The following is a 57,671-nucleotide window of genomic DNA, read 5'->3' as shown; positions in this document are numbered from 1 at the left end:
GAAATTTTGCCGGCATGGAAGGGGTTCGGCAGGAAAATCGCCTATTCACGAGGCAGTCGCCGCCAACGGCGGCCGACAGGTCGATCGTACCCGTGCCATATTTCACCGGTAGGCGTCGCTTCTACATTCCCTAAATCAAGTCAGATGCCTTTGCCCCGTTTGTCCCGCGTTATTGCGTTTTCCATTGCCGTGTTTGCTGCCGGCGCGGCTTTTGCCGACCCGCCGGCGCCGCCGGCAAAACCGAAGCAGATCGTCATCATCTCATTCGACAGCGCCCGCGACATTTCGCAGTGGCAGCGCAGCCGGGCGCTGGCCGCACGCACGGGTGCGCATTTCACCTATTTCGTCTCCTGCGTATTCCTGCTGTCGCTCGAGACGCGCAAGGAATACACCGCGCCCGGCAAGACAGAAGGCAAATCGAACATCGGCTTTGCCGCCTCCAAACAGGAAGTCGCCGACCGGCTCGAGCAGATCAACCTCGCCGCCTCGGAAGGCCACGATATCGGCAGCCATGGCTGCGGCCATTTCGACGGCAAGGACTGGAGCAAGGCCGACTGGCTGAGCGAGTTCGGCTCGTTCAAGCATATTCTCCAAAACGCCTATTCGATCAACGGCATTGCTCCTGAACCGAAGGGCTGGCGCGATTTTACCCGCAAGTCGGTGGTCGGGTTTCGCGCGCCTTATCTGTCGGCAAACAAGGCGCTCTACGAGGCGCTGCCCGCGGCCGGTTTCCTGCTCGACGCAAGCGGCGTTTCGCGTGGGCCGGTTGAGCCACCGACCGTCAACGGCATCACGCGCTTTTCGCTGCCGCAGATCCCGGAAGGGCCGAGCTCAAGGCGGGTGATCGCCATGGATTACAATCTCTATGTCAGACATTCCGGCGGCTTCGAGCGGCCGAGCATGGCGGAAGAGTTCGCTGACCGGACCTATAACGCGTTCCGCGCCGCCTTCGATGCGCAATACCAGGGCAAGCGCATTCCGCTTGAGCTCGGCTTCCACTTCACGCTGATGAATGACGGCGCCTACTGGAACGCGCTGGAACGCTTTGCCGGCGAGGTCTGCATCAAAGCGGACGTCGAGTGCATCAGTTTTCACGATTATGTTTCGCGGCGAGGCGAAAGGCAGGCGGCGGTGGGCGGCTGAGCCGCAAGCGCCCGCCGCCCGATACTTTTTAGCTTACCGGCTGATCCTCAGGGCGCAAGCCGGCTTGCTCACGTTCGAGATAACGCTGGTCGATTTCGGGCAGTGGCTCGCCCTCGAGCGTCGCCTCGAAGGCGCGCAGGCGCTTGTAGATCGAGATCAGTTCCACGACCGTCGGCCAGGCATTGACCAGATACTGAAATGAAGATCGGACCTGCTCAAAGGAGTTGAGAATCTGGTTCAGAGCGCCGAGCTTGATCTTTCCCGCGACCATCGTAGGAACAAGAACAATATATGGAAATATATTGTCGATCTGTAGATAGAATATTCTAGCGACGTTAAAATATAAGTAGTGGAAATATTTACGAAAATAGATGCTTCTTACGCTTCTAAAAAGGTCAGCGACAGTTGGCGGTTGGGCGCGATCTGCATCGTCCTCACCATAGACCAATTCTTTGCGGTAGGCTGCCTCGACACGTTGGGTGCGGAATTCGAGACCCGGCAGTTTGATTCCTACCGCAGCTAAGAAAGTAGTTCCGAAGGCCGACCAAAGGATTGCTACAACGACCAGGGAGTAAGGCACCGTGCCGACAATCGGCAGTTCCGTGACGTTTTCAGAGAGATGCAGCAGCACGGGAAGGAACGCTATCAGTGTCATGATGGACCCGACTAAGCTTACGCCCAGATCCTCCATCGTGCTGGAGAAGCGCATCGTGTCTTCTTGAACACGCTGGGACGCACCTTCGATGCGCCTCAATCTTTCCCAGTTGGTCATGTAGTATTCGTTCATTGCGGTGCGCCAACGAAATATCCAATGACTTACAAAAAACCGGTTGAGGGCGCCAACGGTCACAGCCAGAAGCGCAATCCACATGATTGTCAGCAGTTGGATATAGAAGTCCCACGGCGTCGTAGAGTACGGTGTGCCTAAAGCCTTCTGAATAAGATCGTAGAAAGGGCCATACCAGTCATTGAAGGCGACATTTACCTGCACCTGGTAATAGATCACAAAGAGAATCAGTGAGGTGCCAAGAATCGACCAATTCCGCCATGGATGAGGTCGGTACCAGGCCCAAAAGCCGTAGAAGATGAGGACGACAGCCGCAAAATATATATAGAACCAGAGAAATGGCTTCGACCAAAAGAGCGACACGCCAATGATCTTGTCGACGCCGGCGGCCATCGGGGGCAGTCCAAACACTGCTCCAAGTTGCTCTCCTCCAAAAAACCAAAACAGAACGGCCGCGAGGCTCCAGACGGCGACCGAACTGAAGAACAGCTTCGGCTGCGGAAAAAACGATACGAACACTGTGGCGAAATCCTCGGTCGATGCGCAAATCAGCGGGGTTCAGCGGGCATAAAGTCACACATTAGTGGGAAAGAAAATGCCCGTGCCCGATGCCCGCAACCGAGCAAGACCATAATCATGGCGATTTTGGCGCAGCCGACCAGGCGATCGCGCCGGAAGCGAGCAGGACGGCGGCGGCCACGATCGAGGCAAGGAAAAAGTTGCCCGAGGCCTGCGCAAGCAGCCCGGCGACGATCGGGCCGATGATCTGGCCGAGGCCGAAGGCGGCCGTCATCACCGCCAGCATCCGGCGTGGTGCTTGCGGAGCAAGCTGCCTGCCGGCCTGCAGGCCAAGCGCGGTGATGGCTATGAAGGTGCCGCCGACAAGAAGGCCGCCGAGCAGCGGCCCGGTGCGCCCGCCCATGACGACACTGGCGCTGACGCCGACCACCTCGACCAGGCACCCCAGTGCGTAGGTGGCATAGAGCCCGATCCTGGCCGTAAGCTTCTGCCACAGCCAGACCGAGGGGAAACCGGCAAGGCCGGTGACCATCCAGACCACGGCCTCGAAGACGCGGCCGCCGCCGCCCTGGCGGACGATGGCGACCAGGAACGTTGCCGTGACGATGTAGCCGAAGCCGAACAGGCCGTAGGCGACGATGATCTTCACCAGCGACCGGTGCTTCGGCAAGGCCGGCTCGCTCCCGGTGGTGCTGTTCGCGGCCGAGGTGCCGCCGGCCAGCAAGGCGACGGCGGCAAAGCCGCAGGCAGAAATCACCGCCGACCACAGCCAGCCCGCCGCCCAGCCGGCATGTTCGGTGACGAGGAGCGCCAACAGCGCCGAGGATGCCGCGATGCCGAGGCCGACACCGCCGAAATACAGCGCCTGCAGGTCGTTTCGCCCGGCCGCGGCGAGATGACCGAAAACGATGCTGGTCATGAAGACCAGCACGAAGGCACTGGCGAGGCCGGCAAGAAAGCGGATGAGGAGAAAGCCGGGCATGGTGCCGCTCAGGCCCATCAGGCCGGCGAGGATCGCGGTGGCGGCAAGGCCGGCCAGCATCAGCTGGCGCTCGCGGCCTTGCGCCCAGCCGCCGGTGGCGGCAAGCGCGCCGACGAGGTAGCCGAGATAATTGGCCGATGCGATCCAGCCGGCATCGGCCGGCGACAGGCCGAGCTCTTCCATCATGCCGGGCAGGATCGGCGTATAGACGAAACGGCCGATGCCCATGGCGACGGCCAGGGCGATCATGCCGGCGATTGCCAGGCGCAAGGGCGAAGCGATGTTCATCGCGGTGCACCATAGGTGCGCCTGCCGGCGAGACAATCCGCCTTTTATTGGGCCAGAAGGGCTGCGCAGCCGCGTCGGCGGCCGGCTCACCTGAAGTGCCAGCAAGTCCTTGTTCAGCCGCAGCAGGTCCTTGGCGGGGCCGTCTCGAAGCGGGTACGACGCGCGGTCAGCCTGAACGGCATGTCGGCGAGTTCGCGCTCCGACATGGTGTCGAGCACCGGATGCGACAGCGGATCGGTCACCCAATTGATGGCCTCGCTGTCATGCCGGTGCGGCTGCGTTCCGATCGGGGAAAAGGCGCCGAGCCATGATAAAATCTTCATCGGATTTGCCTCCTCACTCTGCGTAACCCACTTAGAATCCGCCGTTCGTTAGCGTCTGGCAATTGAGATTTCCGCCGCTCCAGTTTAGAAAAACTGTATGGCTACTCTGAACCGCGTCCATCTCAACGGCTTGCGCGCTGTGGAAACCGTTGCCCGCCTGGGCTCGCTCGCGGCGGCGGCCGGCGAGCTCAACGTCTCGGTCAGCGCCGTCAGCCAGCAGATCAACCGGACAGAAAAGCAGCTCGGCCGGGCGCTGTTCGAACGAACGCCAGCTGGCCTGGTGGCGACCGAATTCGGCACCGTCTTTAGCGCGCGGCTCAGCGCAGGCTTCCGCGAACTCGCACAGGCGGTGGCGCTTGCCGATGAAAGCTCGGAGTGCACGCTGGTGGTTTCGGTGGCGCCGGCTTTCGCCTCGAAATGGCTGCTGCCGCGGCTGTCGCGGCATTTTGCCCGCCATCCGAACGTGCTCCTGCGCATCGATGCCTCGGTGCGGCTTGCCGATCTCGATCGTTCGGACATCGACGTCGCCATCCGGCTCGGCGACGGCAAATGGCCGGGCGGGCGGGCCGAATTGCTGCTGGCGCAGGAGGTGTTTCCGGTCTGTGCACCGGTGATCGCCAGCAAGCTGAAATCGATCGAAGACCTTGCTTTGACCTGTGCGATCACCGACGAAAGGTCGATGATCAGTTGGGAGAGCTGGTTCGAAGCCGCCGGGGTGGAGCCGGTCACCTTCATGAAAGGCGCGCGCTTCACCGATCCGATGCTGTGCCTGGAATCGGCGATTGCCGGTCACGGCGTCATGCTCGGCTGGCAGTTGCTGGCCGCCGACGCGCTGGCCGACGGCCGTCTCGTTGCGCCGTTCGGCATACGCGCCCAGAGCGGCCTCGGCTATTGGCTGATAACTTCGGCTAGCAAGAGCGAAAGTCGCAAAGTCAGGGATTTCAAGACCTGGATCCGCGAAGAGATCGAGGCGACGATGGCGCAGTTCAGATCGCTCGAGAGGGCCAGCTAGACCTGCCGGCGTCATCAGAGTGGAAAGGTCGGCAGCGCCGGTCTATGTAAGAAACAGTCCCCAATCACGGCAGGCAGGATCATGACCACACATTCGCGCGGCGTTTCCGCAAGCATCGACCCGGTGAAGCTCGACAGGCTGGCGGAGGTCGCCGTCAAGGTCGGGCTGCAATTGCAGCCGGGGCAGGATCTGGTGCTGACCTCGTCTATCGCCGCGCTGCCTCTGACGCGGCGGATCATCGAGCACGCCTACAAGGCAGGTGCCGGCCTGGTGACGCCGATCTTCAACGACGATGAGATCACTCTCGCGCGCTTCCGCTACGGCGCCGACGCCGGTTTCGACCGCGCCGCCGGCTGGCTCTACGAAGGCATGGCAAAAGCCTTCGCAAACAATGCGGCTAGGCTCGCCGTGCGCGGCGAGGATCCGTCGCTGCTTTCGGCGCAGGACCCGGCAAAGGTGGCGCGTGCCAACAAGGCGAATTCGATGGCCTACAAGCCGGCGCTGGAGAAGATCACCGGCTTCGACATCAACTGGAACATCGTCGCCTATCCCGATCAGGCCTGGGCCAAGCAGGTATTCCCGGACGACGCCGACGACGTCGCCGTGGCCAAGCTCGCCGAGGCTATCTTTGCCGCCTCGCGGGTGGATGTCGAAGACCCGATCGGCAATTGGACGGCGCACAATGCGGCGTTGAAGAGCCGCACCGAATGGCTGAACGGCCACAATTTCCACGCGCTGCATTTCACCGGCCCCGGCACCGACCTGACCGTCGGGCTGGCCGACGGCCACGAGTGGATGGGCGGCGCCTCGACCGCCAAGAACGGCATCACCTGCAACCCCAACATCCCGACCGAAGAGGTTTTCACCACACCGCATGCAAGGCGCGTCGAAGGCCATGTCACCAGCACCAAGCCGCTGTCCTATCAGGGTACCCTGATCGACGGCATTGCGGTGCGTTTCGAGGCGGGCCGCATTGTCGAGGCCAAGGCCACGAAAGGCGAGGATGTGCTGCAAAAGGTGCTCGATACCGACGAAGGCTCGCGCCGTCTCGGCGAGGTGGCGCTGGTGCCGCATTCCTCGCCGATCGCCAAGAGCGGGCTGCTGTTTTTCAACACGCTGTTCGACGAGAACGCCGCCTGCCACATCGCGCTCGGCCAGTGCTATTCGAAGTGCTTCGTCGACGGCGCCTCGCTCGGCCAGGACGAGATCGCGGCGCGCGGCGGCAACAAGAGTTTCATCCACATCGACTGGATGATCGGCTCGGACAAGATCGACATAGACGGCGTCCATAAGGACGGCAGCCGCGTGCCGGTGATGCGCAAGGGCGAGTGGGTTTAGGCCCGGGATCTCTAAGCGAAGACCAGCAAGCAGCGGCGCCTGCTGGCCCATGCGGAGTTGGCAATGGAGCTCGCGGTCAAGCGCATCTATGAGCAGCCGGCGCCCGATGACGGGCAGCGGGTGCTCGTCGACCGTATATGGCCTCGCGGCGTCCGCAAAGAGGACGCGGCGCTGACGGTCTGGCTGAAGGACATCGCGCCGAGCAATGGGTTGCGCAAATGGTTCGGTCATGAGCCGGCGCGCTGGGCGGAATTCCAGCGGCGATACCGCGATGAGCTCGACCGGAACGGCGAGGCGGTGACGGAACTACGTGCCTTGCTCCGTGAAGGCAAGGTGACGCTGCTCTACGGCGCCCATGACGAGGCGCACAACAATGCGGCGGCACTGGCGAGCTATTTACGTGGGATCAATTAGTCACGCCGCCGGGACAGCGCCCCCTCTGGCCTGCCGGCCATCTCCCCCACTTGGGGGGAGATCGGATGTCGCCGGCTTTCGCCAATCTCCAAGGTCGCAGTGGTGAGCGGAGCGCCGAAGCTGCCAATCTCCACCCTTGTTGGGGGAGATGTCCGGCAGGACAGAGGGGGACGCGACGGATCATGGCGGGTCGGTCCTATTTCCCACTCACCGCCTGCTGATAAACATCAGGCTTGAAGCCAACGAGAACCCTGTCGCCAAGTTCCAGCACCGGACGCTTGATCATCGTCGGTTTGGCCAGCATAAGCGCCTTGGCCTTGTTCTCGTCCAAGCCCAGTCTGTCCTCGTCCGACAGTTCACGGAACGTTGTGCTCGCCTTGTTGAGCAGGATTTCCCAGCCGACCTTGCCTGACCAGCCGTCCAGCCGATCCGCTTCAAGCCCGTCTGCCCTGTAGTCGTGAAAGCGATAGGCAACATCGTGGCTCGCCAGCCAGGAACGCGCCTTCTTGACCGTATCGCAATTGGTGATGCCGTACATGGTGATCGTCAAAACGGATCCTCGGACCGGTCGATTCTAGCGGCACCGTAAAACCGCGCCTCTCGGTTTTCCAGCGGCCTCGCCGGCCGTCGGCGATTTTCACGCTTGTCACGAGGACATGGGCTTTCACGACGGCTGGGGCACGGTGGCGGATCAGTTGGCCGACTATCTCATGACGATCTGAGGCGACCCTGCTTCGCACTCACATTGCGGCCACGAAGCCGTCGTGGCCGTTCAACCGAACGCCGGTGCCGAGGCACCAACGCTCGCAACAAACTTGACGTTGGCGTAATGCCAATGTTGAACGCTCAGGCGCCGTAGCCGATGATGCCCTTGATCTCGAGGAAATCGTGGATCGCCCAGTCGGCGTATTCGCGGCCGTTGCCGGACTGCTTGTAGCCGCCGAAGGGCGCGAACGTATCCCATTCCGGATAGTTGATCGACACCTGCCCGGCGCGCAGCCGGCTGGCAATCTTGCGGGCGTGGTCGATATCCCCGGACTGCACATAGGCAGCCAGGCCATAGACGGTGTCGTTGGCGATCTTCACCGCATCATCATCGTCATCGTAGGAGATGACCGACAGGACCGGCCCGAAAATCTCCTCCTTCTCGATGGTCATGCCAGGCCTGACGTGGCCGAAAACGGTCGGTCGCACATAATAGCCACGGTTGAGGTGTTCCGGCCGGCCGGGGCCGCCGGTGACCAGCGTCGCACCCTCGGCGATACCTGCCTCGATCAACCGCTGGATCTTGTCGAACTGGATGTTGCTGACCACCGGCCCGAGCTTGGTCTCCTCCGAGCGCGGGTCGCCGACCTTGTGCCGTTCGGCGGCCTTCCTGGCGATCGTCAGCGCCTCGTCGTGACGGGCGGCCGGCACCAGCATGCGAGTCGGCGCATCGCAAGACTGGCCGCTATTGCCGAAGCAGGCGTTGACACCCTTGCGCACCGCCGTCTCGAAGTCAGCGTCGGGCAGCACGATGTTGGCCGATTTGCCGCCGAGCTCCTGCGCGACGCGCTTTACCGTCTCGGCCGCCGTCTTGGCGACGATGATGCCGGCCCGGGTCGACCCGGTGAACGAGACCATGTCGACGTCGGGATGGCCAGCCATGACCTGGCCGACATCCGGACCAGTGCCATTCACCATATTGTAGACGCCCTTCGGCGTGCCGGCGGCGTCCATCACCTCGGAAAAGATGATGCCGCTGATCGGCGCGATTTCGGAAGGCTTTAAAACGACGGTGCAGCCGGCGGCGATGGCCGGCGCCACCTTGCAGACTATCTGGTTGAGCGGCCAGTTCCACGGTGTAATCAGCGCGCAGACGCCGATCGGCTCCTTGACCACCATGGTGGTGCCGCGCTTCTCGCTGAATTCGTAATCCTCCAGCGCCTTGATGGTAGCTTCCATGTGCGCCCTGCCCGCCCAGGCCTGCGCCTCGCGCGCCCACCTGATCGGCGCGCCCATTTCCTGGCTGACCGCCTGGGCGATGTCCTCGTAGCGCTCATTGTAGACGTCGAGGATACGCTTCAGCAGCTTCAGGCGCTCGGCCTTGGTCGTTTGCGAAAAGGCCGGGAATGCCGCCTTGGCTGCAGCCACGGCCTTGTCGACATCGGCTTTCGAGCCGACCGAGATTTTGGTGTAGGCCTCTTCAGTGGACGGATCGATCACATCCAGCGTTGCCGGAACCACCGGGCCGACCCATTTGCCGCCGATGAAAAAATTGAGATGATTGCTCATGGGTCGTGCTCCGGTTTTCTGGAAATGAGTGAGACTAGCTAGGCAGCATAGGGCAGTTGGCACCACGGCGCAGGCTGATATGCGCCACGTCGCCGACGCTGAATTGAAAACCCTCTGTCCGGCGCGGCGCGTCGATCACCACCTGTGTCCCCTGCCCCAACTCTGCATGAAGGCGCAAGGTGCGGCCGTGAAAGACGATGCTGTTCACCCGCACCGGTGCAGTACCGGCCGCCGCCTCGGTCGTGGCCAAAAGGTCCTCCGGACGCACGCCAATGGTGCGCACCGTGCCCTCGCCAGGCAGCTCGCCTTTATCCGAAATCGCTTCCAGCGGCAGAGCGCCGGCGATGAACCGCAAGCGCTCGCCGTCACGGCCGACAAAGCGCGACTGCAGAAGGTTCATGGTGCCGATGAAGCTGGCGACGAATTTGGTGGCGGGTCGATCGTAAAGGGTCGCCGGCGGCGCAATCTGCTCGATGCGGCCCTTGTTCATGACGACGATGCGGTCTGAGATCGACAGCGCCTCGGTCTGGTCGTGCGTGACCATGACGAAAGTGGTGCCAAGCCGCGACTGCAGCCGCTTCAGTTCGACCTGCATCTGCTCGCGCAGATGCGCGTCGAGCGCCGACAGCGGCTCGTCGAGCAGCAGCACACGCGGCTCGCAGACGATGGCGCGGGCAAGCGCGACGCGCTGGCGCTGGCCACCCGACAATTCGGACACGCGGGCGCCGAGCTTCTCGGCAAGGCCGACCATGTCGAGCGCTGCGCCGACGCGCTTTGCCTGTTCGGCACCGGAGAGCTTGCGCAGCGACAGGCCGAAGCCGACATTTTCGGCAACGTTCATGTGTGGGAACAGCGCGTAGTCCTGGAACACGGTATTGACGGGACGGCCGAAGGGCCTGAGCGCTGTGATGTCGCGGCCTTCGAGCAGGACCCTGCCGTTCGACGGGCTCTCGAAGCCGGCGATGACCCGCAGGCTGGTGGTCTTGCCGCAGCCGGACGGTCCGAGCAGGGTCAGGAACTCGCCGCGCGAAATATCGAGATCGACGGCGTCGAGCCCGATGATGCCGCCGGGGAAAATCTTGGAGACCTTGTCCAGCCGGACGAGCGGATCAGGCGCCATCGCGAACCTCGGACGGTTTGGTGGTGTTGACCCACAGAATCTGGCAGCGCTCGCTGCCCGGATTGCGGAAGGCATGCAGCAACGTGCTCTTGAAGGCGAAGCTGTCGCCGGCCTTCAGCCCGTATCTGGTCGAATCGACCACCAGCTCGACCTCGCCCGACAGGACGAAGCCGAATTCATGGCCGGCATGGGCGTAAGCTTCGGCGGTGCCGCCACCGGCGTCAACGGTCACCAGCATGCCGGTCAGCGTGGCGGCCGGCGGCGACAGCAGCGCCTTGGCGATGCCTTCCGACTTGACCGGGATCTGACGCCGGCTGTTGGCGCGCACGCAATAAAGATCGTTGCCGACATCATTGCCGTCGGCGATCAGCGCCGACGGCTCTATATCGAGGGCGGCCGCAAGCGGCCAGATCACGCGGACCCGCAATGACGACATGCCGCGCTCGATCTGGCTTAGCGCACCTATCGAGACACCGGCTTTGGCGGCAAGTTCGGCCAGCGAGAGATTGCGCTCCAGCCTGAGCGCCCGCACGCGCCGGCCGACCCTGACGTCGGCGTCGTCCTTCGGCTTCTCAGCCGCTTCGTCCAGCATGTCCATTCGTTCGTCCTTGTTTGGTTAGGTTTTCCCTTCTCCCCTTGTGGGAGAAGGTGGATCGGCGCGAGGCGCCGAGACGGATGAGGGGTGTTGGCCGGAGTGCTGTCGGTGCCATCTGGAACACCCCTCATCCGTCGCCTTCGGCGACACCTTCTCCCGCAAGGGGAGAAGGAAGAACCAGGCTCAGCCGCCTGCCTTGACCTTCTCGAACATCTTGGCGAGTTCGTCATTCTGCTTCATCGGTCCGGTGAAGATCGTGGTCTTCAGCATCACCTCGGGATCGGAAGGCAGCTGCAGTTTCTCCAACTCCTCCTTCGGCACAGCGGCGAAAGCCGAGCTGGTCGAGCTGCCATAGCCGTAGGCCTGGATCAGATACTTTCCGGAATCCGTTTCCAGCCGGCTGTTGATGAAGTCATAGGCTAGGTCGACGTTCTTGGCGTCCTTGAGCATGACGAAACCGCAGGCCCAGGTCAGCATGCCTTCCTTCGGCTTCATGAACTCGACAGGCACGCCCTGCTTCTTCAGCGAGGTGGCCGAGGCGTTCCAGGTCATGGCCGCGACCAGCTGCCCGCTCGCCAGTGCCTGTTCGACCGAGGTCATGTCGGTGGTATAGTTCGAGAGCAGCGGGCGCTGCTCGCGCAGTTTTTCCGCCACCTTGTCCATCTGTTCCGGTGTCATGTCGAATGGATTGACGCCGGCCAGAAGGGCCGCCACCACCGGTGTGTCGTGGACGGCATCGATGGTCGCCATGCGCCCGGCATATTGCTTGTCCCAGAGCAGGTTCCAGCTGGCTTGCGGGTTCTTCACCAGATCGGTGCGGTAGAGGATCGAGGTATTGCCCCAGTCCCACGGCACCATCCAGACCTTGCCGTCGCCGGCCTGCAGGTCGGGCAGGTTCTTGAAGACCGGGAAGATCGAATCCCAGTTCTTGATGCGCTTGGTGTCGATCGGCTGCAGCAGGCCTTCCTTGTTCCAGCGCGCCACCTTGTCATAGCAAGGGTGCGCGACATCGGGGCGGAAGCCGGCCTTGACCTTGGTGAAGGCGTCATCGTCGTCGCCGAACATCGAGGCTTCGACACCATCGGGGTGCGCGGCGAGGAAGCTCTTGTTGAAGTCGGGCAGTTCATAGCCCGACCAGGTGAAATATTGCAGCTTGTCGCCGGCAAAGGCGACAGTCGACGCAAGCGCCAGCGCGAAGGCAGCCAGTCCGGTTTTCGCTGTCTTTGCCGTTATCGATTTCAAGTCGAATGCCATTGCAGTTCTCCTCTTTCGGTTTCTTCTGGTTTTGACAGGCTGGCGGGCGCTGGCCGCCGGGTGGCGGCAAGCCCGCGATGGCGCAGGATTTCGGCGAGTGCGGCGATGACGAACGACACGGCCAGGATCGCCGTGCCGAGCGCCATGACGGTCGGCAGCGATTTCGGGAAGCGCAGCTGGCTCCAGATATAAAGCGGCAGCGTCGGCTCGGTGCCGGCAAGGAAGAAGGCGACGATAAACTCGTCGAACGAGGTCAGGAAGGCCAGCATGAACGCCGAAATAATGGCGGGCAGGCTGAGCGGCAGCATCACCCGTCTGAAGGTCGTCCAGTCCGAGGCGCCGAGGTCGAGCGCTGCCTCGCGGATGGTCTTCGGGATGGCGGCGAAGCGGCTGCGCATGACCACCACCGTCGTCGGCAGCGCCACCAATACGTGGCCGAGCACAATGGCAATGCGCGACGGCCCGAAACCGGCGAGATTGACCAGGATCAACAGCGAGATGCCGACGATGACGCCGGGGATCAGGATCGGCAGCCGCGCAATGGCACTGATGGTGGCGGCCAGCGGCGAGCGACCGTAGAGGTCCATATAGGACACGGTGATGCCGCAGAGTGTTGCGCCGCTGGCGGCAATGGCGCCGATGACGAGGCTGGTGGCAAGCGCACCGGACAGCGCCGAATTGCCGTAAAGTGTGCCGTACCACTCAAGTGTGAAGCCTTGCAGCGGAAATGCCGCCTGGATCGAATTGTTGAAGGAAAACAGCGGGATCAGCAATATCGGCAGATACAGGAACACCAGATAGGCAAGGACATAGACACCCAGCCAGCCGCCGCCCTGCCTTGCATCGATACGCGCCGTGTTCATGTGCGGCTGCCGTATCGCCGGTCGGCGAAGCGCACCACCAGCACCACGGCGAGAATGACCAGCATGACGGCGACGGCGAGTGCGGCGCCGAACGGCCAGTCATTGGCCTTGCCGAACTCGGCCTGGATCAGTGTGCCGATCATTGTACTGGCAGGGCCGCCGACCAGCGCCGGCGTCACATAATCGCCGACGGTCGGCACGAAGACGACGAGAGCGGCCGCCAGCACGCCCGGCATCGAATTGGGCAGCACGATGCGGCGGAAGCTGGTGAATGGTTTTGCGCCGAGATCGGAAGCGGCCTCGAGCAACGACTTCGGGATGGTGTCCAGCGCCACATAGATGGGCAGGATGGCGAACGGCGCATAAGCGTGGGCGAGCGTGACGACGACCGCTGCCGGCGTATTAAGGAAGGCCAATGTCGGCTCCGACCAGATGCCGCTTTCGATCAGCGCCGAGTTCAGCACGCCATTATAGGCAAGCACGATCTTCCAGGCGAAGACGCGCAGGAGGTAGCTGGTCCAGAACGGCAGGGTCAGCAGGAACAACAGCAGCCCGCGCCGCCGCCCGGCATGGAAAGCCAGATAGTAGGCAACGGGATAGGCGGTGACGACGGTTGCCAGCGTCACCAGGCCGGCGATACCCAGCGAGCGCAGCGTCACCGTCCAGTACAGCGGATCGGTGGCCACAGTGACGAAATTCGCAAGGGTGAAACCAGCCCCCAGCAGCGAGCCGTCATTGCCGCGAAAGGCGAGAAAGAACACCAGGCCAAGGGCGAAAAGGATCAGCAAGAAGGTGACCAGCCCGCCGGGCAGCAGCATGGCGAAGCGGAAGGCCGGCGAAGACCGGGTTTCCGGCAACGACTGCGTTACGACGATGGTCGACATCGGCTGTCCATCGAAATTTGAAATCGATTAAGCTTTTTTCATATTTATGAAATTGTCAAGCTGTTTCATGCTTGGGCATGAACGTCAGCGTTCGAACGCGTCCAGCATCCGGTACCAGGCGATGGTCGCGGCGACGCCGACCTGCCGAAAGGCGTGAAACGGGATCGGTCGGATCGGCGAGACCGGGAACGGCAATTGCCTGGTGTCGCCGCTCGACAAATAGGAGGCGATGCGCTCGCCAAGCGCGGTCATCAGGCCGATGCCGCGGCCCTGGCAGCCAACCACCGCCAGCAGACCCTTCTCTGGCTCGTGGATATGCGGAAGATGGTCCGGCGTCATTGCCACTCGGCCGAACCACCGCTTTTCAATGGCAATGTCTGACAGCGCCGGATAAAGCCGCAGCAGCGCGCGCTCCAGATGCGCCCAGTCGGCCGGGCCGTTCGGCAAGGCCATGCGGCCGCGTCCGCCGAGCACCAGCCGGCCATCGGCACTCTTGCGGTAATAGACGAGGATGCGGCGCGAATCCGACACTGCCTGCCCTTCCGGCAGGATAGCCGCCGCGAGATTGGACGATAGCGGTGCTGTCGCGATCTGGAAGGAATGCAGCGGGACGATCGTCTCGGCGAGGCCGGGAAGCAGGCCGCCGGTATAGGCGTTGGTCGCCAGGACAATCGCCTTGGCCTTGAGTTCGGCGCCGCTTTCCGTAGAAACGTGCCAAATGCCGGCATTCTGGCTGATCTGCATCACGTTCTGGCGTTCGGCGATTTTCACGCCCGCCGCTACAGCGACGCGCGCCAGTTCCGACGTGTAGGCGAGCGGATCGATGACACCGGCGCGGCGATCGAGCCAGCCGCCGAGATAGCCTTGCGCGCCGGTCATCGTCGCGATCTCCGTCGCGCTCAGCAGCCGGACATCGGCGCCGCGCGCCCGCCACTGCCGATCCCGGCTTGCCGCCGCTTTCAGCGCGGTCTCGGTATGCGCGGCCTGGATCCAGCCATTGCGGACGAACGGCACCGCCAGTCTTTCGTCGCGGATCAATTCGAAGACGGTGTCAGCGGTCGAGGCGGCAAAGTTGACGAGCGCTTCGCCGCGTTCGAGACCAAAATGCTCCAGCAGCCAGTCCGGATCGTATTTCAGGCCGGGAATGACCTGACCGCCGTTCAGGCCGGATGCGCCATTGCCAATTTCGCCGGCCTCCAGCACCTGGACGGCAAGGCCGAGCCGGGCAGCGTGCAAGGCTGTCGACAGCCCCATGATACCGCCGCCGACGATAACGACATCGACGCATTGGCCGGCGGGAAAAAGCGACTGGAACGCGGTGGCTGTCCGCGGCTTCTGCCAGATTGGATCGGAAAACCGTACGGGCAAGCGTCACCTGGAGATTTCAGTAGGTGAAAACCCTAGCGACGGTTTCATTATTTTGAAAGAGCGTTTTCCGTCGCCGTTGGCGCACGTCAGGCTCAATCAAGGTCCGGCGATGCGAAGACCGCTTGAAAGAATTGACAAAGCTCGTCCTGCAGGCGGGATAGACCTTTGGCGGGAATTTGTTGAAAGTGCCGCGGCCGAAGGACAAGACAACAGGAAATGTAAGCCATGACGAACGCCACACATTTGCCCGCCGAAGGCCTCTTCGTGGGCCGCGCCAGGGCGAGCGATGCTTCCCATCCGCTGGTGGTCACGGTGCGTGACGGCACGGTCTTCGATATCACGTCAAATGTGGCGCCGACCGTGCGCGACGTTTGCGAATTGCCGGATCCGGCGGGGCACGTCCGCTCGGCCAAGGGGCGGCCGATCGGCCCGCTCGATGCCATTGCCGCCAGCAGTTTCGAGACAGCGCGCGATCCGGGGAAACCGTACCTGCTGTCCCCCGTCGACCTGCAGGCGATCAAAGCGTCTGGCGTCACCTTTGTCGTCAGCCTGCTCGAACGGGTGATCGAGGAGCAGGCGCGCGGTTCGGCGGAAAAGGCCGACGCCATTCGCGCCGACATCGCCGGGCTGATCGGCCACGATCTGTCGAAGCTCAAGCCCGGCTCGCCGGAAGCGATGGAGATCAAGGCCAAGCTGATTGCGCGCGGCGCCTGGTCGCAATATCTGGAAGTCGGCATCGGCCCCGATGCCGAGATCTTCACCAAGTGCCAGCCGATGGCCTCGGTCGGCTTCGGCGCCGATGTCGGCCTGCATCCGGTTTCGACATGGAACAATCCGGAGCCGGAGATCGCCATGATTGCCGCCAGCAGCGGCAGGATTGTCGGGGCGACGATCGGCAACGACGTCAATCTGCGCGACGTCGAGGGGCGCTCGGCGCTGCTGCTCGGCAAAGCCAAGGACAACAACGCTTCGGCAGCACTTGGCCCCTTTATCCGGCTGTTCGATGAGACGTTTTCCATTGGCGACGTGAAGCAGGCGATCGTACGCCTGAAGGTCGAGGGCGAGGATGGGTTCTCGCTGGAGGGCGCCAGTTCGATGGCCGAGATCAGCCGCTCGCCGGAAGAGTTGGTCGCCGCCGCCATGGGGCCGCATCATCAATACCCCGACGGGCTGGCACTTTATCTCGGCACCATGTTCGTGCCGTCGAAGGATCGGGGCGAAACAGGCAAGGGCTTTACCCACAAGGTCGGCGACATCGTCACCATCTCGTCGGAGAAATTCGGCGCCTTGGTCAACCGCGTGCGGCTGTCGCCCGACTGTCCGCACTGGACCTACGGCGCCAGCCACCTGATGCGCGACCTCGCCAGGGCCGACCTCATCTAGTCCCGCAGCCTAACATCCGATAGTTTCTAGAATTCTCTGATTGGAAATTACCTGCTCGTCGGCATTCGGGAGAGTCCATTGATCGTCGCTCTTGAGGGCAAGACCCTTGTCGTTACCGGCGGAACGCAAGGGCTTGGCGAGACCATCGCCCGGCTGGCCTCAGCCGACGGCGGCGAAGGGATCGCCATTGTCGGCCGCAATGCCGAGCGTGGCAGACGCATCGCCGAAGAGCTTTCACGACCAAGCCGGCCCGTCGTCTTCATCCAGGCCGATCTTGCAGATCCGGCCGCGCCTGCAGCTGTCATGGCGGAAGCGATCAAAAGACTCGGCCGCATCGATTGTCTGGTGAACGCCGCGGCCCTCACCGACCGGGCCTCGCTGGAAACTGGCACAATCGACGACTGGGACAGGTTATTTTCCGTCAATGCGCGCGCGCCGTTCTTCCTCATGCAGGCGGCCGTAGCCGACATGAAGACACGGCGGGCGGCGGGGGCCATCGTCAACATACTGTCGGTGAATGCGCATTGCGGTGCGCCGGACCTTGCCATCTATTCCGCAACCAAGGGCGCGCTTTCGACGCTGACCAGAAACATTGCCAACGCGCATCTTTCCGATCGCATCCGCGTCAACGGCATCAACATGGGCTGGGTAGCGACGCCGGCCGAACAAGAGATGCAGGCGCGCACGCTGGGCAAGGGCGAAAACTGGGCAAAGATTGCCGCCGCCGGCCTGCCGCTTGGTCGATTGCTGACCATGGACGAAGTCGCCCAGCTAACGCTGTTCCTGCTCAGCGACGCCTCCGGGCTGATGACCGGGACGCTTATCGACCTAGAGCAACACGTGCTCGGCGCGCCGCCGCGCGGGATTGCATGACGGTCGCAAGGCCGATCGTCGGCCGCCTGGAAAATACCCGCCAAACTGATGCAATCTGATGGGATTGCTGATGGCGCGGTGCCTTGCGCCAACGTCCATTGGCAATCGAGGCTTGCCATCGATCAAAAAAGGGAATGCTCTAATGCGCCCAGGTCGACGCTGGTAAATGCGATCACGGCTTTGGCCGCGCACGGTTTTTGGCCGCGATCGTCGTCGGAGGAGGAGTTCGGTTCAAATGGGAGGAAATCAAATGCTGACGAGGCTAAGACTGCTTGTACTTGGCTTGGTGGTGGCGCTGGCCATTCCGGCCGCGGCACAGGCCAAGACGTTCTACTGGATTTCGCATGGCGGCCCGGCCGATCCGGTCTGGACCTACTTCCTTGCCGGCGCCAAGCAATGGGCGGCGGACACCGGCAACACCGTCAATACGTCGTTCCACAATGGCGACGTGGCGTCGCAGCAGGAGGCTGTTCGCGCCGCGATTTCCGCCAAGGCCGACGGCATCACCACGACCAGCCCTGATCCGGGCAGCCTTGTCGAGATCGCCAAGGAAGCGCGGGCGGCGAACATCCCGATCATCAACTTCAACACGCCCGACCCGAAGGCGGACTTCAACGCCTATGTCGGCGGCGACAACGTCACCTTCGGCAAACATTGGGCGCAGTATCTGGTCGACAAGGGCCTTGTGAAGAAGGGCGACTTCGTCTGGATGCCGGTCGAGATTCCCGGCGCCACCTATGGCGTCCAGGAAGAGGAAGGCATCAAGAGCGTGTTCGAGCCGCTCGGCATCACCTACGAAATCACCGAAGCGACGCTCGACCAGGCCGAAGTGATCAACCGCATGGTCGATTACCTCACTGCCAACAGGGCCAAGGTCAAGGCGGTTATCGGCCTCGGCGACCTTGTCACCGGTTCGATCAAGCGGGTGTTCGACCAGGTCGGCGTCAAGCCGGGCGAAATCCCGGTCGTCGGCTGGGGCAACTCGCTCGACACCACCCAGGAAGTGCTGAACGGCTACGTCAATGCCGCGCAGTGGCAGGATCCGCAGGCGACCAGCTACGTCGCGCTCTCGCTCGCCAACATGGCGGCGAGCGGTATTCCGCCCGGCTTCGACGTGATCACCGGCGCGCTCTACGAGAAGGACACCGCGGCAGTCTACGACAAGATCCTGTCCGGCAAATAAATCCGCGATCGAGTTGGTCACGGCCGCTTCGGCGGCCGTGACTGTCTCATCATTCCGCCGAAGCCGGTTGCGGTCGCGGCCAAATCCAATCCTATCGCGGGTCCAAGGTGGAAAATCGTTCTCTTATCCAACGCTCGATCGCGCGGCCCGAGTTCGGGCCGTTCGTGCTGCTCGTCATCGAGATCGCCGTGTTCTGGGGCATCAACCACGACTTCCTGTCGCCGCAAAACATCTCGAACACGCTGGCCTTCACGGTCGAGCTCGGGCTGATCGCGCTGGCGATGACGCTGTTGATGACATCAGGCGAATTCGATCTCTCGGTCGGCTCGGTGTTCGGCTTCTCGCCGGTCCTGATGTGGACGTTGTTCAACAGCGGCGTCGCCTCGCTGGAAGCTGCTTTCGTCATTGCGCTGGTGGTCGCTGCGTTCATTGGACTGGTCAATGGCTGGTTCGTGACGCAGCTCAAGATCCCGTCCTTCCTGGTGACGCTGGGCATGCTGCTGGTGGTGCGCGGCACCGCTTTGTTCGTCACCAACGGGTTTCCGCAGCGGACCTGGAGCGCCGAGGGCAGCTGGCTGGCGGAAGCGCTGGTCGGCGATTTCTTCATCGGGCCGTTCCGTATCTACATGTCGCTGTTCTGGTTCATCGCCGCCGCAATCGCGCTCGGTTACGTGCTGACGCAGAGCCGGACAGGCAACTGGATCCAGGCAGCCGGCGGCAACCCGAGTGCTGCAAGGGCGCGCGGCGTCAATGTCAGCGGTGTCAAGATCGGCCTGTTCATCCTGTCGTCGATCCTGGCCTCGCTTGCCGGGGTCATCTCCTCGCTGCGCACCTCGGCGGCCAACCCCAACAGCGGCACCGGCTACGAGCTCGAAGTCATCGCCATGGTGGTGATCGGCGGCACGGCGCTGACAGGCGGGCGCGGCACAATCATCGGCACGGTGCTCGGTATCCTGATCCTGCGCGTGATGCGCAACGGCATCGTGCTGATCGGTGTGCCGGGCCTTGCCTATAATATTTTCATCGGCGCCATCATCCTCGGCATGATGGCGCTCCATTCATGGCTGGAACGCCGGCATCAGGCAGGGACTTGAACCATGGCCGAACCGCTTGTCCGCATGGAAAATATCCGCAAGTCCTATGGCCGCGTGCAGGCGCTGGTTGATGCCAATTTCCATGTCAACGAAAGGGAGATCGTCGGCCTGCTCGGCGACAACGGCGCCGGCAAGTCGACGCTGATCAAAGTGCTGTCGGGCGCGGTCCCGCTGACCAGCGGCGATATCTTCATCCGCGGCAAGAAGGTGAATTTGCGCACTACCAGCGACGCCATCGCGCATGGCATCGAGACGATCTACCAGGACTCGGCGCTGGTGACGCAGCTGTCGATCGCCCGCAACCTGTTTCTCGGGCGCGAGCCGATCAAGCCGCCGCGCTTCCTCAATCGGATGGACCAGGAGGCAATGAACGTGGTTGCCCGCGACCTGCTCAAGCAGGTCGGCATCTCGAAGAACATCCCGCCGACGACGCCGATCGGCTCGCTCTCCGGTGGCGAGCGGCAGGCGGTGGCGATTGCGCGCGCCATGCATTTCGACAGCGACCTCATCATCCTCGACGAGCCGACCAACAATCTCGGCGTCGCCGAAACGCAAGGCGTGCTGAGCTTCGTGCGCAGCGCCCGCGATTCCGGCCATTCCTGCATCTTCATCGCCCACAACATCCATCATGTCTTCCAGGTGGTCGACCGCATCGTCGTCATGCGCCGCGGTAAGGTGGTCGCCGACGATATTGACCCGAAGAAGACCAGCGTCGCCGAAGTCGAACGTGTCATCACCGGCATGTCGGACAAGGAGATCCATGACGCGCTGGTCGAGGGCACGCAACGGCCCGGCTGAGCAGCCGGGGGTCGGGCTGATCGTCGAGGCACTGGATCGCATCGCCACATGGTTGCGACATGAAAGCCACCGTTTCGGATATTGCCAGGAGCTGCGGCCTGTCGACCGCGACGGTCGACCGCGTGCTCAACAACCGGCCGGGGGCCAGTGCCGCCAACCGGCAGCGCGTGATGGAGGCGGCCAAGCAGCTCGGCTATCTGCCGGTCGTCGACCAGGTCGCGTTGCCATCGCGGCCGGCGCATCTCGAATTCTTCCTGCCGATCGGCAGCAATGCCTTCATGGCCGATCTGGCCAGGCACATCGAGGATTATGCGGCGCGCCTGCCGCTGGTCGCCTCCTGCCGCATCCACAAGCTCGCCGGCATCTCGCCGAGCGCCTTGCAGGCGGCCGTCGAAAACCTCTCGCTCAAGGCGAACGGCGTCGGCGTCATCGCCATCGATCATCCGAGAACGCGCAACATCTTGCGCGAGATCGTCGAGGCCGGCATCCGCCTGGTCACGCTGGTGTCCGATGTTCCGGGTGCGCCCCGCTCGGCCTATGTCGGCATCGACAACCGGGTGGCCGGCCGCACCGCGGCGCTGCTGATGGGACGGTTCCTCGGCGGCCGCCAGGGCCATCTGGCGATGGTCGTCGGCTCACGCTCCTACCGCGGCCATGAGGAACGCGAGATGGGCTTTCGTTCCGTGCTCGGCGAGGAGTTCCCCAATCTGACGGTCACAAGCGCCGTTGAGATCAACGATGAGCCGGAGGCCAGTTATACCGCGACCATGAAGGCGCTGCACAGCGAGCCGGAGCTGCTCGGCATCTACTGTATCGGCGCCGGGCGCTCGGGCGTGGCAAAAGCATTGCTCGAAGTCAGGCCGCAGACGAAGCCGGTGTTCATCTGCCATGATCTGACGCGCGAGACGCGCGGCTATCTCGTCGACGATCTGCTCGACGTCGTCATCGACCAGAATGCGCGGCTGATTGCCGAACAGTCGGTCATTCGCCTGCTCGGCTCGATCGCCTCGTCGGCGCCCTATCTGACGCGAAAATTTATCGAGCCGCGCCTGATCTTCAAGGAAAATGTCCCGGTGCAGTGATGTCGCGCGAGGCGATGGTCGCTCGGGCCTCGATGGTTAAAATTCGGTTGATACCGCAAATCTGCACATCACCTATGCAACTTTTGTGGTTGCCGAATCATTGGGCAATCGATAGTTTCGCAGGTGTCGGCCATCTACTCCTCCCAGATGCGATGCCGACGCTGAGTGCGGCACACCTCCTCCCGTGCCGTATTCGAAATCGAGCCCGCTGCCACCTCCTCCCGGCAGCGGGCTTTTTTTGTTCCAGCTCCGGGATAGCGGCCAATGCTTGCGGTCGGGACAGCACCGGACACGTTTGCTGATCCGCGGATCGATGAGCTTCGCTGCGACCGCCGCGGCTTGTCGGGCAGAATCCTGTCACACTTGTCACTCTCACCGGTTCGCCGGCGGCCCTATCCTGCCTCACGACCAGCAATCAACGCCGCGCCGGCCATGGTGCGGAGGATCGGCACAGGAGACGCGAGATGGCACATCGCGATGGGACGAGACATCACCCGGCGGCGCGGCCCGCAATCGAAACGCCACGTGTCGTTTCGCCGCTATCTGGCCCTGAAAGACGTGATCAGGCCTTCCGCCATGCGGACGAACTGCGCGCTCGGACCCTCGGCGCCAACGCTTTGCAGGCTGACGCGGGCGCCCTCGAGCAACAGCGACAGCGTGTCCGCAAGAAGCTCGGCCTGGCCGATGCCGGCATCGCGACACAGCGAGACCAGCCGCTCGCGCTGCGCTTCCTTGAGTTCCTTGATCACTTGCCTTGCCGGATGATCGGCCTCGCTCAGCTCGATGGCGGCGTTGGCCATGTCGCAACCGCGACGATCCGACATCAGGCAATCGGCCGCCATCCGGACCCAGGCATGCAGCTGCGCCAGCTTGTCGCCCGGATTCTCGGCCTCGAACTTTTCCCACATCGCGTTGGCGCTGCAAGCGGTCGCCCGCAGACATTCGATGATCAGGTCGTCCTTGGACTCGAAATGCCGGTAGAGCGTCATCTTGTTGGTGCCGGCGGCCTCGGTGATGGCGTCGATGCCGACGCCGCGAATGCCATGCTTGTGAAACATGTCCCGTGCCGTCTCCAGGATCCTGTCCCGGGGGCGAACACGCTCCACAACACCGTCTGTCATCAAAACCTCCGTGATTGCGTTTCCCGAAATTCCCTCGGTGCACCTCTTGACTAGGGTGTTACCGGTCTGTAACGTTAGAGATGTTACTTACCTGTAACACCCGCATTGCATCATGTCAAACTCGCAAGTGCCGGCCACCAGCCCCGCCCCGATCGGCAAGGGGACGAACCGCACCTTACGGCCTCGGCCGGCGAGCAAGAAAACACCCGATCCGGGGCTTGCCGCGGATCGCCAAAAACCAGGAGCCGCTTCGATGTCGCAGCGCAATGATCTGACGATCGATGAAGTCGTGAGGGATCCGATGATCCGCATGCTGATGAAGGCCGACCGCGTCGACCCGCGGTCCTTCGAGGCGATGCTGCGTGCGCTGGCGGACGAACAGGCCGAGCGCCGCAATGCGCCGCGCCGCCTTGAAGATTTCGGCTTTCTCGAAGATTCCGGCTCAACACGCAGCCGGCGGCTTTCCAGGGTAGCCAGGGCGTTTGGCCGGGCCAGAGCATCGGGCGAGGCGTGCATATCATGGTAAACTTCTTCATTCATCGTCCGATCTTTGCGTCGGCGATCGCCATCATCATGGTGCTCGCCGGAGCGATCTGTTATTTCCTCCTTCCCGTCTCGCAGTTTCCCGACATCACGCCGCCCCAGGTCGTGGTCAGCGCCCATTACCCGGGCGCCAGCGCGCAGGTCGTCGCCGACACGGTGACGACGCCGCTCGAACAGCAGATCAACGGCGTCCAGGGGATGACCTATATGTCGTCGTCGAGCTCCAATGACGGCTCGTCGACGATCACCATCACCTTCGACGTCGGCTACGATCTGAGCACGGCGGCCGTCGACGTCCAGAACCGCGTTTCGCAGGCGGCTTCCTCGTTGCCGGCCATCGTCAACCAGGGCGGCGTGACGATCAAGAAGCAGAACCCGAACTTCGTCCTGATCGTCGACCTCACCTCGCCGGACGGTTCCGTCAACCCGGTCGCGCTGAGCAACCTCGCCTATCTGCAGGTGGTCGATCCGCTGAAGCGCCTGCCCGGCGTCGGCGACGTGCAGATCTTCGGCGAGCGGCGCTATTCGATGCGCATCTGGCTCGACCCCGACAAGCTCGCCAATCTCGGCATTACTGCCGTCGACGTGCAGAACGCCGTCGCCGAGCAGAACGTCCAGGTGGCGGCCGGCAAGATCGGGCAATCACCGGCTCCGGCCGGCACTGCCTTCGAGATGCAGGTCAACGCCGTCGGCAGGCTGAGCGATCCCAAGGAGTTCGGCGACATCGTCGTGCGGGCCAATACCGCCAACGGCTCGCTGGTCAGGCTGCGCGACGTTGCGCGCATCGAACTCGGTGCGCTGCAATATTCGTCGTCGGCCTTCTTCGGCAAGGACCCGACGGTGGTGCTCGCGGTCTACCAGATGCCGGGCTCCAACGCGCTCGATCTGCAGCAGCGCGTCAAGGACAAGATGCAGGAGCTGTCGGCCCGTTTCCCGAAGGGCGTCAGCTACGCCATGCATTACGATACGACACGTTTCGTTTCGGCCTCGATGCACGACGTGCTGATCACGCTCGGCGAAGCGCTGGTCCTGGTCGTCGCCGTGGTGTTTATCTTCCTGCAAAGCTGGCGCACCACGATCATCCCGACGATCGCAATTCCGGTGTCGCTGGTGGCGACGCTGGCCGTCATGCATATGCTTGGCTTCTCGCTGAACATGCTCAGCCTGCTCGGCATGGTGCTGGCGATCGGCCTCGTCGTCGACGACGCCATCGTCGTCGTCGAGAATGTTGAACGCCAACTTGAGGCCGGTCTCAAACCTCTGGCTGCCACGCGCACGGCGATGGCCGAGGTCACTGGCCCGATCATCGCCACGACCGCCGTGCTGATGGCTGTGTTCGTGCCGGTTGCCTTCATTCCCGGCGTGTCCGGCCGGCTCTACAACCAGTTCGCCCTGACGGTGGCGATCTCCTTCGGCATCTCGGCCTTCGTCTCGCTGACGCTTACCCCGTCGCTCAGCGCCGCCTTCCTGCGCCACCGGCCGGAAACGCAGTTCGTGCTGTTCCGCTGGTTCAACATGGGCTTCGAACGGCTGGCGCATGCCTATGCGAATGGTGTGCGCATTCTCATCCGCCTGCGCTGGATCATGCTTGGCGTGTTCGCGGCCGGACTTGTCGCGACCTATTTCGTCTGGCAGCGCCTGCCCTCGACCTTCCTTCCGGTCGAGGACCAGGGCTATTTCTTCGTCGTCATCCAGCTCCCCGACGGGGCCTCGCTGGAACGCACCGACGCGGTGGCGCAAAAGGCACGCGACATCCTGCAGAACACGCCCGGCGTCGACATCGTCGGCTCGATCAGCGGCTTGAACTTCCTGACCAGCGCCGCGCAGTCGAACTCGGCGGTCGAATTCGCGATCCTGAAGCCATGGGACGAACGCGGCCCCGACCAGAGCGCCTCTAAGCTCGTCGCCGACGTGCGCAACAAGCTGCTGCAAATTCCGGAGGCTTTTGCGCTGAGCTTCGATCCGCCGTCGATCCCGGGCATCGGCACCACTGGTGGCTTCGAGTTCCAGGTCGAGGACCTGACCGGCCGCGGCAGCGTGGCGCTCAACGATGCGACGCAAGCGGTGATTGCCGAGGCGCGCAAGCAGCCCGAGCTCAACCCACAGCAATTGTTCTCGTCGTTCTCGACCTCGACGCCGCAGTTCAACTACGATCTCGATCGCGCCAAGGCGAAGCTGCTCGGGCTCAACCTGCCGGACGTGTTCAATACGCTGCAGATCTATCTCGGCTCGCTCTATGTGAACGATTTCAACCTGTTCGGCCGCACCTTCCGGGTAACGATCCAGGCCGACAAGGATTCTCGCGCCGGTCCGGCCGACATATCGCGGCTCTATGTCCGCAATGCGTCGGGTGGGATGGTGCCGCTGAGCACGCTGGGCAAGCTTGTGCCGATCGTCGGCCCCGAGACCGTGCCGCATTACAACAACAATGCGTCGGCCCTGATCAATGGCGGCGCCGCGCCCGGCTTTTCGTCCGGCCAGGCGGTGGCGGCAATGGAACGTGCCGCTGCCACGGCGTTGCCGAGAGACTTCGGCTACGAATGGACCGGCATCACCTATCAGGAGCTCAAGGCGGGATCGATCGCATCCGTTGTCTTTGGTCTCGCGATCGTCTTCGTCTTCCTGATCCTCGCCGCGCAATATGAGAGCTGGGCGATGCCGTTCATGGTGCTGCTGGCGGTGCCGCTCGCATTGTTCGGTGCGTTCGTCGTGCTGTGGCTGCGCGGCATGCAGATCGACGTCTATTCGCAGATCGGGTTCGTCATGCTGATCGGACTGGCGGCCAAGAACGCGATTCTGATCGTCGAGTTTGCCCGGCGCCGGCGCGAAGAAGGCCTCAGCATCGTCGACGCCGCGATGGAAGCGGCGCGGCTTCGGCTGCGACCGATCCTGATGACCGCCTTCGCCTTCATCCTCGGCGTGCTGCCGCTGATGTTCGCTACAGGTGCAGGTGCCGCAAGCCGGCAGTCGATCGGCACCACCGTCTTTGGCGGCATGGTCGCGGCGACGATCCTGTCGCTGGTGTTCGTGCCGGTCTTCTATGCGGTGATCGAGCAGCTGCGCGAGCGCCGCAGCGAGAGCGAACCGGTTTCCGAAGCGACCGAACAACCAACTGCCGAACCCGCCTTCGAGCCATTGGCCGAAGCCGCCGAATAGGACTGGAGAATTGATCATGCGTAAATGGAAAATCGCGCTGGGAACGGCCGTCGCCCTTGGGGCGATTTCGGTGGCGAGCGTTCACCTGCTCGACATGGGCAGCCTCAGCCTCAACGCGGGCACAGCCGGGGCGGCGACACCCAAGCCGGAAGCCTTTGTCATGCCGGTGCCGGTGGTGAGCGTCGTCAAGAAGACGATCCCGATCTATCTCGACTACGCCGCCCGGGTGGAGCCGATCCGCAGCATCACGCTGCAGGCGCGCGTGCCGGGTTATCTGCAGGAGCAGGTCGCCACCGACGGCAGCGACGTGGCGAAGGGCGACCTTCTCTACAAGATCGCGCCGGAGGATTTTCAGGCTGCCCTCGAGCAGGCGAAGGCGCTTATCCAGCGCGACACGGCGACGCTCGACTATGCGCGCTCCAATCTCGGGCGCGGCAGCGAACTCGCCAAGAGCGGCTATCTCGCCAAGGACGTGTTCGACCAGCGCACCAGCACCTTGCGTGAGGCTCAGGCCTCGCTCGCCGTGAACCAGGCCGCCTTGCGGACCGCCGAGCTCAATTTGAGCTATACCGAAATCCGTGCCCCGTTCGCGGGACGCATCGGACGCAGCCAGGCTTCCGTTGGAACGCTGGTCAGCGTTGCCGGCACCGTGCTCAATTCGCTGGTGCAGCTCGATCCGATCTACGTCACCTTCAATCCGAGCGAAACGGACCTGACACAGATCGAGGAAGCCCGGGCCGCGGGACCGATCAGCGTCGACGTCCTGCTTCCCGGTGAAACGGAACCGCGCCAGAAGGGCGATCTTACCTTCATAGACAACACGATCGATCGCTCGACCGGCACCATCACGGCACGGGCGACGATCGGCAACGGCAAGTTCACGCTGCTGCCCGGCCAATATGTCCGCGTCCGGCTGCACGTCAAAGAGCAGCCCGATGCGCTGATGGTACCGCAGACGGCACTCGGCTCAGGCCAGCTCGGCAAATACCTCTATGTCGTTGGCAAGGACAACACGGTCGACCAGCGTATCGTTTCGCTCGGACCGACCAATGGCGATCAGGTCGCCATCTTGAGCGGTGTGGCCGAAGGCGACCGGGTGATTACCGGCAATCTGCAGAAGATCGGCCCGGGAATGCCGGTCTCGCCGCTGCCCGAGAAACCGGCCACCTGATAACCCCCATCAGGTCCGGTTCCGCGGCGCCCTCGGCTCCCACGCCAAGGGCGCCGTTTTGCTATGTTTCGTTCTACGCAATTCCTTGGGGAAAGCGCTACATACGCCGGCTTCGAGAAGCCGGTGTGATGTTCAGCGATGAAAGACGGGTCGGTTTTTGCGGCCGTGCGGCCTGACGGCCTTGCCGGCGCCGCAAGCCAGCCGGCCAAGCGGAAGTCAAGAAATCCACAACCCGCCTCTTGTTAGATTGTCGACAATCTGCTTGTCTTGATTTCGGTTCCCTGGAGCAGCCGAATGGCAAAGCTGGATTTCAGTCCGATCGCGGATACGACACGCAGGGCCGAGATCGTAGGGCTGCTCCGGCGGGCGATCCTGACCGGCCAGCTGGAACCTGGACAGAAGCTCAACGAACTCAGGATTTCCGAGCAGATGCGGGTGAGCCGCGCGCCGCTGCGCGAGGCGATGCGCGAGCTGGTGCAGGAAGGCATCCTGACCAGCATTCCCTACGCCGGAACCTTTGTCATCGACGTCACCGCCAAGGACATCGACGACGCCTATTCGCTCAACAAGGTGCTCGACGAGTTCGCCATCGCGCGGACCTGGCCGCTTCGCGACCAGCGCTTCTTCGACGAACTCGACCGGCGTCATGCGGCGGTGAAGCAGGCGACGCGCGAACTGGACACGACGCGGCAGATCGAAACAGCGCTGCAACTGCATGGCCTGATCCACGAATGGGCCGACAATTCGGTGCTGCTTGAAACGTGGCAACGGCTGACCAGCCGGCTGCAGATGTATTTCGCGTTGCACCAGCGGGCGCGCAACGAGCCGGTGCCTGCCGAAGATGCTCACGAGACCTATGTACGGCTGCTCAAGGGCAGCGACATGCGCGCCGCACAGCGCCACGCCAAGGAGCATATCGACCTGGATTTCGAAGAACTGCTCGCCTATGCGCGCGGGCTGGAACAGCGCGGCTCAAAGGGCGCCGGTGCCGATCGTGCCGGCCGACCTAGAGGCGGCTGAGCCCGACAAATTTGACGGACATCCCGGAACAGAGACAACGGACAGAAAACGTGCAGATCAAAACCATCAAGGCCTACCATGTCGTGCAGCCCTTCGTCGACGGGCCCTACCGCATGTCGAAGGGGCGTGTCGCCGATGCGTTCGACGCGGTGATCGTCGCCGTCACCGCCGATAGCGGGCTAACCGGCTGGGGCGAGATGGCGCCGCTTGGCAATTTCTATTCGCCTGCCTTCGCTGCGGGTACTCGCGCCGGTGTCGTCGAGATCGCGCCGCATCTCATTGGCCATGACCCACGCGGGCTTGCCAGTATCAACAGGCTGATGGACACGGTGTTCAAGGGCCATCCCTACGTCAAGTCGACGCTCGACATGGCGTGCTCGGATCTCGCGGCGCGCGCCGCCGACGTGCCGCTGGTCACCCTGCTTGGCGGGCGCGAAAGCAAGACGGCCGAACTCTACAAAGTCGTCACCCACGGCACGGTCGACGCGATGGCCGCACTCGCCAAGCGCATCGTCAAGGACGGCTTTCATCGGCTGCAAGTCAAGGTCGGCGGCAACGTCCATGACGACATCGAACGCGTCACGGCCATTGCCGCCGCGGTGCCGAAGGGCACCGTCATCTTCTGCGACGCCAATGCCGGTTGGACGTCTTACCAGGCGCGCCAGTTCGTGGATGCGACGCGCACCATCGACTACACGTTCGAGCAGCCCTGCACGACGATCGACGAATGCCTGTCGGTGCGCCGCTCGCTCGACAAGCCGATGGTGCTCGATGAATCCGTCGCCTCGCTTGATGATATGCTCGATATCCATCGCAAGGGCGCGGCCGACGGGCTGACGCTGAAGATCTCACGCCTCGGTGGCGTCACCAAAACGCGCCAGATCCGCGACCTTGCCGTCGACCTCGGCTTCATGATCACGGTCGAGGACACTGGCGGCGCCGAGATCGACACATCGGCCATGGCGCATCTGTCGCTGTCGACGCCGGAGGAGCGCCGGCTGCACGCCATTGCCTTCCACGAATGGGTGACGGTGCGCACCGCATCCAACATGCCGCCGGTTTCGGGCAGCCGCATGGGCATTCCGGACGGGCCGGGCCTCGGCATCGATGTCGTTCCCGGCCTGCTTGGTGCGCCCTTCTTCGAAATCGGCAGCTGAGCTGCAATAAGGCTGCACCCAATCAAGCTGAATATGCCGCGTCCTTCTGACTGCGGAGGCACGGCCGTGTGGATTGACCGCTCATCCAATCGTCTTCGGCCGATTGCAGAGCGACAATGCCCAATTGCCGGTTGAAATATTTTTCATTTGCAAATAGAAATGTTCAAAATGCTGATTCGGACGCTGCGGCGCGTCAGGAACTGGAGGAAACGACATGTCCCATCCGCAATTTGCAGCGGAACTTCTGCAGCGCGCTGAACAGCAGGGGCCGATCACCATCGGGCTTGCCGGCGCCGGACAGATGGGCACCGACATCGTCGTCCAGGTCGCGCTGATGCCGGGCATGCGGATCGGCGCTATTTCCGAAGTCAGGCCGCAGGCAGCGATCGACGCGGCGCTGCTCGCTGGCCATGACCATTCGGACATCGTCCAGGCCGGCAATGCGGCCGCGATCGACCGCGCCATCGAGGCCGGCAAGATCGCGGTGACCGAAGATTTGCATGCACTGGCGGCGGCCGGCCGGATCGACGTCATCATCGACGCGACGGGCAATCCCAATATCGGCACGCTGTTCGCGCTGGAAGTGATGAAGAACGGCAAGCACATCGTCATGCTCAATGTCGAGGCCGACATCACCATTGGCCGTTTCCTCAAGGACGAAGCGCGTAAGGCTGGCGTCGTATATACCGGTGCGGCCGGCGACGAGCCCGCCTGCACGCTGGAGATCATCGGCTTTGCCAAGAGCCTCGGCTTCAACATCATCGCCGCCGGCAAGGGCAAGAACAATCCGCTGAAGATCGACGCCATGCCGGCCGACTACGAGAAGGAGGCGGCCGAGCGCAACATGAATGCGCGCATGCTGGTCGAATTCGTCGACGGCTCGAAGACGGCGATCGAGATGGTGGCGATCGCCAATGCGACCGGGCTGGTGCCCGACGTGCCGGGCATGCACGGCCCGACCGCGACGCTGGAGGAACTGGCCAGCGTGCTTTGCCCGCGCGAGGATGGCGGCGTGCTGCATCGCAAGGGCGTGGTCGATTACTCGATCGGCAAGGGTGTGGCGCCCGGCGTGTTCTGCATCATCGAGACCCGGCATCCGCGTGTGCTGGAGCGCATGATCGACCTCAAGGTCGGCAAGGGGCCCTATTTCACGATCTTCCGGCCCTATCATCTGACCAGCCTGGAAGTGCCGCTGTCGGCGGCGCGTGCGGTGGTCTACAAGCGTGCGGACATGGAGCCGCTCGACCATCCGGTCGCCGAGGCGGTGGCGGTCGCCAAGAGCGATCTTGGTGTGGGCCAATCTCTCGGCATGATCGGCGAGAATGACTATCGCGGCTTCGCCATGACCTGGGGGGATGCGCGCGCCCGCGGCGCCCTGCCGCTCGGCCTTGCCGAACGCGCCAAGGTGGTCAAGCCGCTCAAGACCGGCGACTTCCTGACCTATGAAAATTGTGTACCCGACGATTCGATGGTGATAACCCAGATCCGCCGCCGTCTCGACCAGTCGGACGGACGGTTCGTTACAAACGCAGCCTGACCCCGCCGGATCTCCGCCTGATGGACGATGTCGTAATCGGGATCGACGCCTCGACCACGGCCGTGAAGGCGATTGCCTTCACCCGCGCCGGCGAGGAGCTGTTCCAGGCGCGCGAGACCTATCCGCTTTCAAATCCGAAGCCCGGCCATTTCGAGCAGGAGGCCGAACAGTGGTGGACGGCGCTGCTTGGCGCATTGAAGCAGGTCACCGAGGCGGTCGGCGCAGCGCGGGTGGCGGCGGTTTGCATCGCTCACCAGCGAGAGACCTTCACGCTGGTGAACAGCGCCGGCAAAGCACTCATGCCGGCAATCCTGTGGCTGGACGAACGCGCCCGGCCGCAAGTTATCAGGCTTTCGGCCGAACTCGGCCGCGAGGCGATCCGCGACTGGAGCGGCAAGCCGCCGGACCCGACGCCGGCGCTCTACGCCATTGCCTGGCTTGCCGAGCACCAGCCGCAAGTGCTTCGCCAGGCAGCGGCACTGGTCGACGTGCACGGTTTCTTCGTCCAGCGGCTGACCGGGCGATTGGTCACCAGCACCGCAAGTGCGGATCCGCTCGGGCTGCTCGACGTCGAGAAAGGTACCTGGCATCCCCGCCTCGTTGCGGCCGCCGGACTGCAGACGGAGCAATTGCCCGAGCTGGTCGCGCCAGGCGTGGTCTGCGGCAGTCTTTCCGCAAGCATAGCGCAGCTGACCGGCCTGAGGGCCGGCACGCCGGTCGTTGCCGGCGCTGGGGACGGCCAGGCGATGGGCCTCGGCATGGGCGTCTACGGGGAGGGCAAGAGCTATCTCTCGCTCGGCTCCGGCGTGGTCAGCGGCTGCTATTCCGGCAAGGTGAAAACCTCGGACGCGTTTCGCACGCTGGTTTCGCCGACCGGCTCCGGTTTCATGCTGGAGACCGTGCTGCGCTCGGGCATGCAGCTGGTCGACTGGATCGTGCGAACCACCGGTTCGCCCTCGGCGGCAGCGCTGGAGAAAGTGGCGCTGGATGTTGCCGCGGGCAGCGAGGGCCTGCTCATCATGCCCTATTGGGCCGGCGTCATGAGCCCGTATTGGGACGGTGCGGCGCGCGGCGCCATTGTCGGCCTGTCGCTGGATCACCGGCCGGAGCATCTCTTCCGCGCTGTCCTGGAAGGCATCGCCTTCGAGCAGGCCGTCGCCACCGAGGCCATGGAAGCCCAGGCCGGCGGACCGGCCGCGATGATTGCCGCCGGCGGCGGCACCAATTGCGCGCTGCTCATGCAGATCATGGCAAGCGTGCTCGAGCGGCCGCTCTCGGTTTCGCCGGTCAACGAAGCCGCCGCACTCGGCGCTGCCATGCTGGCGGCAGCGGCTGTCGGCTGGTTTGCCTCGCCGGAAGCCGCCGCGCAGGCAATGGCTGCCGCTCCCACCAGGCATGTCGATCCGGTCGACGGGCTTGTCGCCGCCTATCGCAGCCGCAAGGAAATCTACCGCGACCTTTATCAGGCGACGCGCGACATCCACACCCGCCTCAGCGCTCTCGGCGAAATCTAGCGGTTGAGCAGGCCCTTGGCCGCGTCTTCGTCGGTGATCAGAACCGATACCTTGGTGTTGGCGAGCGCAGCCCGCATTACCGCTACCTTCTCGCTGCCTCCCGACACCAGGATGATGCTCGGGATATCCGACAGATCCTGCAGCGGATAGGCGCAGACGCGGCGGTTGACCTCGTGGTCGACCGGGCGGCCCTCGGCGTCGATGAAATGACACAGAATATCGCCGACGGCACCGGCCGCCTGCAATTCCTCGAGTTCGCTTGGCTTGATGAAGCCGTAATTGGCGATCGGGCTGTCGTTGGAAAACGAGCCGACGCTGAGCACGGCGATGTTTGCCCGGCGTGCACGGAAGACGACGTCCTGAACGCTGCGCTGGCTCATGAAAGCGTCGCGCTGCTCCGGCCTGTCGGCATAGACCGGCACCGGCAGCAGGAAGCACTCCGCACCGATCTTTTCGGCGAAATCCCAGGCGCTTTCTGTCGGGTTAAGCGGCTGGGCATGGGTGAGGCCGCCAAGCATCGAAACCACCGTCGTCCTGGCGATGGGCCGCCGCGGCAATTCATTGATGGCAAATTTCAGTGTCCGCCCCCAGCCCAGTGCGATGACATCGCCGGCATTCACATGGTCGGCCAGGTAGGCGGCGGCGGCGTGGCCGATCATCAGCGGCGCGTTGCTTCGGTCGGCCGCCGACGGCACGACAACAGCCTGGCTGAGCCCGAACCGCTGCTTGAGGCTTTCCTCCAAAATCACGCATTCGACGACGCTGTCGCGGATGCGAAACTGGACGACACCCTCTTCGCGGGCGGCGGAGAGAATGCGATGCACTTTGATGCGGCCGACGCCGAGAATTTCGGAAATCCGCTCCTGTGTAAGACCCTCGACGTAATAGTGCCAGGCGGCGCGGGCCTTGAGTTCGGCGTCGGGGAAGCGCGAGGCTTTTTCGTTCTCAACGATCGTCATCTGTTTGCCTTGCCGCAGCCGCCGGCTCTGCTCATGATATTCCAATCCGGCGACTTCGAAATGCCCAAGATTTCGGAGACCTTGCGTAAGGCAAACCGGCGGACAGCGCAAACCCGTCGTCGAATGAAGCGGCAGGCCTTGACAATTTTCCGACGAACAGTTTAGCTGAACAAAATTGCATGTTAAAGATAAATTGTTCACAGGGAGGGGCCTGGTGAGCAAAGTGGCCCGGTGATGCAGCGCCGGATTGCTGTGGAGGAGACAAAGTGGCTGTGAGCAACGACGCAAGCAATTTGAAGGCAGGCGAGTTGAAGGCAGGCTCTGGCGCGCAGGCTACGGCGGGCGCAAGGTTTTCGGCTGTCTTTGCCGGAACCATGGGTCCGCTGATCGGGCTGGCTCTGCTGTGCCTGGCGCTCTCGCTGACTACCGACACGTTCCTGACCATCCGCAACATCCTCAACGTGCTCGACCAGGTCACCGTGCTCGGCATCATGGCGATCGGCATGACGCTGGTCATCCTGATCGGCGGCATCGACCTGTCCGTCGGCTCGGTGCTGGCGCTGGCTTCCATGGTGATGGGCTTCGTCGCCCATCCGGACTATCTCAATCTCGGCCTGCCCGCCGGCATCGCCGCGGCCCTCGTCGTCGCCGGTCTTTGCGGCCTGGTTTCGGGCCTGCTGGTGACGGTCACCAGGCTACCGCCCTTCATCGCCACGTTGGCGATGATGTCGGTGGCGCGCGGCCTCGCCAACATGATCACCGACGGCTCGCAGATCGTCGGCTTTCCCGACTGGTTCACCAGCCTGTCGATAATCCGCCATTTCGGATTCCTCTCGGTCACCGTCGGGCTGATGATCGTGCTTGCCGTCATTTTCGCGATCTTCCTGAATTATCGCGCTACCGGCCGCAGCCTGTACGCAATCGGCGGCAGCGCCGAAGTCGCCCGGCTGTCCGGCATACCGGTCAAGTCGCTGACAAACTGGGTCTATGCGATCTGCGCCGTGCTGGCCGGTCTCGCCGGCATCGTGCTTGCCGCCCGGCTCGATTCCGTCCAGCCGAGCTCCGGCCTTGGCTACGAACTCGACACCATCGCGGCGGTGGTGATCGGCGGCGCCAGCCTGTCGGGCGGCGTCGGTTCGATCGGCGGCACAGCCATCGGCGTCCTCATCATCGGCGTGCTGCGCAACGGGCTGAACCTGCTCGGTGTCTCGCCCTTCATCCAGCAAGTGGTTATCGGCGTGGTGATCGCGCTGGCGGTGGCCACCGACACGTGGCGGCGCCGAGCACAATGAAGAATGGGGCACAATGAAGAATTGGGCTCAATGAGATTCGCCCCGATATTCGGGCGAAAACGGATCGGTGATCCGAAACTGGGAGTTGTTCGGCCAAGGGGCGCCGCGATGCGCGGGCAGGACAGATTGAACATCAACGGAGGAATAAACATGCTGACCAAACGTTCATTGCTGCTTGCCGCCGCGGCCGTCATCCCGCTGCTTGGCCTGTCCGACATGGCCTCGGCCAAGGAGGCCAAAAAGCTCGGGCTCGCCGTCGCCAATCTGCAGGCCGACTTCTTCAACCAGATCAAGCAGTCCGTCGAAGCCTACGGCAAGGAAAAGGGCATCGAGGTCGTTACCGTCGACGCCAAGGGCGATTCGGCGACTCAGGTCAGCCAGGTGCAGGACCTGATCACGCAGAACATCGATGCGCTGATCTATATTCCGGCCGGCGCCACCGCCGCCACCGTGCCGACCAAGACCGCCAAGGCTGCCGGCATCCCGGTCGTCAATGTCGACCGCAACGCCGATGGCGCGCCCGGCGATACCTTCATCGCAACCAACAGCGTGGCATCGGCCAAGGCGGTTTGCGACTACATCGCCAAGCAGGCCGGCGGCAAGGGCGAGCTGATCATCATCCACGGCCAGAAGGGCACGACGCCCGAAGTCGACCGCTCGAAGGGCTGCGGCGAAGCGCTGAAAGGCTATCCCGACATCAAGGTTGTCGGAGAATTGTGGAGCGAAGGCTGGCACCAGGACGAAGGTTTCAAGCTGACGCAGGATCTGTTGCAGTCGCACCCCGACGTGTCGATCGTCATCGGCCAGGCCGATGCGCTGGCGCTCGGTGCGGCGCAGGCGGTCAAGGTCGCCAATCCCGGCCATAAGGTCTGGGTTGCCGGCTTCGACGGCGATGTGGCGGCGCTCAAGGCACTGAAGGACGGCGTCTTCGACGTGACCGCGACGCAGCAAACCCAGGGCATGGGCCGGCTCGCCGTCGACGCAGCAATCAAGCTGGTGGCCGGCGAGACCATTCCCGCCGAACAACTGCAGGATGCGACGCTGACCACCAAGGACAATGTCGAGCAGTTCATCGCCAAGCATCCCTGATTGAGACCAGTCCGGCAGTCGACGAGCGCAACGATGTCCACCGATCCTCGCCACACGCACAGCGCCAATAACGGGCTCGTCGTCAGCGGCCTCTGCAAAAGCTACGGGCCGGTGCAGGTCCTGGCCGATGCGAGCTTCGAGGTGCGGCCGGGCGAGGTCGTGGCGCTGCTTGGCGAAAACGGCGCCGGCAAGTCCACCGTCTCGAACATCATCGCCGGCTCGACCAAACCCGATGCTGGCACCATCTCCTGGCGGGGGAACCCTTATTCCCCCGCCAATCCTGCCGCGGCGATCGACGCCGGCATCGGCATGATCCACCAGGAGCTGAAGCTCTTGCCCGATCTGTCGGTCGCCGAAAATGTCTATGTCGGCCGCCTGCCGATGCGTGGCGGCCGCATCGACCGCGCGGCAATGAACGCACGGGCATCGGCCCAGTTGAAGCGCCTCGGCCTCGATGTCTCGCCCGAGCGCAAGGTGCGCACGCTGCGTATCGCCGCCCAGCAGCAGGTCGAGATCGCCAAGGCGCTGACGCTCAATGCCGAGCTGCTGATCTTCGACGAACCGACGGCCGCCCTTGGCGGCGAGGAAACGGAGCTCCTGTTCCAGCAGATCCGCAAGCTCAAGGCGGAAGGCATGTCCTTCATCTATATCAGCCACCGGCTGGACGAGATCGCCCAGATCGCTGATCGCGTGGTGGTGATGCGCGACGGGCGCATCGTCGCCCGGCACGAGCGCGCCGACATTCCGGTGCGCACCGTCGTCGAGCAAATGGTCGGCCGCAGTGTCGAGCGGATGTTCCCTACGATATCGGCGCCGGGCAACGACACGCTGCTCGAGGTCGAGAACCTGTCCTCGCCGGAACGCAGCTTTCAAAATGTCAGCTTTTCAGTGCGGGCCGGCGAAATCCTCGGCATTGCCGGGCTGATCGGCGCCGGACGCACGGAGCTGGTGCGGGCGATCGCCGGTGCCGATCCGATCTCATCGGGATCGGTGCGCGTCGCCGGCAAGCCGGTGCATCTCAATGGCCCGGCGGCGGCGATCAAGGCCGGCGTCGTCCTGGTACCGGAAGACCGCAAGGCGCAGGGCGTGGTGCTCGACCAGACGATCGGCGAGAACCTGGCGATCGGCAATTTCGACCATGTCGCGCCGAATGGCTGGGTGTTTCCGAAGGCGGTGCAGAAATTCGCCGAGGCCGGCATTCGCCGGCTTGGCGTCAAGGGCCGGCCGAACCAGGCGGTCAGCAAGCTTTCAGGCGGCAACCAGCAGAAGGTGATCATCGCCAAATGGGTGTCGCGCCCGCCCAAGGTGTTCATCCTGGACGAGCCGACGCGCGGCATCGACGTCGGTGCACGCGCCGCGATCTATGATGTCATCGCCGACCTTGCCCGCTCCGGCATGGCGGTGGTGGTGGTGAGCTCCGACCTCGAGGAAGTGCTCGGCCTGTCACATCGCGTGCTGGTGCTGAGCCGCGGCCGGCAACGCGGCATTCTCGACCGCAGCGAAGCAAGCAATATCGCCGTGATGGAACTAGCCACGAGCTAGGACGCCCATCGAAACAAAGCGCAGCAGGTGGTATCCTCCCGGGCACCAGACCGCGCGGGGCGCCAGCAACAGAGTTGGCGCCCCTTTATTTCCGGAGGACGGCGGTTGGAGCAGAGGGACCGACGATGAAATTATTCGACCTTCATGGTGACGTGGCACTTGTGACAGGCGCCGGCAGCGGCATCGGGCAGGCAATCGCCATTGGGCTGGCCGAGGCCGGCGCCGACATAGCCTGCTTCGGCCATGCCTCGAAAGGCGGGCTGGAGGAGACCGCGCACCGGATCACGGCACTCGGCCGCAAGGCGCTGGTGCTGACCGGCACGGTGACTTCAGAGGCCGATCTCGCGGCCGCGATCGAGTGTACGGAGATGGAACTCGGCGCGTTGACCATCGCCGTCAACAATGCCGGCGTCGCCGGAGCTGAGCCGGCAGAGACGCTGTCGCTGGAGAAATGGCAGAAGCTCTATGACGTCAACGTCAGCGGCGTGTTCCTGTCCTGCCAGGCCGAGGCCCGCGCCATGCTGACGCGACGCAAGGGCTCGATCATCAACATCGCGTCGATGTCGGGCTCGATCGTCAATCGCGGTCTGACCCAGGCGCATTACAATTCGTCGAAGGCCGCGGTGATCCACATGTCGAAGAGCCTCGCCATGGAATGGGCCGATCGCGACCTGCGCGTCAATGTCGTCAGCCCCGGCTACACGCTGACGCCGATGAACAAGCGGCCGGAGGTCGCCGACCAGGTCAGGATCTTTGAGCGCGACACGCCGATGGGCCGCATGGCGGCGCCGGAAGAGATGGTCGGCCCGACCGTGTTCCTGGCCAGCCGCGCCTCGAGTTTCGTCACCGGCATCGACCTGATCGTCGATGGCGGCTTCGTCTGCTGGTAGGAGAAAAGATGCAGAAGCGATTCCAGGGAAAAACGGCGGTCATCACCGGCGCCAGCGGCGGCATCGGCGCGGCAATGGCCAGGCGCTTCGCGGCGGAAGGTGCCGCGGTCGTCGTCAGCGCCATCGACGCGCGCGTCGAAGAGGTCGCCGCCGATCTCAAGGCTGCGGGCGCCAGGGTCGCATCGCTGCGCATGGATGTGACGAAGAAAGACGAAGTCGTCGCCCTCTATGACCTGGCCGAGCAGGAGTTCGGCCGCGTCGATATCTCCGTGCAGAATGCCGGTGTCATCACCATCGCCAGGATCGAGGCGATGACCGAGGCCGAATGGGACAAGGTGATGGCGGTCAACACCAAGGGCGTGTTCCTGTGCTGCCAGGAGGCGATCGCGCGCATCCGCAAGCATGGCGATGGCGGCCGGCTGATCAACACCGCATCCGGCCAGGCGCGGCAGGGCTTTATCTACACGCCGCATTATGCGGCGTCGAAATTCGGCGTCGTCGGCGTCACCCAGAGCCTGGCCAAGGAAGTGGCGAAGGAGAAGATCACCGTCAACGCGATCTGCCCCGGGATCATCGACACCGATATGTGGGCCTATAACGACGCCGCATGGGGCAAGTTGATGGGCGAGTACAAGCCCGGCGAGTTGATGGCCGAATGGGTGAAGAACATCCCGATGGGCCGCGCCGGCAGCGGCGAGGATGTCTCCGGCCTGGTCAGCTTTCTCGCCAGCGACGATGCGGCCTACATCACCGGCCAGACCATCAATGTCGATGGCGGCCTGATCATGTCGTGAGCGGCGCGGGCCGACGTACCATCGACCGGATATGAATGCCGCTTCGCTGCGTTCAGGCTGCTCGGCCCGCCCGAGCCAATCCATGTTCCACGAGCCGGTCGATGATTTCGGAATAGCTGACGCCGCTTGCCGCCATTGCCTTGGAATACATGCTGATGTCGGTGAAGCCGGGGATGGTGTTGATTTCATTGACCAGGAACTGCATGTCCGGCGTCAGAAAGAAGTCGATGCGGGCCATCCCGTCACAGCCGACGGCTCTGAAAGCCCTTGCGGCCACGTCCCGCATGCCTGCCTCGACCTCCGGCGGCAGATCGGCCGGCACTCTTAGCGCCGCGCCGTTCTCGTCGATGTATTTGGCATCGTAGCTATAGAAATCGTGGCTTTCGGCCGGCACGATCTCGCCTGGCCGCGAGACGAACAGGTCGCCTGCCGGGTCCTCCAACACGCTATATTCGATCTCGCGCCCACGAATGAATTCCTCAGCCAACAGCTTGCAATCGTGCCGGAAGGCTTCAGCAAGCGCTCCATCGAATTCCTGGCTGGCATGGACTTTTCCGACGCCGACAGACGATCCCTGACGCGCCGGTTTGATGAAGAACGGCAGGCCGAGCTCGCCTTCCAGTGTGGCGAGGGCGGGCGCCGCACCTTCATGGATCGTCACTGAGCGCGCGATTGGCAGCCCCGCCGCTTCCAGGAGCCGTTTGGCGATGTCCTTGTCCAGCGCGGTTGCCGAACCCAGGATGCCGCAGCCGGCGAGCGGCACCCGAGCCACCTCGGCCACCCCCTGTACCGAGCCGTCTTCGCCATGAGAGCCGTGCAGTACGGGAAACAGGATGTCGATCTTCGGCAGGTCATAGGGCGTGCCGTCGGCCGGGATCGCCATCATCCGTCCGTGCCCGCCCGGAACCAGGCAAACTTCCAAACCGCCCGCAGGCTTTGCGAGCGTACCATCCTGGAAGCTGCTCAGCAGCCACTGTCCTTCGCGCGTGACGAAGATTGGGACGGCATCGTATTTGGCGGGCAGCAGCGCACGCATGACATTGGTTGCTGAAAGCACCGAAACGTCATGCTCGGCGGAACGTCCGCCAAAGAGCACGGCGATGCGCAGTCTGTTCAAGGAAGAGGTCTGCTGCATTGTATCGGTACCCTATCTTGCGGCTCGCATACGGGATGATCGGCAACCTTGGCTTTTTTCGAACCGATCTGCGGATCCATGTAAAAAGACGGGCCGTGAAATTGGCACCGGCGTTATTCGTTGCGCGACATGACCGTTGGTATATATAATTTCATCTCATGAAAGTGGCTCTGGGCGAGTTGCGGAGCCAACAGCCGAGATCATGGGACTTTGATGGTTTGCCCCTCAAGACCGGCGATCGATCCGTGGATGACTGCTTTGGCAGCAATCCTTCGGCAGTCATGACGCGGCCGGTCCCGCCACATCTTCACCAATTTGGGCACCACCCCCGTTTTGCGCCGGCATCCGCTTCGGCAGCATTGTGGCGCCTACGGCCTTGCGCAACGACCAGCTTTTCCAACACAATCAAAAAAAGACGCAAGAAGGGAACTAACGATAATTTCCACCAGAGCTTGACAGGAGAACAAGCATGTCACTTCGGAGCATGATTTCGAATTTCTCAATGGGAGCCTTAACACTTGCCGCAGCGAGCGCGCTGACGTCTTCGGCCTATGCGGCGGCGCCGGAATCCAACGACCCGATCAAGATCGCGCTGTTCGATTGGACCAGCGTCAATCTGAACGCCAAGATACTCGGCGGCATCCTCGAAAAGCTCGGCTATACCGTCGAGTATCCGACCGCGGACTATCTCTCCAGCCTGACCACCGGCCTGACCAATGGCGACATCGATGTCGGCCTGGAATTCTGGGACACGACGGCCGGCGAGGCGATGAAGGCCTCGGACGCGACGGGCCAGACCGAACGCCTCGGCAAGCTCGGACCCAAGGCCAAGGAAGAATGGTGGTTTCCCGAATATATGAAAGAGAAATGCCCCGGCCTGCCGAACTGGGAAGCGCTGAAAGACCCGAAATGCGCCGAGGCCTTCTCGACGGCCGAAACCGCGCCGAAGGGGCGTTATCTTGGCGGACCCGTGACATGGGAAGGTTTTGACGACGAACGCGTCGAGGCGCTGAAACTGCCCTTCACCGTCATCCATGCCGGCACCGACGCGGCGATGTTCGCCGAACTGGACTCGGCCTATCAGCGCAAGGCGCCGATCATGCTGTGGATCTATTCGCCGCATTGGGCGCCAGCCAAATACAAGGGCGAATGGGTCGAATTCCCCGACTATACGACAGAGTGCTACACTGACCCGAAATGGGGTGTGAACCCCGACGCGAAATATGACTGCGGCAAGCCGCATGGCGAGATCTGGAAATATTCCTGGGCCGGCATGAAGGACAAATGGCCGGTCGCCTACAAGGTCGCGAAAAACTACACGGTCGATACCGACGAGCTCAACAAGATGAGCGGCGAGATCGATCTCGAAGGCAAGACGCCGGAAGACGTCGCCGCCGCCTGGATCGCCGCCCACGAAGCCGACTGGAAAGCCTGGGCCGAGTGACCGTCTGACTGGAAACGCGACGACCCGGCCAGTCAGGGCCGGGTCTCGATCCCCTATTCCAGAAGGACGATTGCATGAGCGATACGATTGAACAGGCGGTGAAAGCAACGGGCAAGGATGCCCGCCCGATAAAGCTTGGCTGTCGCAATGTCTGGAAGCTGTTCGGGGCGGACGCGGCCGATTTCATCCGCCGGCGCGACGGCAAGGCCAGCCTGGCGGACATCGCCGCTGCCGGACTGGTTGGCGCGGTGCGCGCCGTCGATCTCGAAATCCGCCAGGGCGAGATCTTCATCATCATGGGACTTTCGGGGTCAGGCAAGTCGACGCTGGTGCGCTGCATGTCACGGCTGATCGAGCCGACCCACGGCAAGGTCGAGTTTGAAGGCAAGGACCTGCTCAAGATTTCCGATGCCGCGCTGATCGAGCTGCGACGCCATCGCATGGGCATGGTGTTCCAGAATTTTGCCTTGCTGCCGCATCTCAACGTACTGGAGAACATCGCCTTTCCCTTGGGCATCCAGGGGCAGGACCGGCCGACGCGCGAGAAGCGGGCCCGTGAAGTCATCGAGCTGGTTGGCTTGCGCGGCCGCGAGCATTTCTATCCGCGCGAGCTTTCCGGCGGACAGCAGCAGCGTGTCGGCATCGCCCGCAGCCTCGCCACAAAGCCGGAAATCTGGTTCCTCGACGAGCCGTTCTCGGCTCTCGATCCGCTGATCCGCCGTGAGATGCAGGACGAGCTGATGCGGCTGCAGACCATGCTGCACAAGACCATCGTCTTCATCACCCATGATTTCGACGAGGCCATCCGGCTGGCCGACCGGATCGCCATCATGAAGGACGGCGAGGTCATCCAGATCGGCACGCCGGAAGAGCTGGTGGTCAACCCTGCGACCGACTATGTCGCCGAATTCACCCGCGATGTCGATCGCGCCAAGGTGATCTCGGCGCGCCGCCTGATGCGCGCCTGCGACGGCGCCGAGTACGGCGGCACGGTCGCGCCGGATGCCAAGATATCAAGTTTTTGTGCAGATATCGTCTCTGCCGGCAAGCCCTTCGCGGTGGTCAACGGCACCGGCAAGCCGATCGGCGAAGTCACGCCGCAGGCGGTGGTCGATCTTCTCGCCGGCATCGAGCGTCGTGGGGCCGGCGGATGACCGTCACGGCAAGCGCCAGCGCAGCGAGGCCCCGGCCGGTTCAAACCTGGCTGGCGATCTGGGCCTGTGCGCTCGCCGCCGTGCTTATTGTCTTCCTGCTGCAGGAAAGCCTGCCCTGGGCGGTCAATTACCCGGCCGGCGCGATCGTTCCTGTCGCTGACTGGGTCGGTGCGCTGATGAACTGGGTGAAGTCGAACTTCTCCTGGCTGACCCGCTCGATCACCGCGGTGCTTGGCGTGCCGCTCGATTTCGCGCTCGGTCTTCTGGCCAAGAATTTCAAGATCGGCCATGGTGCGGATATGATCGTCTTGCCGCGCCTGTCCTGGGTCGGCGTGTGCGCTGCCGCCTACCTTGCCGGACGCGCCGCCGGCGGCTGGAAGCTGGGTGCGCTGGCCGGCGGCTGTTTTCTCTACATCGCGCTGTTCGGGCAGTGGACCAGCGCCATGCTGACGCTGGGCTTGATCTCGATCGCCGTGCCGTTTTGCATTGTCACCGGGCTGTTCGCCGGCATCTGGGCATGGCGCAAGCCTTGGGCGGAGAGGTTGTTGATCTCCCCTGCCCTCGATCTGATGCAGACGATCCCGACCTTCGCCTATCTGATCCCGATGCTGCTTCTGTTCGGCAACAGCCCGGTCTCGGCAATGATCGCGACGGCAATTTTCGCGACGCCGCCAATGGTGCGGGCGACGATGCTCGGCCTGTCGCGGGTGCCGTCAGAGATCGACGATTTCAGCGAGATGGCCGGCTGCACGGCACGGCAGAAGCTGTGGCGGGTGCTGTTGCCGTCGGCGCGGCCGACATTGATGGTCGGCGTCAACCAGGTCATCATGCTGGCGCTCAATATGGTGATCATCGCCTCGATGATCGGTGCCGGTGGGCTCGGCTATGACGTGCTTTTGGCGTTGCGCGCGCTCAAGGTCGGCGAGGCGATGGAAGCTGGCCTCGCGATCGTCGCACTGGCAATTGCACTCGACCGGCTGAGCCAGGCGATCGCGCACAATCACGCCAAGGGCAATGTCCGCCACCAGGCCAGCACCAGTTTCTGGCGGCGCTATCCCAATCTGACGCTGGCCGTTGCCATCCTCGCCGTCGCCACGCTGCTCGGCCTGTTCGTGCCGGCGTTCGCCACGGTGCCGAAGGCGATCACCTTCACCACCGCGCCTTTGTGGAAGGCGGCGGTGAACTGGATCACCATCAACTTCTTCGACACGATCGAAGCGTTCCGCGTGGCGCTTATCCTCAACGTGCTGAACCCGGTGCGCGCCTTCTGCGAGGGCTTTCCGTGGCTGGGCGCGGTGTGTCTCCTCGGCCTTGCCGGCTACCAGCTCGGCGGCTTGCGCCTCGCCGCCCTGGTCGCGGCTTTGACAGCGTTCTGCGCCGTCACCGGACTTTGGGAAAAGACCATGGCGACGGTCTATTTGTGCGGCATCTCCGCCTTTATCGCCTGCCTGATCGGCATCCCGATCGGGCTGATGGCATCGCGCAGCGACCGCTTCGAAAAGACCGTCACGCCGGTCATCGACACGCTGCAGGTGCTGCCGTCGTTCTGCTTCATCATTCCGGTGGTGATGCTGTTCAGGGTCGGCGACGTCACCGCGATGATCGCCACCGTCGCGTTCGCCGTGGTGCCGGCGATCCGCTACACCAATCACGGGATCCGGCAGGTGCCGCCGGCGCTGATCGAGGCGGCGAAGGTTTCGGGCTGCACCAGGCGCCAGACCTTCTTTCGCGTGCAGCTGCCGCTGGCGTTGCCCGAGATCATGCTCGGCGTCAACCAGACCATCCTGATGGCGCTGGCGATGATCATCATCTGCGCCATGGTCGGCACGCGCGATCTCGGCCAGGAGGTGTTCATCGCCCTGTCCAAGGCCGATTCCGGTCGCGGCATCGTCGCCGGCCTAGCCATCGCCTTCATCGGCATCGTCGCAGACCGGCTGTTCAACGCCTGGACGGCGAAGGCTCGGGCAAGGCTGGGATAGTCCGGAATAGGACGGCCTCAGGAAGCTGCCGCCAAGCGCGCCGTTAACGAGGCACCGATCCCTACGTCTAAAGACATAGCCATTCGGGATTATTGCTCGTTTTTGCCTCACATCGTACGGCTGTTATGGGACGGGCAGGCTCAACAGGAGAGCGGATAATGTCTACACGCGTTCCCTTTACTACCGGTGATCTAGCAGATCATCAGTGGGGTATCGATGACGCCCTCACAGGCGATCCGAATACCAATATCTTGACCGGCGACGCTGGCGGCAGCCTGCTCGATTTCTCAAGAGGCGGCAACGACACCTTTACGGAAACCGCACCGTCGACCTACACCTTCTACGGCGACGCGGCTCGGAGCTTGTTCAATTTTGCTCGGGGCGGTGACGACACCTTCACGGTGTCGAGCTCCTCCACCACCACTGCTTACGGTGACGCGGGCGACGATATGTCGGACCACAGCAAGGGCGGCAACGACACTTTCACGGGCGCCGCGCAAGCCAGCAACATTTTCTTCGGCGACGCCGGCGGCAACATGATCGGCCATGCTCAGGGCGGCGACGACCGTTTCACGGCCTTTCCCAACTCCTTCAACACTTTCTACGGTGACGCCGGCGTCGATATGTCCGACCACAGCAAGGGTGGCAATGACACCTTTGAGGGCACCAGCGTGGCCGTCAACATTTTCTTTGGCGACGCCGGGAACAACATGTCTGGCCATGCTCAAGGTGGCGACGACCGTTTCACGGCCAGGAGCGACTCCAGCAACGCTTTCTACGGGGACACCAGCGGCGATATGTCGGACTACAGCAAGGGCGGCAACGACACTTTCAATGGCGCTAGTGACGCCAACACTATTTTCTACGGTGATGCCGGTCGCAGCATGTCTGGCCATGCTCAGGGTGGCGACGACCATTACACAGACTTTGGTGGCACGATTCAGACCAAAAGTTTCTTTGGCGACGCGAGCCTACATATGTCCGACTTTGCTAAGGGCGGCGACGACACCTTCACGAGCGTGGGTGGGTTCGTGATAAGTTTCTATGGTGACGCGGCCGGCATCATGTCCGACTCTGCTAGCGGGGGCGATGACGTGGCCGTGCTGCAAGGCACCCATAATTTCGCCTATGGCGACGCTGGCGCGATGGCCGGCAATGCTGTGGGCGGCAATGATATCCTAACCGGCGGCAATAAGAGCTCTGGTCCTGATGTTCAAAGCGAGTTGTATGGCGACACATTCGCTATGTCCGGGTCCGCCGCGGGCGGCAACGACATTCTTACCGGGGGCCACAACAGCGAAAGCGGCCAGGTCCGCAACTTCCTGTGCGGCGACGCTCTGCAAATGTCCGGTTCGGCTCTGGGCGGAAACGATACCCTGTACGCCGGGAGCGCGGCACCCGGCTGCACCGTCGTCAACGACATGTGGGGTGACGGGCAACTGAGCGAACTGGCTCAGGGCGGCAGAGATCAATTCATATTCAAGGACGATGGTTCAATGACGGTCGGAACCCAAAACACCATCTACGATTTCAGCCAGACCCAAGACGACACCATTGTATTTAGTGGCGTGGAGGGCGTGCAATCGTTCGATGATCTCACAATTGCGCAAAGTGGAACCGACACCATCATTACCGCAGGAGTCGATCAAGTTACTCTCGCAAACTTTACAAGCCCGCTGACGACGGGTGACTTTTTGTTTGTCTGAAAGCGAAGCTCTTATCGCATTCGAAGTGGGGGAATGCGTGAGAATTCGTTGAGCATCGTCGCGCGGCCGGTCGCCCCAATAATGCTCGACCGGCCGATCGACAATCCAAGCCGCAGTCATGGATCAGGCGGCCAGGAATCTCTCGGTCAAACGAGCCCAGAGCGCTGCGCCGACGGTCAGATTGCCGTCGTTGAAATCATATTTCGAGCTGTGCAGGATGGCTGAATCCTCGCCGTTTCCGAGGCGCAGAAAGCAACCGGGTTTGTGTTCGAGGAAATAAGAAAAGTCTTCGCTGCCGGGGATCAACGGGCAGACGGACACCTTGTCCTGACCGACGAGTTCGACAGCGATGTCTGTCGCAAAGGACGTCTCGCGCTCGGAATTGACCACCACCGGGTAGCCGCGCTCGTAATCGATCTCGACCGTTGCGCCATGCGCCTGCGCCACAAGTGCTGCGATATTGCGAATACGCTGCTCGAGCGTGTCGCGGATCTCGGCCGAGAAGGAGCGGACGCTCAACGTGATTTCGGCGTGTTCCGGAATGACGTTGGAGGCCGTGCCTCCGTGAATCGTGCCGACGGTGACGACAGCAGTCTCGATCGGGTTGACGTTGCGCGACACAACCGTCTGCAGGGTCATGACGATGTTGGCGGCAGCGACGATCGGGTCGACCGTCAGGTGCGGACGCGAGGCGTGGCCGCCACGCCCGGCGATCCTGATGGTGACGGTATCGCTCGCCGCCATCAGCGGCCCGGCGCGCATCAGGAACGAACCCGTCGGCGCGCCCGGGTGGTTGTGCAGCCCGAATATCGCATCGCAGGGAAAGCGCTCGAACAGGCCGTCGGCGATCATCGCCTGCGCCCCGCTTCCCTTGCCGGCTTCCTCGGCCGGCTGGAAGATGAGGTTCACCGTGCCGTTGAAATGCCGTGTGCGCGCCAGGTATTCGGCGGCGCCGAGCAGCATCGTGGTGTGGCCGTCATGACCGCAGGCGTGCATCTTGCCGCTGGCCTGGCTGCCATAAGGGAGATTGGTAGCTTCGGTGATCGGCAGGGCGTCCATGTCGGCTCGGATGGCGATGCTGCGGCCGCTGCCCTGGCGCAGGCGACCGACGACACCGAGCCCGCCGACATTGCGCGTCACCTCATAGCCCCAGCTTTCGAGCCGTTCGGCAACGTATGCAGCCGTTTCGTGCTCCTGGAATGAAAGCTCGGGATGCGCGTGCAGGTGCTGGCGGGCCGCTGCAAGCTCGGCGGCCTTGTCGGCGAAGTCGGAAATATCGGCGAACTGGTTGGAGGTCTTTGGCATGGAAGGTCCTTTGCCGGCCGAGCAGGTGCCGCGCCGGCTTTGCCTTTAGATGAAACGGCTCAAGAAAGCCCGCGTGCGCGGGTGCCTGGGTTTGGCGAGAACCTCGTCCGGAGGCCCGGCCTCGATCACATTACCGTCGTCCATGAACACCACCCGATCCGCCGCTTCGCGGGCGAAGCCGATCTCATGCGTGACCACGATCATGGTCAAGCCCTGCCTGGCGAGATCGCGCATGGTGGCGAGCACTTCGCCGACCAGCTCCGGATCGAGCGCCGAGGTCGGCTCGTCGAAGAGCATCAATTTCGGGCGGATGGCGAGCGCACGGGCGATGGCGACGCGCTGCTGCTGGCCGCCTGAAAGCTGGCGCGGATAGGCGTCGATCTTGTCGGCAAGACCGACACGGGTCAGCAGTTCGCGGGCGTAGCCGATCGCCTCCTTGCGGTTCTCCCGGTGAACGCCGACCGGAGCCTCGATAACGTTCTGCAGGGTCGTCATGTGCGGATAGAGATTGAACTGCTGGAACACCATGCCGATCTTGCGCCGCTGCGCGGCGATCGCGCGGTCGGAAAGTTTGTCGAGGCGGCCGTCGTGCAACCGGTAACCGATCTGCTCGCCGTCCACCTCGATCGACCCCTGGTCGATCGCCTCGAGATGATTGATGCATCGCAGGAAGGTCGACTTTCCGGAGCCGGACGGTCCGAGAATGACCACCACCTCGCCAGGCGCGACGTCCAGATCAATGCCCTTCAGCACCTCGAGCGGGCCGAAGGCCTTGTGAACGTTGCGCGCCCGGACCAGGGGCGTGTCATGCGCGCTCATTGGCGGCCTCCAGGGTGGCGGTCGCCGTCTTCTCGCGCGCACCGCGATCGCCGCGGCTGTAGTGGCGTTCGATCGCGCCTTGCGCGACATTGAGGACCGAGGTGATCAGCAGGTACCACAGCACTGCAACCATCAGCAGCGGAATGATTTCGAAGGTGCGGTTGTAGATCGACTGCACCGAGTAGAGCAGGTCGGCCATGGCGATGACGCTGACAAGCGACGTCGCCTTGATCATGCTGATCAGCTGATTGCCGGTCGGCGGCACGATCGACCGCATCGCCTGCGGGATGATGATGCGCCGCAAGGCCCGCGCGCGGGTCATGCCGAAGGCTTCAGCCGTTTCGGCCTGTCCCTTGTCCACCGACAGCAGCCCGCCACGGATGATCTCGGCCATGTAGGCGGCCTCGTTCAGCGCCAGACCAAGAACGGCGGCCGTCAAAGGCGTGATCAGGTCGTTGGTGTTCCAACTGGCGAAGCCGATGGAAATGCGCGGAAACAGCGTCGAAAGGTTGTACCACAGGATCAGTTGCACCAGCAGCGGCGTTCCCCGGAAGAACCAGATGAACAGGCCGGAGAGAAGGGATGCCAGCCTGTCGTTCGACATGCGCGCGATGGCGAGCAGCAGGCCGAGCACGATACCCAGGATCATCGCCACCACCGTCAGGCCGAGCGTTACGGAAAGCCCCTGCATGACCGTCGGATCGAAGAAATACTGGGCGACGACCGGCCAGCCGAAATTCGGGTTGACCGCGACGATATAGGCGAAGCCGGCTGCCACGGCGACGGTGAACGCCCAGAGCGCCAGCCGGGCGAGCGGAAACGGCCGGTGGGCTCGTTTGACGTCGCGCAGCGCGTCGTCGGGACGTCGCGGCAGCCCGGCCGCGTAGGCAGCGGTGGCGTCGGTCATGGCAGCCTCTACTGGCCCTGGTTGATGCCTGGCGCATCGATCATGTTCTTCTCGAGACCCCACTTCTTCATGACCGCGGCGTAGGTGCCGTTCTTCATCAGGATCTTGAACGCGTCGAGCAGCACGCCGCCCAGCGGAGAGCCCTTCTTGACGACGGCGCCTTGATAGATGTCCTTGAAGCCGTTGGCCTGGCCGATCCCGGCGAGTTCCAGCTGGCCCTTCGCCTGCTCGACGAAATAGGTCAGCGGCGCCTGCGAGGAGAAGAATGCGTCGGAGCGTTTCGACCGGACGGCCAGTATCGAGCTCGGCTGGTCGGTGAAGGATTGCACCTCGACGACCGACTTGCCCCCCTCGGTGCATTTCTGCGCCTGCTGCTTGATGACCTTTTCGGCCGAGCCACCCGACATGACCGCGATGCGCTTGCCGCACGCGGTGTCGAGCGAGGTGATGCCTTGCGGGTTGCCCTTCTCGACGGCGAAGACGACGTATTCGCGCACCCAATCGATGAAGTCGTTGGATTTCTGCCGGTCGGGATAGTCGCCGACAGGCCCCATCGCGAACTGATAACGGCCGGCATTGATGCCGCTCAGCAAAGCCGGCAGGCCGGCGACCGAGGTATGATCGATCTCGACACCGAGCAGCTGGCCGATGGCGTCGGAAATGTCCCTGGTCGCCCCCGACAGTTCGGTGCCGGTGACGATCTCATAGGGCGGGAACGAGCCGTTGTTGACGGCTGTGATCTTTCCCGCCGTGCGGATCTCTTCCGGCAGCCGGGCCCGCAAATCCTCGTTCACCGATTGCTTCTGGATATCCTGGGCAAAGCTGGCCTGCGCCAGCATGGTGACGAGCGAGGCGAATATGAAGCTGATTGTCCTCATGGCATTCTCCTTCGTGTTCTTCGTTGTACGTTGTCAGGCTGCGGTGGCCCGCGATCTGGCCTCGAAAGGAAACAAGGCTTCGGCGGAAATCGGTTCCGCCAGAATGCCCTGGGCATGGAGCTCGGTGACGAAATCCTCGATCATGCGCCGGTTGGCCGGCAGGCCGCTGGCGTTCCAGGAGGCAGGCAGGTCGCGCCCCGCATGAAGCAGCTCCTCGAGGATCCAGGGCGAGGTATCGGCATATTTTCGGCGCTTTGCCGTCCAGACGCGCTGGCTTTCGTTGATCAGCCTGGCGAGTTCCTGCGGCAGCCAGGGGTGCTCCCTGGCCACTGCGGCCTTGACGGCGACCAGATGCATGCCCGGGACATAACCGACGTCGGCGAAATAGGCGCGTTCGGCCGCGCGAAAATCGCGCAGCACTTGCCGGAAGCCGGAAGCCGGGCCGAAAAAGCCGTCCGGCATGAAGGGCGTGAAAACGGCGTCGAGCTCGCCTTGCGACAGCAGCTCGATCATCGGGCGCTCGCCTGGTGCTGCTTCGATGCGCCCCGGCCTGCCGAATCCGTCGAGGCGATCGGCGATCGGGTGCTCCGATGTCAGCCTGCCGGCGAACCAATAGGCATCCTCGACGCCGACGCCTGCCCGGCGAAGTGCCGCGCGCGTCCATGTGTTGCCGGAATCGCGCCAGCCGGTCACGCCGATGCGTTTGCCGGCAAGGTCGGAAAGCCGTTCCAGCGGGCTGGCCTCGACCGTTATGATGCAGCGATGGCGAAAGCCGCGCATGATGAAGCACGGTGTTCCAACCACCGTATCCCTGCCCGAAGCCATGGCCGACACATAACGGCTGAATGAGACCTCCGCCGCATCGTAGTTCGGATCGGTGCCGAGATCCGGAATGAGCGTGGCGACGCGGTCAACCTTCACCGACAAGCGGCTCGAAGCGACGTCACCCAGCACCAAAGGGGTGAGATAGTCCCAATCGCGGGTGGCTATGGTGATGGAGACGGGCATCGGCATGAACTTCAAAGCTATGTTTGACCGGCGATTGGTAAATGTTTATTTTTGGCCGATCAAATGTTATTATGTTATTGAACATTAGCTTTGATGGTCGCGGGTGCCGATGGATTTCGATGCAGGATGGTTCGCTGAACGCCTTGGCGACCGCACGATGCGCGGCATCGCGCGCGAGACCGGAGCGCTGATCAGAAGCGGCGCGCTGCCTGTCGGCGCAAAGCTTCCGCCGGTGCGCGATCTGGCCTATGTGCTTGGCGTCAGCCCGGCGACGGTCTCGCAGGCGTGGAGCGAGTTGCGGCGCTACAAGATCATCGGCGGCCGCGGACGCAACGGCACCTGGATCATGGGCAACCGCTTTGCCGCCCGGCCCGAGCGCCACATGAGCGGCGGCAATTACGGACAGGATGTTCTGAACCTGGCGATCGCGGAGCCCGATGTGAGGCTCTTGCCGCCGCTCGACATCGCGCTGGCGCATGGTGCGCGCGCCGAAAAGCTCAACAGCTACGAGCGGGTGCGCATCCTGCCCGAGCTGGAGGCGGCAGTGCGCCCGTCATGGCCGTACGATCCCGGCGCGTTCCTGGCCACCAATGGCGGTTACAACGCCATCTACACCTTGCTGCATGCGCTGGTCCCGCCGGGAGCGCCGGTGGCCATCGAGAACCCGACGGCGCTTCGCCTGCTCGACATCCTCGAGGATCTCGATGTGCCGATCATCCCGGTAGACTGCGACAGCGACGGTCCCTTGCCGGATGCACTTGCCAACGCTCTGCGGCAGCGGCCCGTCGCGTTCCTGTTCCAGCCGCGCGTCCATTCGGTGACCGGCGCCTGCATGTCGTCGGCGCGGCTGGAAGTCATCGGCGACCTGCTCGCCGGCACCGACGTGCTGATTGTCGAAGATGACGGCGTCGGCGATATTGCCTCGGCGCCGCGCATTTCGCTTGGCCGGCGTTTTCCCGATCGCGTCGTCCATATCCTGTCCTATTCCAAGACCCACGGCCCGGATTTGCGGCTCGCCGTGCTGTCCGGATCGGCGACGATCGTCGAGCAGATCCAGTCCTACCGCAGCTTCAGCTCGGGATGGACCAGCCGCATCCTGCAGGCGGCCACCGCCTGGCTGCTGCAAGACCCGGCCAGGGCCGCCCTGGTGGAGCAGGCGAAGGAGGTATACCGCGGCCGTCGCGAACGGCTCGCCGGCGAACTGGCCAAACGCAATGTCGATATCGACGCCGGACACGGTCTCAGCGTCCTCATTCCGGTTGCTTCGGAACCTTACGCAATGGTCACGCTGGCCGCCCACGGCATCGCGGTCCATGCCGGAGCGAAGTTTTCGACCGGAAAAACGAACGCTGTCCGCGTCGCGACCAGCATTCTGGACGAGGAGCACCTCGAGCACGTCGCAAATTCCCTGGCGCTGGCAGCCGACCCGGCGCGGGAAGTTGTCTGAGGCAAGTCAATCGCCGTTCGGACTGCTACTCCGCCGCCACGCCCTTCATCTCGAGGTAGCTTTCCATCGAATCGTCCATCGCCTGCAGCCACGGCGTATGATGCAGCGGCGCCATCGTGCCGGTCATCAGCGAGCGGTAGGCATGGTCGCGGAAGCCCATAATGTCTTGCGCCTTGTGGTGCTCCCACTCCATGAAGGTCTGATTGACAGCCTCGACATCGAAGCCGGGATAGTCGGTCTGCTCCATCAGCTCCCTGGTGTAGTCGCCCTGGAACCAGATCATCTGCTCGGCGTCTTCAAGCGTTTCCTCGCGTGCCCGCCATTTCCGGCCGTGCTCGGCCATGGCGTCGGCTGAGGGCAGATTGATGCGGCCCATGATGACGTCGCGGGCGAACCAGGCCTGCGCGTCGAACATGTTGAAGGTGTAGAACTGGTCCTGCATGCCGATATAGGACAGCTTCGGGTTTTTCTCCCAGACGACGCCCTCGTAGAGCCCGTCCGGCCACATGCGGTTGGCGGTCTTCAGCTTCAAATCCTCGGTGAGGAACGGGAAGGAATGGAGGTAACCGGTGCACAGGATGATGGCGTCGACGTCTTTGGTGCTGCCGTCCTTGAAATGCGCCGTCTTGCCGACGACCTTCTGCAGAAGCGGCACTTCCTTCCAGTTCTCCGGCCATTTGAAGCCCATCGGCTTCGAGCGGTAGCTGGAGGTGATCGATCTGGCGCCGTATTTGTAGCATTGCGAGCCGATGTCCTCGGCTGAATAGGAGCGGCCGATTATCAAAATGTCCTTGCCCTTGAATTCCATGGCGTCGCGGAAATCGTGGCTGTGCAGGATACGGCCGTTGAAGGTCGAAAAGCCCTCGAAATAGGGAACGTTGGGCACGGAGAAATGGCCCGAGGCGACGACGACATGGTCGAACTCTTCCGAGTAGGTGACGTCGCTGGTGCGGTCATGCGCGGTGACGGTGAATTTTTTTGTCGTTTCGGAGAAGGTGACCATGCGCACCGGGCTGTTGAAGCGCACCCATTGGCGCACGCCGGATTTTTCGACGCGGCCCTTGATGTAGTCCCACAGCACGGCGCGCGGCGGATAGGAGCCGATCGGCCGGCCGAAATGCTCCTCGAAGGTGTAGTCGGCGAATTCGAGGCATTCCTTCGGGCCGTTCGACCAGAGGTAACGGTACATCGAGCCGTGCACTGGGTCGCCATGCTCGTCGAGGCCGGTGCGCCAGGTGTAGTTCCACAGGCCGCCCCAGTCGGACTGCTTTTCGAAGCAGACGATTTCGGGAATGTCGGCGCCCTTGTCGGCGGCCGACTTGAAGGCCCTGAGCTGGGCCATGCCGGACGGCCCGGCTCCGATGACGGCAACACGATCTTTCATTGCGGGCCTCCCGATCTCATTTCCCTAACGAAACAAATTTCACTGACAGGACAGTAATTGCCCCTTCGATGCTGTCAACAGGGCTTGTCGCGAAACCGCGTTTCGCCCAGCTGGATTTCCAAGCGACGCAGTAGCTCGGGCGAAATCCGGACATTGCGCAATTCGACACGGGTGGCTTGCCGTGGCAGTTGCGCTTCTGTATCGGCACCGAATATGTTCACCGTGAGTGAAATGAATCGGCAAGGTCCGGGGTGGCAACATGGCGAAAAAAGCATCCAGTCTAAAGCCCGCTGCGGCCGTCGTCGCCGCCAAGGCCAAGCCGTCGGTCGCTGCAGTCGATCCGCGCAAGATACGCGCGCCGCTCACCCAGAACCCGCACGCCATTCGCGACACCCGCGAAAAAGTCCTGGAGGTCGCGATCGGCCGCGAGGTGCGGGCCTTCCGCAAGAAGCTCGGCATCACCGTCGCCGATCTGGCTGCCGCCACCGACATTTCGCTTGGCATGCTGTCGAAGATCGAGAACGGCATCACCTCGCCATCGCTGACCACGTTGCAGGCGCTGTCGCGGGCGCTCGGCGTTCCCGTCACCGCCTTCTTCCGACGCTTCGAGGAAGAGCGCAGTGCCGTCTTCGTCAAGGCCGGCGAAGGCCTCGACGTCGAACGCCGCGGCACGCGCGCCGGCCACCAGTACAATCTGCTCGGCCATATCGGCTCCAACACCAGCGGCGTCGTCGTCGAACCCTATCTGATCACGCTGACCGAGGATTCCGACGTGTTCCCGACCTTCCAGCATGAAGGCATGGAATTCCTCTATATGCTCGAGGGCGAGGTGGTTTACCGGCACGGCAGCAATCTCTACCCGATGAGGCCTGGCGACAGCCTGTTCTTCGACGCCGATGCGCCGCACGGACCGGAAGTGCTGAGCGTCCTGCCGATGCGGTATTTGTCGATCATCTGTTATCCGCAGAGCAGCGCGGGGTGAGCCGGAGATGAGGGCGCGCAAGCAATCCTGGATCGCTGCACTCCACGGCCACGGTAACGGCATGGATCCTAGGGTCTCTGCTACGTTGAACTGCAGGGCAAGCTCGTCCTCGATTGGTCGCAAGGGGGCTAAAGGCCGGCGCTCTACGGCGCCCCCCTCTGCCCTGCCGGGCATCTCCCCCTCTTGGGGGGAGATTGGCAGCTTGACGGGCAGCGCGAACCTCGCAAACAGAACCTCAATCCGGCCCGAACCCTGGCGATGTCGCACTGCCGTCATCCAGCTTCGACAGCCATTCGACCAGCGTCGCGCGGTAGCGCGTCAGGCCTTTGTAGTTGGCGAGTTCGTCGGGAAGGTCGCGGATGACGCGGTGCAGGCGCCTTGCCCATTTCGGCTGCGTCACCAGCTCGTCCATCTTGATCAGGTAGCAGCGGATCGGGAAGACGATCGCATTCGAGCGCGGCAGCCGCCAGAAGCTCTGCAGCTCGACGCGCAGATGGACCTTGTCGCCGACGTTTTTGGGCGTCACCGTGGTCCGGTCCGGACCCCATTTGTGATAATTTTCCGGGCTGGTATCGAGGCGCGGATTGATGGTCATCGTCCAGTTCAGCCGGCGCGCCGGCTTGCCCTGCTGGATGTTGGTGAGGAATTTTAGCGCCCGGACGAAGATGCCCTTCTCATGCGCCAGCGGCACCGGCGCGTGCCATTCGAAGAAGTTCATGCCGATGTCGAAATCGAGCGACCAGTCGGCCTGGGTGGTGACCATGCCGGCATCCATCCACAGATTGCCGTCGCGCTGGTCGAGAATGCAGAAATCGCCCTGGCTCTGGCGGGTGATGTATTCCATCGGCCCATAGGGCAGCGTCGAGACGTCGCCGAATGTGAAGCTGTCGTCGATGCCGAGCGGCCGGTTGATCCAGCGCCAGCGGTCGCCATGGCGCGTCAGCGTGAAATGCTCGGGATAGCCCAGCGCCTGCTGCTCCATCAAAAGCTCGAGCAGATCCCAGCCGGCCAGCGTCATGTGCGGCAGCGACTGGCAGCGCAGCGGATCCTCGGCCAGCACCAAAGCGCGGTCCTGCATCTCGGCGACATAGTGCTCGTCGACGTCGATCAAATTCTCCAGCACGCTGCCCTTCGGCCCGACGACATGCGGCTCGATGTTGACGGCATACATGTAGCTGTCTTCATGGAACGGGAACGGGAACCGCCTGATGTGCTCGGGGCTGTTCCTGAACGTGAAGTCGTCGCGGAAGGTTTCCTTACGAAAGGTGATGCCCAAGCTCGCCTCCTATCTTTCCAGCACCAGCGACCTGCCCTCGAAGCGCGAGACGCAGGGCATGATCTTGCAGCCCGAATGGTGGTCTTCCTCGCTCAGCCAGTGGTCGTTGTGGATGAATTTGCCGTCATGCGAAATGACGTTGGTCTCGCACTGGCCGCAGACGCCGCCGCGGCAGAGATAGGGCGGATCGACGCCGGCCGCCTCGATCGCCTCGAGCAGGCTCTGCTGCTCGTCGACACGGATTGTCTTGCCGCTGAGCGCCAGCGTCACGTCGAAGGGCGCGCCGGGCTGGGGTGCGGCGAAATGCTCGAAATGCACGGTCTCCGGAGGCCAGCCGAGGGCCGCGGCACGCTCGCGCACCCAGCCGATCATGCCGGACGGGCCGCAGACATAGAGATGCGTGCCGAGCGGCTGCGACGACAGCAGCCGGTCGAGATCGACGCGCTCGTCGCGGTCGTCGTGATAGAGCCTGACCCGGCGGTCGTAGCGCTCCCTGAGCAGGTTGGCATAGGTGCCGAGCGAGGCGGTGCGGCAGGTGTAATGCAATTCGAAATTGCCGCCTTCCGCCGCCAGTTGCGCGGTCTGCGCCATGAACGGGGTGATGCCGATGCCGCCGGCCAGCATCAGATGCTTCCTGGCGCGCAGATCGAGCGAGAACAGGTTGACGGGGTAGCTCACCACCATCTCCGTGCCCGGCCTGACCTGCCTGTGCATGAACAGCGAGCCGCCGCGGCCGGCGTCGTCGCGGCGCACCGAGATGGTGTATTCGCGGGTGTCGAGCGGCGAGCCCATCAGCGAATAGGGATTGAGCCTGGTGCGTTCGCCATCGCGCATCTCGACGACGACATGGGCGCCGCCGGAAAAGGTCGGCAAAAGCTCGCCGTC

Annotated in this window: 50 protein-coding genes (1 of these 50 only partly in view); 28 read left to right on the top strand and 22 right to left on the bottom strand. The window is 63.1% G+C overall.

The annotated features are described in order from the left end of the window. Positions 1–150: 150 nt before the first annotated feature. Positions 151–1,143, top strand: a complete 993-nt coding sequence (locus NKH67_RS09275; protein WP_353030646.1) for a polysaccharide deacetylase family protein — start codon at positions 151–153, stop codon at positions 1,141–1,143. 28 nt (positions 1,144–1,171) lie between these two features. On the opposite strand, the gene sbmA is transcribed toward NKH67_RS09275, so the two are convergent. The 3 genes from sbmA to NKH67_RS09260 form a co-directional block, all read right to left on the bottom strand. Beyond that, on the bottom strand, positions 1,172–2,449 hold the full coding sequence (gene sbmA, locus NKH67_RS09270) for a peptide antibiotic transporter SbmA (RefSeq protein ID WP_352496676.1): 1,278 nt from the start codon (positions 2,447–2,449) through the stop codon (positions 1,172–1,174). 115 nt (positions 2,450–2,564) lie between these two features. After that, positions 2,565–3,719 (bottom strand): YbfB/YjiJ family MFS transporter, encoded by a 1,155-nt coding sequence (locus NKH67_RS09265; RefSeq protein WP_353030644.1) that lies wholly within the window; start codon positions 3,717–3,719, stop codon positions 2,565–2,567. Positions 3,720–3,832: 113 nt separating this feature from the next. After that, positions 3,833–4,042 (bottom strand): hypothetical protein, encoded by a 210-nt coding sequence (locus tag NKH67_RS09260; RefSeq protein ID WP_352473371.1) that lies wholly within the window; start codon positions 4,040–4,042, stop codon positions 3,833–3,835. Between the two features lie 97 nt (positions 4,043–4,139). On the opposite strand from NKH67_RS09260, the gene NKH67_RS09255 reads away from it, so the two are divergent. From NKH67_RS09255 to NKH67_RS09245, 3 genes are all read left to right on the top strand, one after another. Beyond that, positions 4,140–5,054, top strand: coding sequence for a LysR substrate-binding domain-containing protein (locus NKH67_RS09255; protein ID WP_353030642.1), 915 nt, complete (start codon positions 4,140–4,142; stop codon positions 5,052–5,054). An 81-nt stretch (positions 5,055–5,135) separates the two neighbouring features. Next, a complete protein-coding gene (locus NKH67_RS09250; protein WP_352473373.1) occupies positions 5,136–6,392 on the top strand; it encodes an aminopeptidase in 1,257 nt (418 codons plus the stop codon). 57 nt (positions 6,393–6,449) lie between these two features. Further along, positions 6,450–6,806: a DUF488 domain-containing protein gene (locus NKH67_RS09245; protein WP_352473375.1), complete on the top strand. Its 357-nt coding sequence runs from the start codon at positions 6,450–6,452 to the stop codon at positions 6,804–6,806. A 196-nt stretch (positions 6,807–7,002) separates the two neighbouring features. On the opposite strand, the gene NKH67_RS09240 is transcribed toward NKH67_RS09245, so the two are convergent. The 8 genes from NKH67_RS09240 to NKH67_RS09205 all read right to left on the bottom strand — a co-directional run bounded on the left by NKH67_RS09240 (position 7,003) and on the right by NKH67_RS09205 (position 15,164). Then, positions 7,003–7,356 (bottom strand): ArsC family reductase, encoded by a 354-nt coding sequence (locus NKH67_RS09240; RefSeq protein WP_353030640.1) that lies wholly within the window; start codon positions 7,354–7,356, stop codon positions 7,003–7,005. Positions 7,357–7,652: 296 nt separating this feature from the next. Continuing rightward, on the bottom strand, positions 7,653–9,080 hold the full coding sequence (locus NKH67_RS09235; RefSeq protein ID WP_352768614.1) for an aldehyde dehydrogenase family protein: 1,428 nt from the start codon (positions 9,078–9,080) through the stop codon (positions 7,653–7,655). Positions 9,081–9,114: 34 nt separating this feature from the next. Beyond that, entirely contained in the window at positions 9,115–10,200 is a 1,086-nt protein-coding gene (locus NKH67_RS09230; protein ID WP_352473379.1) for an ABC transporter ATP-binding protein, read from the bottom strand. Continuing rightward, on the bottom strand, positions 10,190–10,798 hold the full coding sequence (locus NKH67_RS09225; RefSeq protein WP_353030638.1) for a cupin domain-containing protein: 609 nt from the start codon (positions 10,796–10,798) through the stop codon (positions 10,190–10,192). The genes NKH67_RS09230 and NKH67_RS09225 overlap by 11 nt, the downstream gene beginning before the upstream one ends. A 180-nt stretch (positions 10,799–10,978) precedes the next feature. Next, complete coding sequence (locus NKH67_RS09220) at positions 10,979–12,049, bottom strand: ABC transporter substrate-binding protein (protein WP_353030636.1); 1,071 nt, start codon at positions 12,047–12,049, stop codon at positions 10,979–10,981. Then, a complete protein-coding gene (locus NKH67_RS09215; protein WP_352473382.1) occupies positions 12,034–12,912 on the bottom strand; it encodes an ABC transporter permease in 879 nt (292 codons plus the stop codon). Before NKH67_RS09215 ends, NKH67_RS09220 begins: the two co-directional genes overlap by 16 nt. Then, complete coding sequence (locus NKH67_RS09210; protein WP_352473383.1) at positions 12,909–13,796, bottom strand: ABC transporter permease; 888 nt, start codon at positions 13,794–13,796, stop codon at positions 12,909–12,911. Before NKH67_RS09210 ends, NKH67_RS09215 begins: the two co-directional genes overlap by 4 nt. A gap of 84 nt (positions 13,797–13,880) precedes the next feature. Continuing rightward, positions 13,881–15,164, bottom strand: a complete 1,284-nt coding sequence (locus tag NKH67_RS09205; RefSeq protein WP_352473384.1) for an NAD(P)/FAD-dependent oxidoreductase — start codon at positions 15,162–15,164, stop codon at positions 13,881–13,883. Positions 15,165–15,389: 225 nt separating this feature from the next. Here NKH67_RS09205 and NKH67_RS09200 point away from each other — a divergent pair, with 225 nt between their 5' ends. The 6 genes from NKH67_RS09200 (at position 15,390) to NKH67_RS09175 (ending at position 21,577) form a co-directional block, all read left to right on the top strand. Then, the gene (locus NKH67_RS09200) at positions 15,390–16,547 is read left to right on the top strand and encodes a fumarylacetoacetate hydrolase family protein (protein WP_352473385.1); all 1,158 of its coding nucleotides are present in this window, start codon (positions 15,390–15,392) and stop codon (positions 16,545–16,547) included. 78 nt (positions 16,548–16,625) lie between these two features. After that, on the top strand, positions 16,626–17,420 hold the full coding sequence (locus tag NKH67_RS09195) for an SDR family oxidoreductase (RefSeq protein ID WP_352473387.1): 795 nt from the start codon (positions 16,626–16,628) through the stop codon (positions 17,418–17,420). A 250-nt stretch (positions 17,421–17,670) separates the two neighbouring features. Further along, entirely contained in the window at positions 17,671–18,603 is a 933-nt protein-coding gene (locus tag NKH67_RS09190; protein ID WP_352473388.1) for a substrate-binding domain-containing protein, read from the top strand. Positions 18,604–18,710: 107 nt separating this feature from the next. Continuing rightward, positions 18,711–19,697, top strand: coding sequence for an ABC transporter permease (locus NKH67_RS09185; protein ID WP_352473389.1), 987 nt, complete (start codon positions 18,711–18,713; stop codon positions 19,695–19,697). 3 nt (positions 19,698–19,700) lie between these two features. Then, a complete protein-coding gene (locus NKH67_RS09180) occupies positions 19,701–20,495 on the top strand; it encodes an ATP-binding cassette domain-containing protein (protein ID WP_352473390.1) in 795 nt (264 codons plus the stop codon). Positions 20,496–20,554: 59 nt separating this feature from the next. Beyond that, positions 20,555–21,577, top strand: coding sequence for a LacI family DNA-binding transcriptional regulator (locus tag NKH67_RS09175; protein ID WP_352473391.1), 1,023 nt, complete (start codon positions 20,555–20,557; stop codon positions 21,575–21,577). A gap of 539 nt (positions 21,578–22,116) precedes the next feature. Here the strand turns inward: NKH67_RS09175 and NKH67_RS09170 are convergent. Further along, complete coding sequence (locus tag NKH67_RS09170) at positions 22,117–22,698, bottom strand: TetR/AcrR family transcriptional regulator (protein WP_031211029.1); 582 nt, start codon at positions 22,696–22,698, stop codon at positions 22,117–22,119. 253 nt (positions 22,699–22,951) lie between these two features. On the opposite strand from NKH67_RS09170, the gene NKH67_RS09165 reads away from it, so the two are divergent. The 7 genes from NKH67_RS09165 (at position 22,952) to NKH67_RS09135 (ending at position 32,796) form a co-directional block, all read left to right on the top strand. Beyond that, positions 22,952–23,224: a hypothetical protein gene (locus NKH67_RS09165; RefSeq protein ID WP_031211028.1), complete on the top strand. Its 273-nt coding sequence runs from the start codon at positions 22,952–22,954 to the stop codon at positions 23,222–23,224. Continuing rightward, positions 23,218–26,397 carry an efflux RND transporter permease subunit gene (locus NKH67_RS09160; RefSeq protein ID WP_352473392.1) on the top strand — a complete coding sequence of 1,060 codons (3,180 nt, stop codon included), beginning with the start codon at positions 23,218–23,220 and terminating at the stop codon, positions 26,395–26,397. Before NKH67_RS09165 ends, NKH67_RS09160 begins: the two co-directional genes overlap by 7 nt. 16 nt (positions 26,398–26,413) lie before the next feature. Continuing rightward, positions 26,414–27,568: an efflux RND transporter periplasmic adaptor subunit gene (locus tag NKH67_RS09155; RefSeq protein ID WP_352466107.1), complete on the top strand. Its 1,155-nt coding sequence runs from the start codon at positions 26,414–26,416 to the stop codon at positions 27,566–27,568. A 294-nt stretch (positions 27,569–27,862) separates the two neighbouring features. Continuing rightward, a complete protein-coding gene (locus NKH67_RS09150; protein WP_352473393.1) occupies positions 27,863–28,588 on the top strand; it encodes a GntR family transcriptional regulator in 726 nt (241 codons plus the stop codon). 50 nt (positions 28,589–28,638) lie between these two features. Next, the gene (locus NKH67_RS09145) at positions 28,639–29,745 is read left to right on the top strand and encodes a mandelate racemase/muconate lactonizing enzyme family protein (RefSeq protein ID WP_352473395.1); all 1,107 of its coding nucleotides are present in this window, start codon (positions 28,639–28,641) and stop codon (positions 29,743–29,745) included. 214 nt (positions 29,746–29,959) lie between these two features. Next, complete coding sequence (locus tag NKH67_RS09140; protein ID WP_352473396.1) at positions 29,960–31,282, top strand: NAD(P)H-dependent oxidoreductase; 1,323 nt, start codon at positions 29,960–29,962, stop codon at positions 31,280–31,282. Positions 31,283–31,302: 20 nt separating this feature from the next. Next, positions 31,303–32,796 (top strand): xylulokinase, encoded by a 1,494-nt coding sequence (locus tag NKH67_RS09135; RefSeq protein WP_352918005.1) that lies wholly within the window; start codon positions 31,303–31,305, stop codon positions 32,794–32,796. Here NKH67_RS09135 and NKH67_RS09130 read toward each other — a convergent pair. Further along, on the bottom strand, positions 32,793–33,755 hold the full coding sequence (locus NKH67_RS09130) for a sugar-binding transcriptional regulator (RefSeq protein WP_352918007.1): 963 nt from the start codon (positions 33,753–33,755) through the stop codon (positions 32,793–32,795). The two genes, NKH67_RS09135 and NKH67_RS09130, sit on opposite strands and share 4 nt — an antisense overlap. A gap of 308 nt (positions 33,756–34,063) precedes the next feature. Here NKH67_RS09130 and NKH67_RS09125 point away from each other — a divergent pair, with 308 nt between their 5' ends. The 5 genes from NKH67_RS09125 to NKH67_RS09105 all read left to right on the top strand — a co-directional run bounded on the left by NKH67_RS09125 (position 34,064) and on the right by NKH67_RS09105 (position 39,362). After that, complete coding sequence (locus NKH67_RS09125) at positions 34,064–35,047, top strand: ABC transporter permease (RefSeq protein WP_502893735.1); 984 nt, start codon at positions 34,064–34,066, stop codon at positions 35,045–35,047. A gap of 150 nt (positions 35,048–35,197) precedes the next feature. Then, entirely contained in the window at positions 35,198–36,136 is a 939-nt protein-coding gene (locus NKH67_RS09120; protein ID WP_023674026.1) for a sugar ABC transporter substrate-binding protein, read from the top strand. Positions 36,137–36,169: 33 nt separating this feature from the next. Further along, on the top strand, positions 36,170–37,678 hold the full coding sequence (locus NKH67_RS09115; RefSeq protein ID WP_352473403.1) for a sugar ABC transporter ATP-binding protein: 1,509 nt from the start codon (positions 36,170–36,172) through the stop codon (positions 37,676–37,678). 125 nt (positions 37,679–37,803) lie between these two features. Further along, on the top strand, positions 37,804–38,568 hold the full coding sequence (locus NKH67_RS09110; protein WP_353030634.1) for an SDR family oxidoreductase: 765 nt from the start codon (positions 37,804–37,806) through the stop codon (positions 38,566–38,568). Positions 38,569–38,576: 8 nt separating this feature from the next. Continuing rightward, positions 38,577–39,362, top strand: coding sequence for a glucose 1-dehydrogenase (locus tag NKH67_RS09105; RefSeq protein WP_352918011.1), 786 nt, complete (start codon positions 38,577–38,579; stop codon positions 39,360–39,362). Positions 39,363–39,414: 52 nt separating this feature from the next. Here the strand turns inward: NKH67_RS09105 and NKH67_RS09100 are convergent, their stop codons facing one another. Then, on the bottom strand, positions 39,415–40,497 hold the full coding sequence (locus NKH67_RS09100) for a D-alanine--D-alanine ligase family protein (RefSeq protein WP_352918013.1): 1,083 nt from the start codon (positions 40,495–40,497) through the stop codon (positions 39,415–39,417). Positions 40,498–40,966: 469 nt separating this feature from the next. Between NKH67_RS09100 and NKH67_RS09095 the strand changes: the two genes are divergently transcribed. The 4 genes from NKH67_RS09095 to NKH67_RS09080 all read left to right on the top strand — a co-directional run bounded on the left by NKH67_RS09095 (position 40,967) and on the right by NKH67_RS09080 (position 46,780). Beyond that, positions 40,967–41,941 carry an ABC transporter substrate-binding protein gene (locus tag NKH67_RS09095; protein WP_352918014.1) on the top strand — a complete coding sequence of 325 codons (975 nt, stop codon included), beginning with the start codon at positions 40,967–40,969 and terminating at the stop codon, positions 41,939–41,941. 74 nt (positions 41,942–42,015) lie between these two features. After that, a complete protein-coding gene (locus NKH67_RS09090; protein WP_353030632.1) occupies positions 42,016–43,095 on the top strand; it encodes a quaternary amine ABC transporter ATP-binding protein in 1,080 nt (359 codons plus the stop codon). After that, on the top strand, positions 43,092–45,074 hold the full coding sequence (locus tag NKH67_RS09085; protein ID WP_352612316.1) for an ABC transporter permease: 1,983 nt from the start codon (positions 43,092–43,094) through the stop codon (positions 45,072–45,074). Before NKH67_RS09090 ends, NKH67_RS09085 begins: the two co-directional genes overlap by 4 nt. 158 nt (positions 45,075–45,232) lie before the next feature. Beyond that, a complete protein-coding gene (locus NKH67_RS09080) occupies positions 45,233–46,780 on the top strand; it encodes an autotransporter outer membrane beta-barrel domain-containing protein (protein ID WP_352918016.1) in 1,548 nt (515 codons plus the stop codon). A gap of 123 nt (positions 46,781–46,903) precedes the next feature. Here NKH67_RS09080 and NKH67_RS09075 read toward each other — a convergent pair whose 3' ends face one another. From NKH67_RS09075 to NKH67_RS09055, 5 genes are all read right to left on the bottom strand, one after another. Beyond that, positions 46,904–48,085: a M20 aminoacylase family protein gene (locus tag NKH67_RS09075; protein WP_352821868.1), complete on the bottom strand. Its 1,182-nt coding sequence runs from the start codon at positions 48,083–48,085 to the stop codon at positions 46,904–46,906. Positions 48,086–48,130: 45 nt separating this feature from the next. After that, on the bottom strand, positions 48,131–48,904 hold the full coding sequence (locus NKH67_RS09070) for an amino acid ABC transporter ATP-binding protein (RefSeq protein WP_023674014.1): 774 nt from the start codon (positions 48,902–48,904) through the stop codon (positions 48,131–48,133). Continuing rightward, complete coding sequence (locus NKH67_RS09065; RefSeq protein ID WP_352502032.1) at positions 48,891–49,811, bottom strand: amino acid ABC transporter permease; 921 nt, start codon at positions 49,809–49,811, stop codon at positions 48,891–48,893. Before NKH67_RS09065 ends, NKH67_RS09070 begins: the two co-directional genes overlap by 14 nt. 8 nt (positions 49,812–49,819) lie before the next feature. Next, positions 49,820–50,650, bottom strand: coding sequence for an ABC transporter substrate-binding protein (locus NKH67_RS09060; RefSeq protein ID WP_502893734.1), 831 nt, complete (start codon positions 50,648–50,650; stop codon positions 49,820–49,822). Positions 50,651–50,722: 72 nt separating this feature from the next. Continuing rightward, positions 50,723–51,697: a substrate-binding domain-containing protein gene (locus NKH67_RS09055; RefSeq protein ID WP_352918018.1), complete on the bottom strand. Its 975-nt coding sequence runs from the start codon at positions 51,695–51,697 to the stop codon at positions 50,723–50,725. Between the two features lie 109 nt (positions 51,698–51,806). On the opposite strand from NKH67_RS09055, the gene NKH67_RS09050 reads away from it, so the two are divergent. Further along, entirely contained in the window at positions 51,807–53,144 is a 1,338-nt protein-coding gene (locus NKH67_RS09050; protein WP_353030627.1) for an aminotransferase-like domain-containing protein, read from the top strand. Between the two features lie 25 nt (positions 53,145–53,169). On the opposite strand, the gene NKH67_RS09045 is transcribed toward NKH67_RS09050, so the two are convergent. After that, a complete protein-coding gene (locus NKH67_RS09045; RefSeq protein WP_352918021.1) occupies positions 53,170–54,528 on the bottom strand; it encodes a trimethylamine monooxygenase in 1,359 nt (452 codons plus the stop codon). A 259-nt stretch (positions 54,529–54,787) separates the two neighbouring features. Here NKH67_RS09045 and NKH67_RS09040 point away from each other — a divergent pair, with 259 nt between their 5' ends. After that, positions 54,788–55,510: a helix-turn-helix domain-containing protein gene (locus NKH67_RS09040; protein WP_352502037.1), complete on the top strand. Its 723-nt coding sequence runs from the start codon at positions 54,788–54,790 to the stop codon at positions 55,508–55,510. Between the two features lie 235 nt (positions 55,511–55,745). Here NKH67_RS09040 and NKH67_RS09035 read toward each other — a convergent pair whose 3' ends face one another. Both NKH67_RS09035 and NKH67_RS09030 read right to left on the bottom strand, forming a co-directional pair. Further along, entirely contained in the window at positions 55,746–56,786 is a 1,041-nt protein-coding gene (locus tag NKH67_RS09035) for a heme-dependent oxidative N-demethylase family protein (protein ID WP_352502038.1), read from the bottom strand. A 9-nt stretch (positions 56,787–56,795) separates the two neighbouring features. Then, positions 56,796–57,671: the 3' portion of a PDR/VanB family oxidoreductase gene (locus NKH67_RS09030; protein WP_353030625.1), read on the bottom strand. It continues 90 nt past the right edge of the window; the window shows 876 of its 966 coding nt (coding positions 91–966); its start codon lies beyond the right edge, outside the window; it ends in the stop codon at positions 56,796–56,798.

It is taken from the genome of Mesorhizobium sp. M0968, from assembly GCF_040319065.1.
Taxonomy (GTDB): Bacteria; Pseudomonadota; Alphaproteobacteria; order Rhizobiales; family Rhizobiaceae; genus Mesorhizobium.
Note: the sequence above shows the minus strand (reverse complement) of the source record. Positions and strands in the feature narration are given on the sequence as shown.

Bases quoted from the DNA above. Each gene is read 5' to 3' on its own strand.
- NKH67_RS09265 (WP_353030644.1), bottom strand. From the start codon at position 3,719: ATGAACATCGCTTCGCCCTTGCGCCTGGCAATCGCCGGCATGATCGCC.
- NKH67_RS09260 (WP_352473371.1), bottom strand. From the start codon at position 4,042: ATGAAGATTTTATCATGGCTCGGCGCCTTTTCCCCGATCGGAACGCAG.
- NKH67_RS09255 (WP_353030642.1), top strand. From the start codon at position 4,140: ATGGCTACTCTGAACCGCGTCCATCTCAACGGCTTGCGCGCTGTGGAA.
- NKH67_RS09250 (WP_352473373.1), top strand. From the start codon at position 5,136: ATGACCACACATTCGCGCGGCGTTTCCGCAAGCATCGACCCGGTGAAG.
- NKH67_RS09235 (WP_352768614.1), bottom strand. From the start codon at position 9,080: ATGAGCAATCATCTCAATTTTTTCATCGGCGGCAAATGGGTCGGCCCG.
- NKH67_RS09230 (WP_352473379.1), bottom strand. From the start codon at position 10,200: ATGGCGCCTGATCCGCTCGTCCGGCTGGACAAGGTCTCCAAGATTTTC.
- NKH67_RS09225 (WP_353030638.1), bottom strand. From the start codon at position 10,798: ATGGACATGCTGGACGAAGCGGCTGAGAAGCCGAAGGACGACGCCGAC.
- NKH67_RS09220 (WP_353030636.1), bottom strand. From the start codon at position 12,049: ATGGCATTCGACTTGAAATCGATAACGGCAAAGACAGCGAAAACCGGA.
- NKH67_RS09215 (WP_352473382.1), bottom strand. From the start codon at position 12,912: ATGAACACGGCGCGTATCGATGCAAGGCAGGGCGGCGGCTGGCTGGGT.
- NKH67_RS09210 (WP_352473383.1), bottom strand. From the start codon at position 13,796: ATGTCGACCATCGTCGTAACGCAGTCGTTGCCGGAAACCCGGTCTTCG.
- NKH67_RS09200 (WP_352473385.1), top strand. From the start codon at position 15,390: ATGACGAACGCCACACATTTGCCCGCCGAAGGCCTCTTCGTGGGCCGC.
- NKH67_RS09190 (WP_352473388.1), top strand. From the start codon at position 17,671: ATGCTGACGAGGCTAAGACTGCTTGTACTTGGCTTGGTGGTGGCGCTG.
- NKH67_RS09180 (WP_352473390.1), top strand. From the start codon at position 19,701: ATGGCCGAACCGCTTGTCCGCATGGAAAATATCCGCAAGTCCTATGGC.
- NKH67_RS09175 (WP_352473391.1), top strand. From the start codon at position 20,555: ATGAAAGCCACCGTTTCGGATATTGCCAGGAGCTGCGGCCTGTCGACC.
- NKH67_RS09170 (WP_031211029.1), bottom strand. From the start codon at position 22,698: ATGACAGACGGTGTTGTGGAGCGTGTTCGCCCCCGGGACAGGATCCTG.
- NKH67_RS09165 (WP_031211028.1), top strand. From the start codon at position 22,952: ATGTCGCAGCGCAATGATCTGACGATCGATGAAGTCGTGAGGGATCCG.
- NKH67_RS09160 (WP_352473392.1), top strand. From the start codon at position 23,218: ATGGTAAACTTCTTCATTCATCGTCCGATCTTTGCGTCGGCGATCGCC.
- NKH67_RS09155 (WP_352466107.1), top strand. From the start codon at position 26,414: ATGCGTAAATGGAAAATCGCGCTGGGAACGGCCGTCGCCCTTGGGGCG.
- NKH67_RS09150 (WP_352473393.1), top strand. From the start codon at position 27,863: ATGGCAAAGCTGGATTTCAGTCCGATCGCGGATACGACACGCAGGGCC.
- NKH67_RS09140 (WP_352473396.1), top strand. From the start codon at position 29,960: ATGTCCCATCCGCAATTTGCAGCGGAACTTCTGCAGCGCGCTGAACAG.
- NKH67_RS09135 (WP_352918005.1), top strand. From the start codon at position 31,303: ATGGACGATGTCGTAATCGGGATCGACGCCTCGACCACGGCCGTGAAG.
- NKH67_RS09130 (WP_352918007.1), bottom strand. From the start codon at position 33,755: ATGACGATCGTTGAGAACGAAAAAGCCTCGCGCTTCCCCGACGCCGAA.
- NKH67_RS09120 (WP_023674026.1), top strand. From the start codon at position 35,198: ATGCTGACCAAACGTTCATTGCTGCTTGCCGCCGCGGCCGTCATCCCG.
- NKH67_RS09115 (WP_352473403.1), top strand. From the start codon at position 36,170: ATGTCCACCGATCCTCGCCACACGCACAGCGCCAATAACGGGCTCGTC.
- NKH67_RS09110 (WP_353030634.1), top strand. From the start codon at position 37,804: ATGAAATTATTCGACCTTCATGGTGACGTGGCACTTGTGACAGGCGCC.
- NKH67_RS09105 (WP_352918011.1), top strand. From the start codon at position 38,577: ATGCAGAAGCGATTCCAGGGAAAAACGGCGGTCATCACCGGCGCCAGC.
- NKH67_RS09100 (WP_352918013.1), bottom strand. From the start codon at position 40,497: ATGCAGCAGACCTCTTCCTTGAACAGACTGCGCATCGCCGTGCTCTTT.
- NKH67_RS09095 (WP_352918014.1), top strand. From the start codon at position 40,967: ATGTCACTTCGGAGCATGATTTCGAATTTCTCAATGGGAGCCTTAACA.
- NKH67_RS09090 (WP_353030632.1), top strand. From the start codon at position 42,016: ATGAGCGATACGATTGAACAGGCGGTGAAAGCAACGGGCAAGGATGCC.
- NKH67_RS09085 (WP_352612316.1), top strand. From the start codon at position 43,092: ATGACCGTCACGGCAAGCGCCAGCGCAGCGAGGCCCCGGCCGGTTCAA.
- NKH67_RS09080 (WP_352918016.1), top strand. From the start codon at position 45,233: ATGTCTACACGCGTTCCCTTTACTACCGGTGATCTAGCAGATCATCAG.
- NKH67_RS09075 (WP_352821868.1), bottom strand. From the start codon at position 48,085: ATGCCAAAGACCTCCAACCAGTTCGCCGATATTTCCGACTTCGCCGAC.
- NKH67_RS09070 (WP_023674014.1), bottom strand. From the start codon at position 48,904: ATGAGCGCGCATGACACGCCCCTGGTCCGGGCGCGCAACGTTCACAAG.
- NKH67_RS09065 (WP_352502032.1), bottom strand. From the start codon at position 49,811: ATGACCGACGCCACCGCTGCCTACGCGGCCGGGCTGCCGCGACGTCCC.
- NKH67_RS09060 (WP_502893734.1), bottom strand. From the start codon at position 50,650: ATGCTGGCGCAGGCCAGCTTTGCCCAGGATATCCAGAAGCAATCGGTG.
- NKH67_RS09055 (WP_352918018.1), bottom strand. From the start codon at position 51,697: ATGCCCGTCTCCATCACCATAGCCACCCGCGATTGGGACTATCTCACC.
- NKH67_RS09050 (WP_353030627.1), top strand. From the start codon at position 51,807: ATGGATTTCGATGCAGGATGGTTCGCTGAACGCCTTGGCGACCGCACG.
- NKH67_RS09045 (WP_352918021.1), bottom strand. From the start codon at position 54,528: ATGAAAGATCGTGTTGCCGTCATCGGAGCCGGGCCGTCCGGCATGGCC.
- NKH67_RS09040 (WP_352502037.1), top strand. From the start codon at position 54,788: ATGGCGAAAAAAGCATCCAGTCTAAAGCCCGCTGCGGCCGTCGTCGCC.